This window comes from Gilliamella sp. Gris3-2 (genome assembly GCF_001690345.1).
Taxonomy (GTDB): domain Bacteria; phylum Pseudomonadota; class Gammaproteobacteria; order Enterobacterales; family Orbaceae; genus Gilliamella; species Gilliamella bombi.
Map to the genome: position 1 here is coordinate 1 of NZ_LZHB01000002.1, position 57,671 is coordinate 57,671.

Below are 57,671 nucleotides of genomic sequence, written 5' to 3' on the forward strand. Positions count from 1 at the left end.
CTTCCGTAGTATGAGATTGATAACGTTTAACGGTGTATTTTGATACCAGCAATAAGGCTTTCATCACCCGAGCAATGTAACGGCGTGACACCCAAATATTCTCTTTCTGTAAATCAAATCGAATTCGTCTTGTACCATAAGACTGATAGCTCTGATTAAATAGCGTCACGATTTTATCGGCATAAAGCCCTACTGATTTTTGTCTATTCAATTTACACTGATAATAAGCATAATGTCTTGATAATCCTAAATATTGACATAGCTTTGTTATGCTATAACGATGCCGATTTGCTTTTAGGATAGCGATTTTCGTCCTATTATCAGTGCTGCTTGCTTTAAAATATCGTTTTCCATACGGAGTTGTTTAAGCTCTTTACGCAATGCGATTAACTCTTGTTCTTGTGGACTGCGATTATCTTTTGTTTTAAATGAGCCACTTTGGCTTGATTGCGTTATCCAACGGTCCAATGCTGATGGTGTCAAATCATATTCGGCAACGATTTCACTACGTGATTTACCATGTCGATAAAGACTGACCATTTGCTGTTTAAAATCATCTGTGAATGTTCGTCTTTTGCGTTTAATCTTATTCATATTTGTTCCTTTTTTAGTTGGGATAAGTTTACCTTACCCCTTAAAAAAGTTGTATGAATTAGTGTAGCCGATCCAAGTATTATAAATGGTAAGTTATTTTCGATCATTTTCTTTGCTTGCTCCAGGTTGTTAAAAAGATACAGATCTAACACGACATATTTTTAGATAAAAAGCACTTTAATTATTTAAAATTTTATACTCAAACACATAGTTTCCTGAAAGTTTTTAACATTATTTCAAGATTTAAAGGAGGGTACAAAAATAAGTATGTAGAAATAGTATTCTCCATTTTATAATTATTTTGTTAGATCAAATTCTTTCAGAATATTTTTATAAAAAATAAACACAGCCTCTATTTTTTAGACTTATAACGTTGAATAGAGCTTGAGAGGTTTTGTTCTTCTATCCATGCTAATTTTTCAGTATAATTTTTTTCAGCACCACGAGTTGTTGGGCGATAATATTTTGTATTAGCCATTTCTGGCGGAAAGTAATTTTCACCTGCTGCGAAAGCGTTGGGTTCATCGTGGGCGTAACGATACTCAGCGCCATAACCTAAGTTTTTCATTAAGCTTGTTGGAGCGTTGCGTAAATGCTCAGGAACATCGTAATCAGGTTTTGATTCAGCATCAGTCATTGCTTGTTTAAATGCAAGGTAAACTGCATTACTTTTTGGTGCACAAGCAAGATAGATGATTGCTTGTGCAATTGCACGTTCACCTTCAGCAGGACCAACTCTTGTAAAGCAGTCCCATGCCGCAAGCGCGACTTGCATAGCTCTAGGATCGGCATTACCAACATCTTCCGAGGCAATGGCTAATAATCGACGTGCAACATAAAGTGGATCTCCGCCAGCTGATATAATTCTTGCATACCAATACAGAGCGGCATCAGGTGCGGAACCACGTATTGATTTATGTACCGCGGAAATTAAATCGTAAAAACGATCGCCTTGATTATCGAATCTCGCACTACGTTCTCCCATAACTTCTTTGAGTAAATCAGGTGTAAGTTCATGCCCATCTGACATGTCAATTAATAGTTCAAGTGTGTTAAGTGCTCGCCTTGCATCACCACCAACGAAGTCAGCAATTTGTTTTTTTGTTTCTTCGGGTAGATTGATGTTTTTATTACCATAACCACGGTTAGGATCGTCCATTGCCTGCTGTAAAATTTGCTCAATGTCATGGTTGGTTAATGATTTGAGCAAATAGACTCTTGCACGAGATAATAATGCAGAATTTAATTCAAATGATGGATTTTCAGTTGTTGCTCCAATAAACGTAACAGTGCCGTTTTCGACATAAGGTAAAAACGCATCTTGTTGACTTTTATTAAAACGATGAACTTCGTCAACAAATAATATAGTGCGGATCCCTGCTTGCTGATTAATTTTAGCACGTTCAATTGCTTCACGAATATCTTTTATGCCAGATGTAACGGCAGAAACTCGTTCAACTTTAGCATTAGCATGATGAGCAATAATTTCAGCTAAAGTTGTTTTGCCCGTGCCTGGCGGCCCCCAAAGGATCATTGAGTGTAAATTTCCAGCTTCAATTGCTTTGGGTAGCGGTTTATCTTTCCCCAATAGATGAGATTGACCTATATATTCAGCTAGATTACGTGGGCGCATTCTAGCTGCCAATGGTTTAAATTCATCAGTAGTAAATTCAAAAGACATACTCGGCATGGCAGGTATTTATCCGCATTTGTAAAATAAAACCTATTATATACTTGTTATTTTGTAAGTGAAAAAAGAAAAGAAAATATCTTTCCCCACTAGAATAAAAACGGTAATATTTCAATCCTATATAGTAATCAAAATATATTTAACATATTTTTATAGAAGAAATACATAAGGATTGGCTATGAAAAAGTTTTTACTTTTAATTGGAGCATTAGTTAGTTTATCAGCATGGGCTAGCGATAAAGAAGTATTACAACAACGTTTAGATAAAATTGACGGGTTTTATGCAAGGTTTTCGCAAGATGTGAAAACGGCCGATAATCAACAAGTACAAGAAGGTAAAGGCGATTTATGGGTTAGTAGACCTTACTATTTTAATTGGACGATGAATGAACCTGATGAAACATCGATTATTTCTGATGGAAAGAATATGTGGGTATACACACCAGCAGTTCAACAAGTTAGTGTAATGGACTTGAAAAAAGCGATCGATAACCGATTAATGTTACTAATTACTGACAGTCATAACCCAATTTGGAATGTTTATAATGTCACTCGTAAACAAGATTCGTTTACCTTAAAACCAACAGATGGGTCTAATCAAGACTTTATTATTTCGGTATTACCTACAGGTATGATTTCTAACTTTACTATTATAGAAGAAGATGGCCAACGTAGTTTTTATGACTTGTCTCGACAAACACTAGGTAAAGTCGCATTAGACAAATTCAAATTTACTCCGCCAGCAGGCGTAACTGTTGATGATCAACGTTAGTATATTGTAGATTTATAATGTACTAAAAAAGATAGCGCTAGCAAATCTAATTAAAACAGAAATTGAATCGATATCTACTGCTAGCGTTATATTTTACGAAGTGAATCAAAACATTACCGATTTGCGTTTTTCATAATACGTGCTTTATCAACTTGCCATTGGCGTTCTTTAATATCGGTACGTTTATCGTATTCTTTTTTACCTTTGGCAACACCAATTTTTACTTTTGCCCATGCGTTTTTCCAATATAACGAAAGAGCAACAACCGTATAGCCTTGGCGGTTGATCTGACCAAATAATGAGTTGAGCTCACGCTCATTTAGCAGCAACTTACGATTTCGCATCGGTTCACAAATAACATGCGTTGAGGCAACATTTAACGGCGTAATAGTTGCACCAAATAACCATGCTTCACCATCTTTAAGTAAAACATAGCTATCACTAATATTTGCTTTACCTGCACGGAGAGATTTTACTTCCCAACCTTGCAGGGATAATCCCGCCTCAATTTCCTCTTCAATAAAGTACTCATGGCGTGCACGTTTATTTAATGCAATAGTTGCCGATCCCGGCTTGTGTAATTTTTTCTTAGTCATAATGTGCGTTATTATAGAGTTACGTGATACTATATGCTACTAATTTTAACTTTTTATTTTATTATTATGGCACATGTTTTTCACGAAGTTATTGAGCCCTACTCAATTGAGCAAATGTTTGCTTTAGTTAATGATATAGAAAAATATCCAGAATTCATTCCTGATTGTATCGCAACAGGCATTATTAGAAAACAAGATAATATTATGACTGCCTTTATTAAGGTTGAAAAGTTCGGTTTTAAAAAATCTTTTACCACATTAAATAGAGTTAATGAACCTAACTCAATTGATATAACGCTTTTAGAAGGTCCATTTAAACAATTATCGGGTCGGTGGCAATTTGTTAAAATTACTGAAAACCAAAGTAAAATTAGTCTCAATTTAGATTTTGAGTTCAAAAATAAATTATTAGATATGACTTTTACTCCTATATTTAAAGAAATCATGACTAGTATGGTTAATGCGTTTTCAAAAAGAGCAAGGCAGATTTATTAAAATGATCAATATTCAAGTTGTTTATGCGTTACCGAATAATCCAACAGTAATTAATTGTAATGTTGATGAGCAAACGAATGTCTTGCAAGCAATTACAAAATCCAATATCTTATCGTTATGCCAGATTAAACTAGATGAACATTTAATCGGCATCTATGGAAAACGTTGTGATCTTAATGAATTGGTTAAAAATGGCGATCGTATTGAAATATATCGCCCTTTAATCAATGATCCTAAAGAAATAAGACGAAGAAAAGCTGCACAAAAAAATTATGGCTAAAGGCAAAGGATATTAAATGCATAATCTGTTAATTGAAAAGATTGAAACTTTATGCAAAAAACGTGGTATTAAACTGACAACGCAACGTCGAACAGTTTTAGATATTATGTTAACGGCAAATAAAGCAATGAGTGCCTATGATCTTTTAGATCTACTAAAAGTAAGCGAACCACAAGCTAAACCTCCAACAATTTATCGTGCACTTGAATTTTTACTTGAACAAGGTTTTATCCATAAAGTGGAATCTTCTAATAGCTATATTATTTGTCCACATTTTCAAGATCCTGAACATATTTCAATTTTATTCATTTGCGATAAATGTCAACAAATCATCGAAAAACATTCACAAGATATCGAACATCAATTTAAACAGTTAGCACAACAAAGTGATTTTTTAATCAAACATAGTGTGCTAGAAATACACGGATTTTGCCAGCAGTGTCAACCTTAATTATTGTTCTTTGGTTAATTAATATTGCCTGTGATACTGTTGGGCAAATTGCATTTAAGTATGCCGCAATTACTTCAAAAAATAAGCAGGGTTTACATTATTGGCAAAAATTATTTAGCAATTTTTGGCTTTGGTTGGGGTTTGGCACATATTTTATCGGTTTTATTTTTTGGCTAGCATTTTTAAGTAAAGTGCCTTTATCGCAAGGTATTTTACTAGGTTCATTTAATATCATAACTGTTATGTTAGCTGGCCGTATCTTATTTCAAGAGCACCTTACTTTATTTCGTATCATTGGTATATTTTTTATTACTACTGGCGTAGTTTTAGTGGGGCTTACGTAATGAAAAAATTTTATATTATTGGATTTATTTTACTATTATTTTTTGACACATTTGGTCAAACAAGCTTTAAATTAACTGCAATATCAGCTATGCCATTTGAAGTGAGTATTGATTGGTTAATCCGTATTTTTACTTATGGTTGGGCTTATTTAGTAATGCTTGGCTATACAGGGGCATTTGTCACTTGGATGGTATTATTAAAAAAAGCCCCAGTGGGTCCAGCTTTTGCCGCTTCTCATTTACAGGTGGTTACAGTAATGTTGGTATCGGTTATTGTTTTTGATGAGCAAATTACATTGACACGCATGCTTGGTGGGTTATCTATCATTATAGGTATTGTCTTTTTAGCTCTAGCAGAGCAAAAATTACAGCATAAATCCTAAAGTTGCCTATTTTATACTGAAACATAGTGTTTCCTGAAACTTTTTAACAAAGAATTAATACTTCTAATTTACTAATTAGCCAGTTTGAGTTTATCTTATTTAGTAGAAATAATATGCCCTAAGAGCATATTGATTTCTAACCTTACAACTATTAATTTAAAATATTATTACCTGTAATGGATTATTTTAATAAAAATGCTTTTGAGATTGTTTAAATACGGTCACGCTCAAGGATAACAATGTGAGCTTCTCGATTCCAGAATAAGAACAAGCGACGTATCTCTCTTTCCATCGTTACTACACGCCAGCCTGCTTCAGCATTTTTATTTAGTAACTCGGTAAACCTAGCTGGATTAACATTAGCTGATCCAAAAAGAAACGAAGAAAAAGCGTTTTCTTGATAAATAACTACCTTATATTCTTTCATAAAAAATTAAAACTCCAATAATTTATTTAAATTAAGATTAAAAATTTTTAATATTATATACTGTTAATACTTTAGTATCTAGCGTATAACATTTTTGTTTGATCTAAAAAATAGATATGTTCAATCTATATTAAAATTGTTAACCATTTTAATATATAGCTCTATTTTGCTCGACGTTAGCCTGACTAAGCACGAGGGTATTACGGCCTGATAGGTTATTAGACCCTTTATCTACTTTGTTCAAGCTAAAGGTACAATTGCTTGGTATGAAATGGCAAATTGTAGGAAAAAATAATAAGTTAAACAAATACACATAATATCTTATCGATTACTCATCGTCGAAGATGATGTAGCTGACCTTTATAAGAGTTATGAATTTGGTTTTTTATTCGTGAAAGGTATAATATCTCTAATACTTATTGATAAGTTCTTTATATAAAAAATATTACAGTTATAATTTGTAAAAAAGTTTCAGGAGAGTAGTTGTTTTAGTATAAAACACTATTATTAATTATTGATGAATAAAGAATCTTACTTTCAACGTTTTAGCGGTATAGCTAGGCTTTATGGTGAGTCAGCTTTGCAATGTTTTTCACAAGCGCATATTTGTGTAATTGGTATCGGTGGTGTAGGTTCTTGGGTTGCTGAATCGCTAGCGCGTAGTGGTATTGGTCAAATTACCCTAATTGATATGGATGATGTTTGTGTAACAAATACAAATCGCCAAATTCATGCGTTAAAATCCAATATTGGCAAAGCTAAAACCTCGGTTATGGCTGAACGCATTTTACAAATTAACCCTGAATGTATCGTGAATGAAATTGATGATTTTATTAATTCAGATAATGTTAGTGAATATTTAGGAACAAAGCAATCCCCATGTTATCACTATATTATTGAAGCAATTGATAGTGTACATGATAAAGCGGCTGTGCTTGCATATTGTAAGCGACAAAAATTGAAAGTGATTACCATTGGTGGAGCTGGTGGACAAAAAGATCCAACCCAAATTAAAATTGCAGATTTGGCAAAGACAATTCAAGATCCATTAGTAGCAAAGTTACGTGAAAAACTAAAGTATAATTATAAATTAAATAAAGATAGCAAAGGTAAATACGGCATTCCTTGTGTATTTTCGACTGAGCAATTAACGTACCCTTCTAAAAATGGACAAGTATGTTTAACAAAAAGTGAAGCAGATGGACCTAAAAAAATGGACTGTGAGTCAGGGTTCGGCGCAATTACAACAGTTACAGCCACCTTTGGTTTTGTGGCGGTTAGTTATGTGCTAAATAAATTGTGTAACACATAATTTTTTAAAACTAGTCCTTTTTCTTCCATAACAAATTCCATTAATAATAACCATTTTTGAATAAAAATGGTTCCTTTTTTTATATCTATTTCTTTTTTAGTGACTAAATACATAAAAATTAGTTACTTTTCGTAACATGCTTTTTTTTATTCAATATATTATTGTATAAAGTAAAAATCTGATTTACGATAACGTCAATTTCGTTTTGTCATTATGCTTAAGCATTAAATAGTTTCAAGGAAGACGCCAAACGATCCCGATTTATTTTTTAATTTCAAGGAGAAATCTATGGCAGTAACTAACATGAATGAGTTAAATGAGTTAATGGTTCGAGTCAAAAAGGCACAGGAGACTTATTCAACTTATACTCAAGAACAAGTCGACAAAATCTTTGTAGCAGCAGCGACAGCCGCCGCTGCGGCACGTATTCCACTTGCGCAACAAGCTGTTGCAGAGTCAGGAATGGGAATTGTCGAAGATAAGGTCATAAAAAACCTTTTTGCCGCTGAGTATATTTTAAATAAATATCGTCACGATAAGACTTGTGGAGTCGTTGCTGAAAATGAACCATTCGGTACTATTACTATAGCAGAACCACTTGGTATTATTTGTGGAATTGTTCCAACAACTAACCCAACTTCAACTGCGATTTTTAAATCATTAATTAGCTTAAAAACTCGCAATGCAATTGTCTTCTCTCCACATCCTCGAGCTAAAAAATCAACTATTGAAGCTGCTCGAATTGTATTAGATGCCGCAATTAAAGCTGGCGCACCAAAAGATATTATTGGTTGGATTGACGAGCCATCTATCGAATTATCAAATGCATTAATGCACCACGATGATGTGTCTGCTATTTTAGCAACTGGTGGACCAGGCATGGTAAAAGCCGCTTATAGTTCAGGTAAACCTGCGTTAGGTGTTGGTGCAGGTAATACACCAGTTGTTATAGATGAAACAGCTGATTTGAAACGTGCTGTTGCCTCAGTACTTATGTCTAAGACATTTGATAACGGGATGATCTGTGCATCAGAACAAGCAATTGTTGTTGTTGATTCTGTCTATGATGAAGTACGTCGCTTATTAACTCAATATGGTGCATATGTCTTAAATGCTAAAGAAACTAAAGCAGTACAAGGTATTATTTTAAACGACAAAGGCGCCTTAAATGCCAATATTGTTGGTCAGCCAGCAACTAAAATTGCTGAAATGGCCGGTCTTAAAGTTCCAGCTGGTTCGAAAGTACTTGTTGGCGAAGTAAGTAAAGTTGATTTATCTGAACCGTTTGCTCACGAAAAACTTTCTCCAACGCTTGCTATGTTCAAGGCTAAAGATTTCTCTGAAGCTGTTGATAAAGCAGAAAAATTGGTTGAAATGGGTGGAATGGGGCACACTTCAGTCCTTTATACTGATCAAGATAGCAATCGTGAACGTATTGCTTATTTTGGTAGTAAAATGAAAACTTGCCGTATTTTAATAAATCAACCAGCGGCTCATGGTGGTATTGGTGATTTATATAATTTTGATTTAGCGCCATCTTTAACATTAGGATGTGGCTCTTGGGGGGGGAACTCGGTATCTGAAAATGTTGGACCGAAGCACTTAATCAATAAGAAAACAATCGCTAAGAGAGCAGAAAATATGTTATGGCACAAACTACCAAGTTCTATCTATTTTAAACGTGGCTCACTACCAGTAGCTTTAAGTGAAGTGGTTGAGCAAGGTGCAAAACGTGTATTTTTAGTAACAGATAAATTCCTATTTAATAACGGTTACTCAAAACAAATCACTGATCAATTAGAAGCACAAGGTGTTATTTGTGAAACTTTCTTTGATGTTGAAGCAGATCCAACATTAAGTGTCGTGCGTAAGGGTACTGATTCAATGCAAGCATTCCAACCAGATACAATTATTGCGTTAGGTGGTGGTTCACCAATGGATGCTGCAAAAATCATGTGGGTTTTATATGAGCACCCTGAAACTAAATTCGAAGAGCTAGCATTACGTTTTATGGATATTCGTAAACGTGCTTGCCACTTCCCAAATATGGGGCAAAAAGCAAAATTAATTTGTGTAACAACCACATCAGGTACAGGCTCTGAAGTAACTCCATTTGCCGTGGTTACTGATGATGCAACAGGTCAAAAATATCCATTAGCGGATTATGCTATTACGCCTAATATGGCAATAGTTGATGCAAACTTAGTGATGAATATGCCTCGCTCACTTTGTGCTGCTGGAGGCTATGATGCTGTAACGCATGCTTTAGAAGCTTACGTATCAGTTATGGCAAGTGAGTTTTCTGATGGGCAAGCGTTACAAGCGCTAAGCATACTTAAAGCTTATTTACCAGCAAGTTATAGAGAAGGGGCAAAAAATCCTATTGCTCGAGAAAAAGTGCATAGTGCAGCAACGTTAGCAGGTGTTGCTTTTGCTCAAGCATTCCTTGGCGTTTGTCACTCAATAGCTCATAAAATTGGTGCAGCATTCCATATTCCTCATGGTGTTGCTAATGCGATGTTAATTAGTAATGTTGTCCGTTTTAATGCAACCGACAAACCAACTAAACAAGGTACGTTTAGCCAATATGGTTATCCTAAAGCAGTTAGCCGTTATGCCGAAATTGCTGATCATTTAGGTCTAACCACAGCTACAGATAATGATGAGAAGAAAGTCGAGAAATTAATTGGTTGGTTAGATCAACTTAGAAAAGATCTTGATATTCCATTTTCTATTAAAGAATTTGGTGTGGATGAAAAAACTTTCTTGGCTCAAGTCGATCAGCTTGCAGTTGATGCCTTTGATGACCAATGTACTGGTGCAAATCCACGTTATCCTCTAATTGCTGAGCTAAAACAGATCCTTCTTGATACTTATTATGGTCGTGCATATCAAGACAAAGGCGATATTAGCGAAGATGTAGCGGTACAAACAGCGGCTAAAGGTGTAGGGACAACTAAAAAAATGTAGTTAAAAAGAAATAACATAAGTTTATTTTGAACTAAATAAAACCCGAAATAAGCATAAATTTCGGGTTTTTTTATGTTTTTGATTTATTTTTAAGCAAACAAAATAAAATTTGTTTTTTTTGCTTGCAAGGTTAAATGTTCTAGTTCATAATGCGCAGCACTTAGGCCGGCTTAGCTCAGTAGGTAGAGCAACTGACTTGTAATCAGTAGGTCGCCAGTTCGATTCCGGCAGCCGGCACCATTTTCCTAAGTAGACAAATTTATAAAGATTCGGGGTGGGGTTCCCGAGCGGCCAAAGGGAGCAGACTGTAAATCTGCCGTGTCACACTTCGAAGGTTCGAATCCTTCCCCCACCACCATCATCTAACATTAGCAATAGCTAATTGAAGCATTTAGGTAGCCGAGTTTGAACATGCGGGCATCGTATAATGGCTATTACCTCAGCCTTCCAAGCTGATGATGCGGGTTCGATTCCCGCTGCCCGCTCCAATTGCTGATATAGCTCAGTTGGTAGAGCGCACCCTTGGTAAGGGTGAGGTCGGCAGTTCAAATCTGCCTATCAGCACCATTCTTGTTAATCTCCTAAACTTCTAAAAATATCAAATTTGCCTGCTTTATAGCTTGTCACTCGGTAACTTTATCTGTTATCATTCAGAGCTAATTTTAAGTTAGTATTATGTTGATATTAAATATGATACTTGGTTAATGTGGTGATTCACCACCGATTTGTATTACATTTGAGGGACGATAAATGTCTAAAGAAAAATTTGAACGTACAAAACCCCACGTTAACGTTGGTACAATCGGCCACGTTGACCACGGTAAAACAACTTTAACTGCTGCAATTACTTCTGTACTTGCTAAAAAATACGGCGGTCAAGCTCGTGCATTCGATCAAATCGATAACGCACCAGAAGAAAAAGCACGTGGTATCACCATCAACACTTCACACGTTGAATACGATACACCAACTCGTCACTATGCACACGTAGACTGCCCAGGCCATGCTGACTATGTTAAAAACATGATCACTGGTGCGGCACAAATGGACGGTGCTATCTTAGTAGTAGCAGCAACAGATGGTCCTATGCCACAAACTCGTGAACACATTCTTTTAGGTCGTCAAGTAGGTGTTCCTTACATCATCGTATTCTTAAATAAATGTGATATGGTTGATGATGAAGAATTATTAGAATTAGTTGAAATGGAAGTACGTGAACTTCTATCTCAATATGATTTCCCAGGTGATGATACACCAGTCATTCGTGGTTCTGCGCTTAAAGCGTTAGAAGGCGATGCAGCATGGGAAGACAAAATTGTTGAATTAGCAGAAGCATTAGATAGCTATATTCCAGAGCCAGAGCGTGATATCGACAAACCATTCCTATTACCAATTGAAGACGTATTCTCAATTTCAGGACGTGGTACAGTAGTAACTGGTCGTGTTGAACGCGGTGTAATCAAAGTTGGAGAAGAAGTTGAAATTGTTGGTATCAAGCCAACCACTAAAACAACTTGTACTGGTGTTGAAATGTTCCGTAAATTACTTGACGAAGGTCGTGCAGGTGAAAACGTTGGTGTATTACTACGTGGTACAAAACGTGAAGAAATCGAACGTGGTCAAGTACTTGCAAAACCAGGTTCAATCACTCCACATACTGATTTTGAATCAGAAGTGTATATTTTAAGCAAAGATGAAGGTGGTCGTCACACTCCATTCTTCAAAGGTTACCGTCCACAGTTCTACTTCCGTACAACTGACGTAACTGGTACTATCGAATTACCAGAAGGTGTAGAAATGGTAATGCCTGGAGATAACATCAAAATGACAGTATCATTAATTCACCCAATCGCAATGGCAGACGGCTTACGTTTTGCGATTCGTGAAGGTGGTCGTACTGTTGGTGCGGGTGTTGTTGCTAGGGTTATTAAATAATCTAGTATTAGCTACCAATAGAAAGGGTATCAATAGATGCCCTTTCTTATCTAGTCTGTTTAGCAAAATGTTTTTGATAAAAGAGCATTTTGGAAAATAGATATTACTATAAATAACATAATTATGGGTTTTATATGCTAGTAAGTAACGAGAGTCAAGATTCAAATACTATTCTAGACAAATTTAAGTGGTGTTTAGTTTTAGTATTGATTGCATTTGTTGTTTGGGGAAATTTTTATTTTGCTGAACCAAATGATATATATCAACCTAATACAATCGTTCGGATTATTGCAGTTGTTGTAATTTCGTTATTAACGCTGTTAATTGCGATTACAACAAACATGGGTAAGTCATTTTTGTTATTTTTACAAGAATCTAGAAAAGAATTAAGAAAAGTTGTATGGCCAACACGTAAAGAAACAGCACAAACAACTTTACTTGTTGCAGCTATTACACTTTTTGTTGGTTTAGCGCTTTGGGGGATGGATACAGTATTCCGTTTAGTCATCTTTTATTTAACATCAATAGGGCGTTAATATGAGCGAAACACAACAAAAGCGATGGTATGTTATTCAAGCTTATTCTGGGTATGAAGCGAGGGTTGCACAATCATTACGTGAATACATCAAATTACATAATATGGAAGATGCATTTGGTGAAGTTTTAGTACCCACTGAAGAAGTTGTTGAAATGAAAAGTGGTCAACGCCGTAAAAGTGAACGTAAATTCTTTCCTGGTTATGTGCTAGTTGAAATGATGATGAATGATGCAACTTGGCATTTAGTAAAAAGTGTACCAAGAACAATGGGATTCATTGGTGGTACTTCGGATCGACCAGCGCCTATCAGCCAACGTGAAGTTGATGCTATCATGAATCGTTTACAACAAATAGGTGATAAACCACGCCCTAAAACACTATTTGAACCAGGCGAGCTTGTTCGTGTTAACGAAGGTCCATTTGCTGACTTTAATGGTGTAGTAGAAGAAGTTGATTACGAAAAAAGTCGCTTAAAAGTATCGGTTTCTATTTTTGGACGTTCAACGCCTGTAGAGCTAGATTTTAGTCAAGTTGAAAAGAGCTAATCTTTTGATATAGTTTTTCACTGAATTAGCTGTATCTTTTAGAAAACCACAAGAGTCTATCTTGTGGTTTTTGTTTTTATGAAAGAAATATAATGCCTTTCCAGAATTTGAGAATAATAGTTCTGTTTCTAATATATTTAATCAAAGTGAGTTGCCAAGGTAGATAAAACCACTATAGGATCATAATTTATTATTAATATAATACAGGCAATCTATTCTTTTTTATATTTTTTTATTCTTTTACCCATATCAAAGTGATATCCCAACCAATAGTTAGGCCAACGTGCTTCGATTCCTATATTATTAACTATTAAAGCAACCATGACTAATAAAACTGAACCTATAAGTACTGGTGTTATCAAGAATGAATAGTCAGTAATTCCAGACATCATGATTAAAATAGGGTTTGCACCAGCTGGAGCGTGAACTACACGTAGTAACTGCATCAATGCGATAGATGTCCCAACTGCTAATGCTATCGGTATAATTCCATTACTAAATAAATTAATGAACAACACACCTATAAAAGACGAAATAAAATGCCCTCCTATAACACTTCTTGGTTGTGCTAATGGAGATTTAGGTGCAGCAAATAACAAGACGCATGTTGCACCAAATGGAGCCATAATTGCTAATGTATCTCCCCACTGAGTGATTACGAGCAAAGTTAAAATCCCTAAAGCACCCCCAATAAATCCTCTCAATATAGCTACTGCGTTAGGTTTAGGTGACATCACCTCTCCTCCTTTTAATTTTTCTAGCATAAATCTCTCCTGTTTGGTTAATGTGGGATTTTAATAAAACTAGTAAGTCTATTAAGTAAACTGCATCGTTTACTTAATGTGTATTTATTAACTATAAAGGTCAAACATTATTTATAATTAACTATATTAGAGTTGTTGTGATAGAATCAAAAATATTCTAGCAATTACAAATAATAAAAAATGAAATTGAAGCCTGAAATTGTTGATATGATACTTGCTGCGGCTGAATCGCTGTTTAATGAATATGGTTATCATCCTGTTAGTTTAGAGCTTATTGCAGAAAATGCAGGTGTATCAAAAAGAACATTATATAAATATTTTGGTGACAAAAATGGGCTTGTAAGTAAAGTGTTACTTAGGCGGAATGATTGTTTTAAAAAATCACTTACAGATGTTATCGCTGTTTTTTCTGAAAAAAAAGACAAAATCAATGCAATTATTTCATGGCATATAAAATGGTTTAAGAATGATAATTACCGTGGTTGTATGTTTGTACGAGCCAAGTCTGAATATAACAATAAAAGCGAAGAAATATGCGCTATTGTTAGTGAACATAAAAAGTGGATTCAAGATAGGATTTTTGAATGTCTAGGAGGCACAAAGTCATGTGAACAAGCATCTTGCCTAATTATGTTAATACTTGAAGGTATGATATCTTGCACATCCGTTTTTGGTATTGAGGGATATGATTTTGAACAGGCAAAAATGTATATCTATGATATCGTCGATAACATTGGCGAGGATAACCTATGAATTTAAATAGCTGGCTTATAGACAATGGATAGCCATTACCTCAAGCCTATTAACCGAAATGATCAATTTAATCTAAGTTAAACGATTCCAATTGTTGTTGTAATTCTAACCATTGTAGTTCTGTTTCTTCTAATTGATTTTTAAGTTGGCTTTGCTCTAGTAACAAAGTTGTAAGTTCGTTTTTTTTGCTCGCATCATAGATTGCAGGATCAGACAGTTGTTCTTCAATTTGCTTTAATTGATGGGTTAATTTATCAAGCATCTGTTCTTCTTTTTGTAACTGTTTTTTTATTGGCTGCATTTGTGCACGTAATTCAGCTTGTTTACGTTTTTGCTCTTTACGATCTTGAGCTGATATATTACTTGTATTTTCTTTTTTGGGTGAATTTATTTCGTCATTTGATTGGTTATCATCTTTTTGTGCTTCGGCTAACCATTTTTGATAATCATCAAGATCGCCGTCAAATGGTTCAACTTTATGATCATGGACTAAATAGAATTCATCGGTGGTCGAACGTAGTAAATGGCGATCATGTGACACCACAACTAATGCACCATCAAAATCAATTAGCGCTTCAGTCAATGCTTGTCGCATATCTAAATCTAGGTGGTTAGTTGGTTCGTCTAATAAAAGAAGATTCGGTTTTTGCCATACAATTAAAGCTAAAACAAGTCGCGCCTTTTCACCACCCGAGAAAGTTTTAACTGGCTCGGTGACTTTGTCGCCTTGAAAATCAAATCCACCTAAATAATTACGTAGTTCTTGCTCTGTATTTTTCGGTTCAGCAAGTTGCGTTAAATGCCAAAGTGGTGACTCATCGGGGCGTAGATATTCTAATTGATGTTGAGCAAAATAGCCTAATTGAACACCTTTAGCGAGATTAATATGGCCTTCTTTAGGTGCAAGTTCACCAGCTAGCAATTTAATCAGTGTTGATTTACCTGCACCATTGCGTCCTAATAAGCCAATGCGTGAACCAGGGACTAAATTAAGCTTAATTTTTTCTAGTATAATTTTATCATCATAACCCGCTACGACTTTGTCCATCCTTAACAAAGGGCTTGGTAAGAATTCTGATGGTTTAAAATTAAAATGAAATGGATTATCGACATGCGCTGGTGCAATCAGTTCCATTCTTTCTAACATTTTTATACGGCTTTGCGCCTGTTTAGCTTTTGTTGCTTTGGCTCTAAATCGATCAATATAATTTTGTAAGTGTGCAACTTTAAGTTGTTGGCTTTCATAGAGTGATTGTTGTTGTGCTAACTTTGTAGATCGCTGAATCTCAAATGAAGAGTAGTTACCGGTGTATTCAAATAAACTTTTTTGTTCAATATGAATAATTTTATTGACTAAAGGATCTAAAAAATCACGATCGTGAGAAATTAAAATTAAAGTCCCTTGATAGTTGCTTAGCCATTTTTCAAGCCAAATGACAGCATCTAAATCAAGGTGATTGGTTGGTTCATCAAGCAATAATAAATCAGAACGACACATTAACGCTTGTGCCAAATTCAATCGCATTCGCCAACCACCGGAATAGGACTTAACCGGTAACATTAATTGCTCATTAGAAAAACCAAGACCATGTAATAATGTTGCAGCTCGTGCACGAATTGTCCATGCATCTATGGTATCAAGCTTTTCATGAATGACCGCAATTTGTTGACCATTATTTTGCTCATTGGCAATATTTAACTGCTTTTCTAATTGACGATATTCACGATCGCCATCAATCGCATATTCAATCGCAGGAATATCCAAGGCTGGTGTTTCTTGATTGACCCAAGCCAGTTGCCAGTGAGATGGAACACTCAATGTGCCTGCATCAGCTTGGATTTCACCTTTAATTAGCGAAAAAAGGGTGGATTTTCCGCAGCCATTTTTACCCACTAACCCCACTTTTTGTTGAGGATTAATGGTTGCTGATGCATTATCTAATAGCAGGTTAACGCCACGGCGCACTTGGATCGAATCAAAAACTATCATGATATTTATGTCTATTATTCAAAATAAAGTAGGTTAATAAAAATTGTTTTAATCATCTAAAATCAGGAACGTTATAAAACAATCAATTCAAACAAAAAAGCCCTTTGTTGAAACGAAAAGGGCTTAAATTTAATTATTCGTAGGCCTATTTTTTAATTGCTGATAAAGCACGACGGATAAAGAACGTACATATACCAACAAAAACAAAAAGCCCTAAAAGTTGCGGTAACATACCTAAATCGAACGGTATTGCGAGTGGAGCATCATTTCCGCCATTGGTGATACTAATCACAATTACAATAGCCAATAACACGCCAACTAAGCTCTCGCCAACAATCAGGCCCGATGCAATTAGCGCCGCTTTACGATCAACTTTTTTGTATTGTTCTTCTGGATCTAAATTTTGCGCTTGGGCTTTTTTGTACGCATTACGTTTAATTATCCATGATAAAAAAGTACCAATAATAATTGGTGTTGTAATGCTTGGCGGTAAATAAATGCCTAACCCAACAGCAAGAGCAGGTATGCGAAAATTAGATTTATTTTGGGCAAGAATTAAATCAACAATAATAATAGCAGCACCTAAAGCAAGTCCTATTAAAATCATTGTCCAGTCAAGTTGATGAGCAAAAATGCCCTTAGCAATTGTTGTCATCAATGTTGCTTGTGGTGCAGCTAAAACTTGGCTTACATCCATATCTTGGCGAGGTAAAGCGCCAGTAAAGCCATAAGCGTTATATAAAATCTCTAAAATAGGCGCAATAACAATTGCACCAACAACACAGCCAAGTAATAATGCGACTTGTTGTTTCCAAGGGGTAGCATTAACCAAATGACCTGTTTTTAGGTCTTGTAAATTATCATTTGAAATACAAGCGATCGCCAATACAGCACTGGTTGTAAAGAGCGCAAGTGCGGTTGCAAAATTAGAACCTTCAATAGAAGATAGCATACCATTAGCTTCGCCTAAACCTAATAAGATCAATGAAATGACTACCACAGCAACAATTGCTATTCCTGATATTGGGCTTGCTGATGAGCCAACAAGTCCAGCCATATAACCACAAGCGGCAGCCACTAAAAAACCCATAATAAAAGCAAATAATACAGCGCAAAAAACTAATGTCCAAGCAACGCCTGCTGATAACCCACTATTGTCAATGAAGCTATAAAAAGTCACTAACAAAATAGCTAACATACTGCCCATAATGACTAAAATAGTTTTAGGTGATAAATCCCGCTCGGTTGATGCAATATCACTGTCAGACGCATCTGAACGCATACTTTTAAACGAGATTTTTAACCCTTCGGCCATCGGTTTGATTAACGTGAGTAATGTCCAAACGGCTGCAATTGCGATTACCCCTGCACCAATAAAACGAATATCTTTTGCCCAAAATCCCATAGCAACTTCAGATAACGGTTGACTAGTATCATAATCGGTAATTGCACTTAAAATTGGAACGCCAAATACCCAACCAATAATAGTACCAATTAAAATAGCAATTCCAGACATAATTCCGATTAAATAACCAGCACTAAGTAAAGCTAATGAGAACCCCATAGGCAGTTGAAAAATAGACTTACCAGCAGTAAACCAATAAGCAGTGCTTTCTGATAACGCACGAAAACCATTAGTAAAAAGGCTAACAATGGATGCAATCACGCCACCAAATAAAATATCTTTTAGCCCATCATTAGCTTCATTATTATCGGTTTTAGAGCCAGCTTTTAAAATTTCAGCGGCAGCCACACCTTCAGGATAAGGTAAATTACTTTTAACGACCATTACATGACGTAAAGGAATTGAAAATAAAACCCCAAGCATTCCGCCTGCGGCACATATTGCAAAGGTTAGCCAAAAAGGAAAGTGTTGCCAATAACCAATCATTAACAACCCTGGTAGCACAAAAATAATTGAAGATAAAGTGCCAGCTGCTGATGCCTGAGTTTGCACCATATTATTCTCTAAAATAGTTGAACCTGAAAACAGTTTCAATACAGCCATTGAAATTACTGCAGCAGGGATTGCTGACGAAAAAGTTAATCCAACTTTTAAGCCAAGATAAACATTCGATGCAGTAAAAATAACAGTAATAAGAGCGCCGAGAATGGTACCTCTTAAAGTAAGCTCGCGTAAATTATTCATATTGTTTAATAACGTTAAATTAATAAGCAGGTATTATATACTTAATTCACATTTATCGGCTAGAAGTTCCGTCTTTAAGGCTATTTTTAAAATTTATATTATTATTTTTGGTGAAATAATTATCAATAATAGCAAAATATATAAGCGCCAATGTTTAAAAGAGTAACCGTTTTGCTATGAAACCATTTACAATAGTTCAATCAATGATTGATTTATGAGAGATATTTTGAACGCATTACAACGCTTACAAGCCATAACCAAACAACTTCGTGATCCTGTTAATGGTTGTCAATGGGATCGGCAACAAACTTTTGCATCACTAAAATCGTATACTTTAGAAGAAACCTATGAAGTTTTAGATGCAATTGATAAACAAGACATGGATGAGCTAAAAAAAGAACTTGGTGATCTACTATTTCACATTGTCTTTTATGCTGATTTAGCCCAAGAACAAGGAAGCTTTAATTTTGATGAGATTTGTTTATCGGTTGTAGATAAATTAGTTTATCGTCATCCTCATATTTTTACTGAAAAAAAGAATGAAAAAACTAACTGGGAACAACTTAAACAAAAAGAACGAGACCAAAAAGCGCAATACTCATTGCTTGACGATATACCCCAAGCAATACCAGCGTTAATGCAAGCAGAAAAAATTCAAAAGCGTTGTGCCTCGGTTGGTTTTGATTGGCATGATATAAAACCTGTGCTTGATAAAGTAAAAGAAGAAATTGGTGAAGTCGAGCAAGAATTAGAACGCACTAAACAAGATCCACAAAAAATTGAGGAAGAACTTGGTGATTTATTGTTTGCGACTGTCAATTTAGCTAGACATTTAAAGGTTAAATCAGAACTCTGTTTACAGCAAGCCAATAAAAAATTTACCCGACGATTTCAACAAGTAGAATCGATACTCAAACAAAAAAACTTATCTTTAATTGATGCAACGCTTGAACAAATGGAAGACGCGTGGCAAAGTGTTAAGCAATTAGAACAGATTAAACTCAATAGCGAAGTGAATAAAAATGACTGAACAAAAAAATGAATTATATCAAGAGATCGAAGCATGGGCACAAAATGCGATATTAAATAGTCCAAAATGGAGCATTAATCAGCTCGATTACTCTGAAAAAAGTATTACGGTTGTTGAAATGATCATCAGTGAGCTGGCTGAAAAAAACTTTAGCATTCCAGAAGAACAACTCAACATGATATCGCAAGAATACGGATGTTATTTATTGCTCACCGCACATAAAATATACGGAGGTGAGTTTTATTGGAACGAAGAATTTCAACAACCCATGTTAATTTGCTGTGAACCTGATGCCATGATAGTCCTCATGACATGGAACAAAGTAAAAGGACGATTAGTAGGGGATAAAGCCGATCATATTGCTTATTTCTTAGATGAATTTGGCAAAGCTACTTTTCAACCCGAAAAAGGCACTCATGTGGTTTATTTGTAATAAAAATAATCATTCTTAAAATTCTTTACCAATAAAACTAAGCAAGTAGATAAATATTAACAAACTTTATATTATTGAATTAGATGGAGATTGAAAGTGAATTACAAACTTTATATAGGTAATAAAAACTATTCAACGTGGTCTATGCGCCCTTGGGTTGTAATGAAACACTTTGGTATTCCTTTTGATGAAAAGTTTGTTAGATTTGATAACCTTGACGATAAATCTGCTTTTAAAGCAACAATATCCTCAATATCGAAATATGGTACAGTACCAATTTTAGTTGATAATGATGTGGTGATATCTGATTCTTTGGCTATTTGTGAATACTTGGCTGAAAAACATCCCAACTTAGCTTTATGGCCGATAGATACTAAAAAAAGGGCTAATGCTCGCAGTTTAGTGGCTAAAATGCATTCAGGATTTTCTGCTATTAGAAAACATTTACCAATGAATATTGAAGCTGAGTTTTTCGAAATTGGGCAAATTATTTTACGTGATCATGCTGATGTCAAAAATGAAATTTCTCTTGTTGATGAATTATTATCTTCTTTCTTAAATTTTAATTTACCTCAATCTAACTACTTATTTGGTGAATTTACTATTGCTGATGCTTTCTATGCACCAATGTGTTTAAGACTAAAAAATTTTGGTATCAAAACATCGGCAACGTTAACCAACTACATTAACACTATTTGTCAAACTCATAGTGTTAAAGAATGGATAAGTGAGGCAATGCAAGAAAAAGATTTTATTGTGGTGGATGAACCTTATCGTCTACACCGTTAATTAACAAATTCTAAGATATTTTTAAATTACTCGTGTGATAGCCTCGAATCTTTGAGGCTAAACAGATACTTTGTACACTAAAAGCAACGTTATTACTGTCTAAATAACTTAATTATTCATAAATAGTTGTTAATCGAGAAAATCTTGTTCTTAATGAAATATAATCTTTTGAAAAATAATTAAATTTAATTTCTATCTCTTGGTTTATTAATTTAAATTTCATAATAACATAAGGATGAAAATCAAATTCTATAATAAAATAAGAATGAAAATTAAATTTAATAGTAAAATGAGGATGAGAATTAAATTTAGCTGAGAATAAATCATCATAATTAAGCCTTGTTACAATTTTATTTGTATCTTTATCTGTAAAACAGATTTGTTTGTTCATTCGATCAAAATACATAAAATTCTCGTAGGTTTTATCGCAATAAAAATTTGAACGCACAAACTCATCCTTAAACTCATTTTTAAAAATTGTAATATGTTTATTAATAATAATATTTGTGTATTTAATAAATACCAGATAGTAAGCTAAAACGCCAATAATGATAAATATGAGTCCAATATAATAATTTTTGAATAAAAAACTGCAAAAAGAAAAGGCCCCCAAAAGTGGCAAACATCCGCCAGCAATAAATCTTGTAATTGAAAATAACACCTATACCTCCTTTGTATTATGTGTAAATTATATTTTGAAAAAGATATTCAATATAATCAAGCTTTAATTCCTATAGTTAAACGTATAACAGCCTGAACATTTTTATTTTTTATGCTTCTTAAGCTTAGTAGGGTTTAGAACATTTTGGCCTTTTACGCAAGTTAATAATATCAGTGATATTGTCCAAATTAGGTTATTTTTATGCAAAATTTCATAATGCCTAGCGACACCTCCCTGATTGAAATACTAAACAGTTTTAGTTATCGACAGTCGATAATGTGCAAAAAATTCCCTATCCCTAAAGTTGAATTATTTTCATCTTTACATTTCTTTACAAAAAAGTCCGCCAAAAAACTAGCCAACCATTTTTAAAATGGTTATACTTTTATCGCTATAGGAAAACAAGCTTATTAAATAAGCAAATAATTATAAAAATTTAAATAAAACAAATAATTACTTGACAGGTGAACCATAATGCATTATCATTTTAGACACCAGACACTGGCAAACCTATGTCTTAAATTTATTAAATAATCTTATTCGACGTGTTTTTACACTAAGCTCATTTATACCTTCCAAATTATTTCTCAACGAATTATCGAAATTATCGTTCAAATCACCTAAAACAGCTTTGCTAGTATTAGCACTGTTATTATTGTCATCGTCATGGAATGTTCAGGCGAATGGTAAAAAGGCTCGAGCGGGTAATCGTAGTGATGCAATAATAATACCGTCGGCAGTTATCAATTATGTAATGCCAAATCTAATGACGGGTCATGGTGAATACGTAGGTCCAGCTGACATATGGAATCGAAATAGAGGCTTCTTAGTTCAATCAACCAATCCTGAATCATACAACCTAAATTTCCCGACCACGGGTGCGCATAATTTATATTTTTATTTACTCATAAGTGGAGTAGATATAAATGAATTAACATGGGAACCCGTTACTTTGGGGGGAATTACTGCAACAGTGGCAAATGTTGAATATCTTGATCACTGGGCTCCTTGGAATAATCACTGGGCTCCTTGGAATAATGGAAAAGTCCTAGCTCGTGTTATGCTAACAGGTCCAGAGGCAAGAAATCAATGGAACAACCCTAATCCTAATCGAATAGCTAAGCCACAGTTACCACAGACGTTTGAGTTAGTGGGTAGAGATATTAATACTGGTGATGAGGTAGTAAAATATGGATTTGTATTAAGGCAGTGGTTCGTCAGTCGGGGAGGTCCCCCCGGGTTTAGCCTTTCTAATCAAACCACATGGTGTAATAGTTTGGGTTATCGAATGCCACGGGTAAGAGATTTAACCAATGCAGTTTGTTCTGGTCGGGGTTCAGGAAGTTGGTGTCAAGGCGCAGTAGGCGCCACACCTAGTTCATCAGGTAATCATTACCAGCGTCACATAGGCGCTGGCTTTTTCACGGAGTGGGGCAACCTGGGTTTATACCTCACTTATACGGGCTTCATCGACCACGTATACTGGACGAGCGACGCTTCAGGTAGCAACCAGCTCCGTGTCGCCGTATCCACCGGCGCCGTCCTCACCCGTGATGATGGCAACTTCTTCCGCCGTGGCGTTTGCACCGTACCTTAGCTTTTAGCGTTTAGTTCTTAATCCTTAGGTCGCGGGGGTGGTTATGGTGCTTGAGAGGATAATATAACAAAGAATAAAGCCCCCGCGTAAGTTGGGGCGCCGAGCTGGCAAAGCCTGCGAGGCTAGTATTTTAATGACTAAAAGTCAAAAAAGCTTCTGACTGATGATGCCAAAGCAATGATAACTTAATATAATTAAATATTATCATAATAAATATTGAGTAAAATTAGCAACAAATAAAACAGGTTATTTTGTAGCTTACTTTTTTGTTTAAATGTCAAACATTTTTTTTATAAAAATATTAAAAAGTGATGATATACGATTCTAGTAAGGTAATTTTTTGTGGCGTATAATTTGGTTCCATTAATCACTTTCTAGCTGTAAAACCAAGATGAAATTTAATGCAATAATTGTGGCTTTAATGGTTACCAGTCTATCTTGTGCTGCAACAGAACCTGCCCTTCATTGGGGTTATGAAGGCGAAAATAATCCAGAAAATTGGGGACACCTTTCGCCAGAGTTTTCAACCTGCGAAACAGGAAAAAATCAATCACCAATTAACATTGAACATGTTTTTAAAACGCACCACGATAAACTTAAACTGACGTTTAAACTAAGCAAGCAGGAAATCATTAATAACGGTCATACAATTCAAGTTAATGTTAATGATGGCAATACGCTTGAAATTGACAACGAGCTGTTTACGTTACAACAATTCCATTTTCATACGCCAAGCGAAAATAAAATTAAAGGCAAATACTTCCCGATGGAAGCTCATTTTGTTTATAAAAACAAAAATGGCGACTTAACGGTTGTTGCCTTGATGTTTAATAAAGGAAAACCTAATCCTGAATTAGCGAAAGCTTGGCAACAAATGCCAGAAGACGAAGGCAGTACCGCCACATTATCTCAATCAGTCGATATTAAGGCTTTATTGCCAAATAGATTGGATTTTTACCGCTTTAGCGGTTCACTAACAACTCCACCTTGTACTGAAGGCGTTCGATGGATTGTGTTAGAACAAGAAAGCAGTGCATCTGCTGAACAAATCGAAAAATTCCACTCAATCATGCATCACAACAATAATCGCCCAACTCAACCTTTAAATGGGCGAGTGATTGTTGATTAGTGTTTCTAGGCTCTGTTTAGTGTGAATAGAGCCTTGAATTTGTGCATTTATTATCTATCAACAAGTAAGATATATCGCTTATTTTTTAAGTAATTTTCTGCCTTGATAGTCACAACTCATATTCTATAAATACTATTAGTTAGCTTAAATTAGTTCACTTAACTATCGTTGTCTTTCTTAATTGATGAAGGCGATTATATTTAAATTAAGCTAGCAAAGAAAAGTTTTCTAACGATAGGATATTATCTTGTTTGCTAATATAACAATACTAAAAATCCCTAGAATAAACTAAAAATACAACTTAGGTTTGTAATAATACTTAATCAATAATCGATTAGATAATGTAGTTAATTAATGAATTAACTTATTAAAAAAGTTATATTATCTTCCAATAAAAATTATGTTTTATGATTAAAAAGGAATAGTTAACATGAAAGATAAAATTTTTACTATTACAGTAATATTATTAGCTGGGTTTGGCATGTCCTTTTCGGTTAACGCAATTTATGAGATAACTTGCCCCGATTCAGTTCAAGTAAAATCCATTCCGACGGAACTAGAAATATTGCCTGAAGGGTGGCAAATATTCGAACAGAAAAATCAGTTTTTGCAGGTTGATGATGGTGAAGTATATTCTGGTAAACCAGTGAATTTAGGACAGATGATACCTTTTACAATTACTATTAACGGTAAAAAATATAAACATTCATGGCATGTTGATACTAGTTATAATACATCCAATGATACTGGCTACTGGTTTAATTGTTCTTATTCATTTAATCGAGTTCGCCTGATAAAACGTATCGATTCGACCATGAAAACTTGTTGGGTAATAACTTCAAAAGATGCAAAAGGTAAAATGAAAGTAAAACTAAATTGCGATAAAAAAATACATGAAGGTCCACAATCTTTTTATTAAACGTGATGATAAAGTTAGTTTAAGTTTTCACAGTGAGTAAATTAGACAGTAAAAATAACCTTGGCTTGGATAGCTAATAGTCAATGCATTTTTTTTAATAAGATGATGTTAATTAGTCAAAATCATCTTATTTTTATACGATTAATTAGGAATAGAAAACGTGAAAAATAAAATTTTAAATTTAGCAACAATAGCCATAATAGGGGCAAGTTTTTGTGATTCAGTTAACGCAAATGAAGAGATAATTTGTCCCGAATCGGTAACAATAAAATATTCTAAACCTGATTTAGAAGTTGTACCTGATGGTTGGGAAGTGTCTGAAGAAGGCTATGATATGAAAAAAATTGATAGTTTAATTTTGCCAGAAGATATTGCTCACAGTACTTCTTTACGTCGACTAAATCAAGTAGAAGTATATTCAGGAAAATCAGCCGATTCCGCAAAACAAATAAAACCTAAGCCAGCGACAATAAATGGGAAAAAATATAAGGCAGTTTGGTTGTTAGATGGTAGTAATGATACCAATAAATTGAGCTTTTGGGCTAGCTGCAATTATAGCTATAATAACAAAGTACAACTGATAAAGCCTATTGATGCCTCGCTGAAAACTTGTTGGGCAATTTATACCCAAGATCAGCAACAAGGAACACTTGCTAAATTAGTGTGTAGCGCTGAAAAGGTAAAATAATTTTAGTTTGGATATTCGGGAATGTGTTCAAATTTACCACAAAATATTGTCCATTAAAGATTAATTAAGATGGTCGGTTGTGCCCCCCCTTACTTTTTTGGGATTAGATCGTTATAGATTACTTTTGTATATGTTGATTTATAAAATGAATGACAGGTCGCCAGACTTCCTGTTCTGGTGCTTGATAATCCCATAAAGGTGTAACCAGATCATCTAATATTTTTAATTTAGTGATAAAATTTTTTGAGTAGGTTTGACGTTGTTCTTCCGAAATGGCTAATAATCTTTCTGAAGAAATATATTTGCGCTTTTGCCGTGGGTTTTCAATAAAATTGGCTAAACTACATAATTCTTTTTCATTTTCACATTCTGAATAGGAAAAGGGATAAGTTTGTTCTACTTGTTCAAAAGCATCTGCAATTTGTGGTAAATTTACCGCTTTCATTGCGGGTACGATATATTTTGCTGTAGCATAATTCCATAAAAGATTACACCAACCATCACTTTGCCAGTGGCTGATGGTATGAATGACAACAAAAGCATAAAAGGCATCGCGATCCAGCTTTGTGCTTAGATCAGATTCGCAAGGTATATATTCATAAATTTTATCAAAGATTTCTATTACATCCTCAAAATCAGATAGCTTTTTATTCTGAGTTAACATATTAATTGTTATCATTCTATTTCCTTATCTTATTTTATTTGAATTTTAACATATTTGAAAAGTAATGATATTTTATTTAGTTGCTGTCTTAAAACTATACTTTTTATTGGGTATGTAAAAATTGTGTTGATAATTAAATTTGGATAGATTTTAAAAGGTTTTAATCATTGGATTGGCGTAAAACAGTAAGATTAAATTTATGCTGTTTAGATGAGCAAGAGAGGTTAGTGCAACCTCTCTTGTTCTGCGATAAATGTTAATTTATTTTACGCGTGATACGTATTCACCTGAACGGGTATCTACTTTAAGGATCTCGCCAATTTGTACAAATAAAGGCACGCGAACAACTGCACCTGTTGATAATGTTGCTGGTTTACCACCTGTTCCTGCTGTGTCGCCTTTTAAACCTGGATCAGTTTCGATTACTTCAAGTTCAACAAAATTTGGTGGTGTTACTGCAATCGGTTGGCCGTTCCATAAAGTTAAAATACATTCCGCTTGATCAACTAACCATTTTGCATTGTCGCCAACCGCTTTGGCGTCAGCCGAAAGTTGCTCAAATGTATCGTTATTCATAAAATGCCAAAATTCACCATCGGTATAAAGATAAGTTAAATTCATATCAACAACGTCAGCGGCTTCAACTGATTCGCCTGATTTGAATGTTTTGTCGACAGTTTTGCCTGAAAGTAATTTTTTAATTTTTACACGATTAATAGATTGACCTTTACCTGGTTTATAAAACTCATTTTCAACAATGACACACGGTTCGCCGTCTTGCATTATTTTAAGACCAGCTTTAAACTCATTAGTACTATAAGATGCCATAAAAGCTCCAACTAAAATTCTGAATTACAAAAAATGAGTCGTATTATACAGCAAAAAGTTGAACTACCAAATAATAAAGATGAGTGGATTTTTGATCTGGCCAATGTTGTGACAGATATCAACGTTTTATACTCCTATTTAGGACTAGATCCCAATACCATTTCAATCCGCATGCAACAAGCAAAAAAGGCGTTTCCGCTTCGAGTTCCTAGGGCTTTTATTAATCGAATGGAAAAGGGTAATAGTAATGACCCACTTTTGTTACAGGTGCTTTGTGATGATAGGGAGTTATTAAAAGTTGAAGGGTATAGTCATGACCCATTACAAGAGCAAGATAATGCCATTCCTGGATTATTGCATAAGTATCACAATCGGGCATTATTGATCACTAAGACCGCTTGTGCAATTAACTGCCGTTACTGTTTTAGACGGCATTTCCCTTATCATGATAATCAAGGATCTAAGAAGAATCTTGCCATTGCGCTTGAATATATTGCAAATCATCCTGAACTTGATGAAATTATTTTATCAGGAGGTGATCCGTTAATGGCAAAAGATCATGAAATGGCTTTTTTGATTAATGCACTTGAAAAAATCCCTCATGTTAAGCGTTTACGGATTCATACGCGTTTGGCTGTTGTTATTCCTTCACGAGTAACGGCTGAACTTTGTCGGTTATTTGTTGAAAGTAGGTTGCAAATTGTAGTAATTACTCACATTAATCATTCAAATGAAATTGATAATGCAGTTGCTGGCGCAGTTGGGCTTTTAAAAAAGAGTGATGTGATTGTGCTAAATCAAAGTGTATTACTGAAAAATATTAATGATAATGCCAATGTTTTGGCTCAGTTAAGTAATAAACTTTTTGATATTGGCATTTTGCCTTATTACATTCATTTATTGGATAAAGTACAAGGAGCTGCTCATTTTCTAGTTGATGATAACTCAGCTAAATTAATAATGAAACAGCTTGCCGAGCAAGTATCTGGTTATTTAGTGCCTAAATTAGCGCGCGAAATCGGTGGTGAGAAAAGTAAACAAGTACTTACTTTTTGGAATTAGTTAATTGTTTTTTTTAGTTATAACTTATTATTTTATAATCTATTTATTCTATTTTATTTTATCGTATGGTAATTAAGGGTTAATGGGATTTATCTGTAAAAATCTCATTGACGAAAAATAAAATAGGCACTATAATTCCGACCTCTTTAATTAATGCTGTGGAGTTTTTACTCTGCAACCTGTTGATAATTAGATTTGGATATAAATCGTCATGAAACGCACATTTCAACCATCAGTATTAAAACGCAATAGAACTCACGGTTTCCGTGCTCGTATGGCAACTAAAAACGGTCGTCAAGTTCTTGCTCGCCGTCGTGCTAAAGGCCGTGTTCGTTTAACTGTTGCTAGCTGATTTAAAGTTGGGTGATTAAGTTCACTTTTCCTCGGGAGTTGCGGTTGTTAACTCCCTTTGATTTCAATCATGTCTTCCAAGAGTCCATTCGGGCTGGTTCTCCGTTTTTAACTTTAGTTGCACGAAAAAATAACTACAATCATATGCGGTTAGGGTTTGCTATAGCTAAAAAACAAGTGAAACGAGCTCATGAGCGTAATCGTATAAGGCGACTGGCTAAAGAGTATTTTCGGCTTCATCAACATCAATTTCCTAATATTGATTTTATTGTGATGGCCAAACAGCCAGTTATCGACTTAGATAATCAGCAACTCGTTGAAACACTGAATAAATTATGCCAACGAATCATAGCCAAATACGAGGCTTGAATAAATTTAAATTGATTATTAAACAGCATATTTATGCATTTAACTATATGATAGTTAATGTTTTTGTGTTTTTTGTTCGTGTTTATCAACGTTTTATTAGTCCTTTATTAGGTCCTAAATGTCGCTTTACACCGACATGTTCACAGTATGCAATAATTGCACTGAGACGCTTTGGATTAATAAAAGGTGGTTGGCTAACCGTTAAACGTGTATTAAAATGTCATCCTTTACATGAAGGAGGAGAAGATTTTGTTCCTCCAAAAATTAAAACCAATAGAGAAAAACACTAATGGGATCTCAACGTAATATTTTAGTCATTGCTTTACTTTTTGTATCTTTTTTTATTTGGAAAGCGTGGGAAGAAGATCACACACCTAAACCCCCGATCGAAAACCAATTAACACAACAAAGTGATGATGGCTCAATAGCTGGCGCAGTAGGTAAAACAATTACTGTAAAATCAGATGTGCTGTCACTCACTATTAATACTTATGGTGGGGATGTTCAGGCTGCACAATTATTGAAATATGAGCAAACGCTTCATTCTGGTACGCCTTTCCAATTATTAACATCTCGTCCAGATTTTGTTTATGTTGCTGAAAGCGGATTAACTGGTAAGGATGGTCCTGATAATGCAAATCAAGGATCAAAACGTCCAGTCTATCAAACTGAAAAGTCAGAATATGTTTTAGCTGATGGGCAAGATGAATTGCGTGTTCCTCTTACTTATCAAGTTAATGGTGTAAGTTATACTAAATACTATATATTACACCGTGGTAGTTATTCTATTGATGTTCAGTATGATATTAATAACCAAAGCAGTGCACCTGTTGATGTTGCCATGTATGGTCAATTAAAACAAACAATTAAATTACCTGATGATATTCCAACCGAAGGTGGTAGTGGATTAGGACAAAGCGCATTCCGTGGTACAGCTTACTCTAGTTCTAGTTCTAATTATAGTAAATACAGTTTTGATGCTATCAAAGATAAAGCTTTATCGGTTGAGACTCAAACGGGTTGGATTGCGATGTTGCAACACTATTTTGTTTCCGCATGGGTACCCGCACAGGATAAAAATAATCTATTTTATTCTCGTGCAACGGCTAATAATTCTCAAGCAACAATTGGTTTCAAAAGTGAATCAGCAGTTATTCCTGCGGGGAGTTCACAAATTATTGGTGCAAAATTATGGTTAGGACCAGAAATTCAAAGCCAATTGAAAGAAACAGCCGATCATCTTGATTTAGTTGTTGACTATGGATGGTTATGGTTTTTATCACAATCGTTGTTTGATTTGTTGGAGTCTATTCAGAGTTTTGTTGGTAACTGGGGCTTCTCAATTATTGTTATCACATTTATTGTTCGAGGTATTTTATTCCCATTAACTCGTGCTCAGTATCGTTCAATGGCGAAAATGAAGTTGTTACAGCCTCGCATACAAGCTTTAAAAGAGCGTTATGGCGATAATAGGCAAAAAATTAGTGTAGAAACAATGGCGCTTTACAAGCAAGAAAAAGTGAATCCATTAGGTGGTTGTTTGCCATTAATTATCCAAATGCCGATTTTTTTATCATTGTTCTATATGTTAAGTAGTACAGTTGAACTACGACATGCGCCATTTGCGTTTTGGATTTATGATTTATCAGCGCAAGATCCATACTATATTTTGCCTTTATTAATGGGTGTCAGTATGTTTTTAATTCAGAAAATGTCACCAACACCTGTTACCGATCCACTACAACAAAAATTAATGACTTATATGCCATTAATTTTTACGTTGTTCTTCTTATGGTTCCCATCAGGCTTGGTTTTATATTATATCGTCAGTAACTTATTCACAATTGCTCAGCAACGAATTATTTACTGGGAACTTGAGAAAAAGGGACTTCACGAGAAGAAAAAGAAATAGTATCGATTAAAAGGAGGAGTAATCCTCCTTTTTTGTTTTTATCTTTGGTGTTAATAATATGAATATACAGCAACAATTTAATTTAATAGGTAATGAAAACGGTTATTGGTTTGTAAGTGCTAATGGACGATTATGGCTGCCTAATGGTGAAGTTCCTGTTGGGTGTGCTGATGAATTTGGTTTTACCAATAAACTTGCTCAACCAATAGGTGAATGGAATGGGCAAACAGCTTGGCTGATTTGTGATGAAATGAAAAATGCGATGAGTTCAGTTCGTTCATTACTTGATAGAACAGATCAATCATTATTTAATTTAGCTGGTCGGGCTGTGCAACTTTCTGAATTTTATCGTTCCCATAAATATTGTGGATATTGTGGTCATGAGATGTATATTAGTAGCACGGAATGGTGTTGTCTATGCGATCATTGTAAAGAGCGTTATTATCCACAAATTTCGCCATCTATTATTGTGGCAATTCGTCATAATAATAAAATTTTATTAGCAAAACATGTTAGGCATAATCAAGATAACTTATATACCGTTTTAGCTGGTTTTACTGAAATCGGTGAAACAATGGAAACAGCCGTTGAACGAGAAGTATTTGAAGAATCAAAAATAAAAATTAAAAATATTCGTTATGTTGGTTCGCAACCTTGGCCATTTCCAAATTCATTAATGATGGCTTATTTAGCTGATTATGATAGCGGTGAAATAGTGGTAGATAAAAACGAACTCATTGAAGCAAATTGGTACCATTATACAGAGTTACCTAAAATTCCTGAGTATGGCACCATTGCTAGACGCTTAATTGAGGATACAATTATACTTTGCCGCGAATATGATGAATATGGCAATGACTAATTATATTGAATTGTTCTTGTTAGATTAACTGTTTTTGATTCGTCACCTGTTGTAATACACACAGCTTTAGTCCAATCACTGTTTGGATTATAATCTGAATAAGTACAAGTTTCTATTAGTTCTACCTCTTGTTCGTTTTTATCATTAATGATGATGTCTCCATTTGATGATAATTTAAAGGTTTTGATAATAGTTTTTTCTAATTGATTGTTTGCGTTATATACAAATTCTTTTTCTTGAGCCAACACAGGGAATTTTGTTTTTTCATCTACAGGAATATAGGCATTATATAACACGAGTTCTACACGATTGTTGTCATAAATAATTTTGCTGTTAAAAATGATATTATTTTCTGCAAAATGCGATAGAGTTGTTTCAACTAAACGATCTTGTTCATCGAACTCTGAACTTGCGACGATATCATTTTCATTGTTTTTCATACCTAGTATATTTTGTGAAGAATCAAAAGTAATATCGTAAACGTTTCTGGTATCGCCCATGCCGTAGCTATATTTAGCTGTGTCGTAGTTAATTTCGCCATGTAGCCCTTCTAAATCATAATTAGCTACAAAGCCTTTGTCATTGTAGTTAATTATCTTAGTTGATGAGCCTTGAATATGCTGTTGTTTAATCATTTTACTAAATGGTAAGAGCTCTGGCTCAGTATGGAAAAGGTAGCTATTAATAACTGCTGTTGGTAGTTGTGGTAAGGATTTTTTGTCAGATGTTTTTTTATCATCGCAACCGTTAATTAGTAATGTACTGCTAATTATGCACGTATATAAAAATAAATTATTTTTTCTCATAGTTCTATTTTCCTTTTATCCTGTTTTCTTATTTATTTTTGCACCATACTGCAAGTGCTTCACATTGCCAATCTTTCATCATATAGTACCAAGCAGAGCGCCATTTACGTACTGTATCATTGTGTAAATTTAAAGCTTTTCCTATTTGTGAGTTATTAGCCCCAGAAACAAGTAACTCAATGAATTGTAACCACAATTCAGGTTTGGGTATACGGTTTAAACTAGTGTTGCTTAAAAGACTAAAGCTATGTCGACACCGTTTGCAGCGATAGCAAGTGCGAGAACCAATTTTGGTTGTTTCGTTAGAACCACAGTGTTTACAAGTTGGATTTTGTTCATTCAATAAGGCAGTTACTTTATCTTTAATGGTATTGTATTGTTCCACTAAAGATGGCATTAGTTTTGTTTGTTTTTGATGTGTATACCAGTTATGTAATGATGGATAATAGCTTTGAAGATAGTTAATAATAGCTCGATCTCGTCGTATAACTTTTTCGAGCGATGTTTCGAGTCTGTCCGCAATTTCTTTATAGCCCATTTTATTTATTCGGTTGGTAAAAATAAACTCTAACCAATTATAGGGCATTAAACGATAGAAAGGAGTATTGGTTGAAACGGTAAAATATTTATGACAGTCTTTACAAAGATATGTTTTATTAGGTTTTGAACGAATTATATAGAATTCAGTTTTTTTACAGAAGGGACAAGATTGCACATGTTGCGATGTTATTTCTTCTAGGTCATGATGAAAAGCTTTAAATTCATCATGTAATTCGTTTGGTACGAGTTCATAAATCATTTTTTATTCCCTTATCACTTATCCCCGTAAATATTATCAGATTTTTACATAAACATATAGCTTTCCTGAAACTTTTTTACATTTTCCAGTAAAGTACAATAATTGTCCAAGTATAAATATGATAATTAATGTTTATCTATAAATTTCTTATACTGGTGAATTAAAAAGAAGTGAAAAAGTGCTATTAAATAATATGATTAATAATGTGATTTGATGAATATGAGATACTAGATAGGTAATTAAATGCTCCTTCCAATTTGAAAAGAGCAGTATTTCAAAAAATATTATTTTTGTTGATGCAACCATTCGGCTACTTGTTTGGCAAAATAGGTTAATATTCCATCGGCACCAGCACGTTTAAAGCAAAGTAAAGATTCCATAATTGCTGATTTTTCATCTAACCAGCCATTTTGAATTGCCGCTGTTAACATAGCATATTCACCAGAAACTTGATAAGAAAAAGTTGGGACAGCAAAGGTGTCTTTAACTCTTCGAACGATATCAAGATAAGGCATACCAGGTTTAACCATGACCATATCTGCACCTTCACTTAAATCTTGATAGATTTCTTGTAATGCTTCATTACTATTAGCTGGATCGAGTTGATAAGTTTTTTTATTGCCACCTTTAATATTTTTCGCAGAGCCGACAGCATCACGAAAAGGTCCATAAAAACTTGATGCGTATTTTGCGGAATAAGCCATAATTTGTGTGTTAAAAAAACCGTGCTTTTCGAGTTCGTTACGTATTGCTCCAATGCGTCCATCCATCATGTCACTTGGTGCGATAATATCCACACCTGCTTGAGCTTGCATTAATGCTTGTTTAACAAGCGTTTCAACAGAGATATCATTTTGTACATACCCTTGTTCATCAATAATGCCATCTTGTCCATGCGTGGTATATGGATCAAGTGCGACATCAGTTAGTACACCGAGCTCTGGAATTTCTTTTTTTAATGCTCGAACAGCTTTTGGTACTAACCCATTTTCGTTATATGCTTCTTGTGCTAATGAAGATTTTTTTGATGGTTCAATAGCGGGAAATAGTGAAAGAACAGGAATTCCTAATTTAGCTACTTGTTCCGCTTCTTTTAACAATACGTCAATACTCATTCGATTAACGTTTGGCATCGAGGTAATTGATTCAGTAATATTATTTCCTTCAACAATAAAAACTGGATAAATTAGATCGTTGGCCGTCAAACTATGTTCTGCAACCATACGACGACTAAAGTCATGGGCACGATTACGGCGTAGGCGGCGCTTTGGATATTGACCAGTAATTAATGATGGCATGAAATACTCCTGTTTATTCTCAATTAGATTTGATTTATTATCTGACTCTATATGCTGATTAGCAAATTAATTTGTTATCTTGTAATAATTCTATTTTTTACTTTACAACATATATCGATTGAGAGTAAAATTGCGCACTAATTTTAATCCCTTGTGATATTAAACAAATTTGAGGTGAGAGGCACATGCCAGTAATTAAAGTACGTGAAAATGAACCTTTCGATGTAGCGTTACGTCGTTTCAAACGTTCTTGTGAAAAAGCAGGAGTTTTAGCTGAAGTTCGTAATCGTGAATTTTACGAAAAACCAACTACTATTCGTAAACGAGCTAAAGCAGCAGCTGTTAAACGCCATGCTAAAAAATTAGAAAGAGAAAACGCTCGTCGTACTCGCTTATATTAATATTTTAAGATTATTTATACTGAAAACTAAAATTGATATTAAAAATCAATTTATTATTTTTTTGATATAAAGAATTCTAACAAGCCGTATTTTGATACGGCTTGTTGTCTTTTTATAACACCATAACTGGTTAAAGTTTTATCATGAAAGGTCTTATTCCTCGCGATTTCATCTTGGATCTAACTGCTCGAACCAACATCCTTGATGTGATTGGCAAACGCGTTAAAATGAAAAAAAAGGGGAATAATTATTTTGGTTGTTGCCCTTTTCATGATGAAAAAACAGCTTCGTTTTCTCTTAATGAAAAAAAACAGATCTTTTATTGTTTTGGATGTGGCGCATCAGGATCTGTTGTTAATTTTTTAATGCAATATGAGCGGTTATCTTTTCCTGAAGCTATTGAGGAGTTAGCTAGCTTGCAAGGGATTCGTGTCCCTTATATCGATAACGATAAAAATCAAATTGATCAATCAAAGCACATTGAATCTAGAAATGTACGTCGAGATCTATATACTTTGATGGGCAAAATCACTGATTTTTATCAGCAACAATTAGCATTATCTACATCTACTGATGCTCAAAAATATCTTGAGCAACGGGGACTCAATGCAGAAATTATAGCACGGTATAGAATTGGTTTTGCGCCTAATGAGTGGCGTTTAACTTCACAAAGTGTGGTTAAAACAAAAGCTGAAGAAGCACTTTATGAACAAGCCGGCATGCAAGTCAGCCACGATAGGGGTAATCAATATGACCGTTTTCGTGGAAGAATCATGTTTCCTATTCGCGATAGACAAGGCAATGTTATCGCGTTTGGTGGACGAACTATCATTAATGATTCTGCAAAATATATTAATTCACCAGAAACCCCCATTTTTCATAAAGGCTTTCAACTTTACGGACTTTATGAAACGCTAGAAGTCAATCGTAATCCTCAGCAACTGATGGTGGTTGAAGGCTATATGGATGTGGTTTCGCTTGCTCAATATGGCATTGATTATGCTGTTGCTGCTTTAGGTACGGCTACATCAGAGGAGCATATTAAATTATTATTTAGAGCAACAGATTCGGTAATATTTTGTTATGACGGCGATAATGCTGGACGAAGCGCTGCTTGGCGGGCACTTAATGTTTTATTACCTTGCTTAATCGATGGTAAGAAAATAACTTTTGCTTTTTTACCTCAAGATGAAGATCCTGATAGTTTTGTGCGTAAAGTCGGTAAGGATAATTTTGAAAAATATTTAAATGAATCTTCAAATTTGTCGAAATTTTTATTTGATGAACTTTTGAAACAGGTTGATTTAAAAACAGCTGAAGGAAAAGCAAAATTGAGTTCGCTAGCTTTACCGCTACTTGATCAAATTAAGGCAAAAGCCTTTAGATTAAATTTATTGCAGAAGCTCGGTAATTATTTAGGTTTACTTGATGTATCTCAATTAGAACAATTAATTCAAGAAAATCGTTCCCAACGTGATGAAAAGGCAAATGAAAAAACGCCTACATCACAAATGAAATTAACAACGATGCGAGTTTTAATTGGTTTATTACTTCAATATCCTAATCTTGCAGAGCAAGTTTCTGATATAAATGTGATTCGCCAGGTTAAAATGGCCGGGATCGAGATTTTTGTTGAATTACTTGAACTATGTCAACGTTATCCCAATATAACTACTGCACAAATATTAATAGAGTGTATGGATAGACCGTTTTATAAGCAGTTGAATCGTTTGTCCACCTGGGAGTGTCATTATCAAGATGGCGAAATAGGCTCAATTTTTTCACATACTTTAAAAGAGTTATATGATAATATACTCGCCCAAAGGCAAGATGAACTAATCGCAAAAGAGAGAGTCTCCGGCTTAAGCACCGCAGAGAAAAAAGAATTGGCGACTTTAATACTTGTTTTATCAAAAAAAGACTAAATATATAGAATACGTGTAGATTCCAGATATTGTTCTACATGCATAATATAAATGACCAAATAACTAAAATGGATACCTTTATGGAGCAAAATTCTCAATCACAGTTAAAACTCCTAATCATTCGAGGTAAGGAGCTAGGATACCTGACCTATGCTGATGTCAACGATCACTTGCCTGAAGAGATTATTGATTCAGATCAGATTGAAGATATTATCCAAATGATTAATGATATGGGGATTCAAGTTCTTGAAGAAGCCCCTGATTCTGATGAGTTATTACTTTCAGATAATGTCCCTGATGAAGAGGCCGTTGAAGCAGCAACAGCATTAGTATTATCTAATGTTGAGTCAGAAATTGGTAGAACAACCGATCCTGTTCGTATGTATATGCGTGAAATGGGGGCGGTTGAACTGTTAACGCGTGAAGGCGAAATTGATATTGCTAAGCGTATTGAAGATGGCATTAATCAAGTGCAAACTTCAGTATCGGAATATCCAGAAGCAATAACTTATCTTTTAGAGCAATATAATTTAATCGAAAGCGGACAAGTTCGTTTATCTGATTTGATTACAGGTTTTGTTGATCCAAATGCTGAAGAAGTTGCTGAAGAGTTACCTGAAGATTTAGAGGTTAGTGAAACCGAAATTGAAATTGATGATAGCGATGATGAGAGCGAGGATGACGAAAACGAGGCATCAACTGATGATGATGTTTCTATCGATCCCGAAGTTGCTAAAGCTAAATTTGCCGAATTAAAAGAGCAGCACGACAAAACGTCTGATGCTATTAAAAAATATGGTCGAGCTCATAAAAAAGCACAACAAGAGATCGAAAACCTATCAGAAATATTTAAACAATTCCGTTTAGTTGCTAAGCAGTTTGATATTCTTGTTAATAACATGAGAAGCATGATGGAGCGTGTTAGAACTCATGAACGTGTTATTATGAGGATTTGTGTTGAAAAATGCAAAATGCCGAAAAAACTATTTATGACTTATTTTACTGGCAATGAAAATAGCATGGATTGGTTTAAGAAAGCTTTATCATCGAAAGGTGCGTTTGCGGATAATTTAAAAGATTTTGAAACTCAAATTGCTGCTCAAGTTGATTTATTACAACAAATTGAAACTGAAACAAGTCTTTCTATTGAGCAAATCAAAGATATTAATCGACGTATGTCTATTGGCGAAGCTAAAGCACGTCGAGCTAAGAAAGAAATGGTAGAAGCTAACTTACGACTAGTTATTTCTATTGCGAAAAAATACACCAACCGAGGATTACAATTCTTAGATCTTATCCAAGAAGGTAATATTGGCTTGATGAAAGCAGTTGATAAATTTGAATATCGTCGTGGTTATAAATTCTCAACTTATGCAACTTGGTGGATAAGACAAGCGATTACTCGTTCTATAGCTGACCAAGCAAGGACAATTCGTATTCCGGTACATATGATTGAAACAATTAATAAGTTAAATCGTATTTCTCGTCAAATGTTACAGGAAATCGGTCGTGAACCAACACCTGAAGAGTTATCTGAACGCATGCAAATGCCTGAAGATAAAATTCGTAAAGTGCTTAAAATTGCTAAAGAGCCAATTTCGATGGAAACACCAGTTGGTGATGACGAAGATTCGCATTTAGGTGATTTTATTGAAGATACAGCTCTTGAGCAACCGCTAGATGCGGCGACTTCTGAGAGTTTGCGTAGCGCAACTCGCGATATTTTATCAGGATTAACGCCTAGAGAAGCGAAAGTGTTACGTATGCGATTTGGTATTGATATGAATACAGATCATACGCTAGAAGAAGTTGGTAAGCAATTTGATGTAACTCGTGAACGTATTCGTCAGATTGAGGCTAAGGCGCTGAGAAAATTACGTCATCCAAGTCGATCTGATGTGCTTCGTAGTTTCTTAGAATAAATTTTATCTTTCTTGTATATCGCCACTTTTGTGGCGATTTTTTTATTCTTGTTAATCAAAGATATTAAAAATCATGAATATATTTCAACGTGTTAAGATTGATTCATTCTTATTGATTCTAATTTGTGTTGTGATTACAGCTAGCTTTTTTCCTTGTGAAGGACAGGCTAAAACGGTTTTTGAATACCTTACAACTTTTGCTATTGGCTTGCTATTTTTTATGCATGGTGCAAAACTTTCTTTTCAAGCAATTGTCTCTGGTATAAAAAATTGGCGATTACATTTGTTAATATTTACAACTACATTTGTAATATTCCCAGTTTTAGGCATGATGATGCAGTTACTAGTGCCCACTTTTTTATCACATGATATTTATTTAGGTTTTGTTTATCTTTGTGTTTTACCAGCAACAGTGCAGTCTGCAATAGCATTTACTTCAATAGCTAAAGGTAATGTGGCAGCAGCTATTTGCAGTGCCTCAGCATCAACGTTATTGGGGGTGTTTATTACCCCGCTTTTAGTTGGATTGTTAATACATACTCAAACCTCGGCATCAATGAACATAATTGATGCCATTACCTCTATTATGCTGAAACTGATGTTGCCTTTTGTTGTCGGGCATTTATCTAGACGTTTTATTGGTCAATGGGTAGATAAGTATAAAAATATTATTTCTAAAACAGATCGTTTGTCGATTTTATTAGTGGTTTATGTCGCGTTTAGTGATGCAGTTGTTAATGGTATATGGTCGCAAGTCGGTTTTTTATCTTTGTTAAATATTATATTTTTCTCAATTATTCTGTTAGTTATAGTTTTATTTATTACCACTTATAGTGCAAGATTTTTTGGTTTTAGCAAACAAGATGAAATCACAATTGTATTTTGTGGTTCAAAAAAGAGCCTAGCAAGTGGCATTCCAATGGCAAGTGTTATCTTCCCCATGTCGATGATGGGTATTTTGATCCTACCTTTAATGATCTTTCATCAAATCCAATTAATGATTTGTGCTTTTTTGGCTGCACGTTATGCTAAACGAAAAATGTAAAAAATTGTTTTGCTCATTAGCTTATTCTCAAGGATAATAGTGGCGCTAATTAACAACAGAAAGATATATTATGTTTCATCTATTTGCTGATTTAGAATTTTCAACCATTATATTATTAGTCTTAGCTTTACTTTTTGTACTCTTTTATGAGGCTATTAATGGATTTCATGATACTGCTAATGCTGTTGCCACTGTTATTTATACAAGGGCATTGAAAGAACAACTTGCCGTTTTTATGGCCGGAGTATTTAATTTCTTTGGCGTACTACTTGGTGGGCTTAGTGTGGCTTATGCCATTGTGCATTTGTTACCAACTGATTTATTACTTAATGTAAGCTCTACTCATGGGCTTGCTATGGTATTTTCTATTTTGTTTGCAGCAATCATTTGGAATTTAGGTACTTGGTTTGTTGGTATTCCTGCATCAAGTTCACATACTTTAATTGGTTCTATTATTGGCGTAGCACTTGCAAATGCATTGGTTATGGATACATCAATTATTGATGCGCTTAATATTCCTAAGATGATTCAAATCTTTTTATCCTTGATTGTTTCACCAATAGTTGGTCTTGTTATTGCTGGGTTAATGATTTTTTGTCTGCGTAAGTATTGGACACGTAAAGGACAAAGTAAAAAAAGTAGTAAAAAAAGAGAACGCATCTTTATGACTCCAGAGCAGCGAGAAAAACTTTATGGTAAGAAAAAGCCACCTTTTTGGATCCGAATAATGCTTATTATTTCTGCTGCAGGTGTGAGTTTTTCTCATGGTGCTAATGATGGACAAAAAGGTATTGGTTTATTAATGTTAGTATTGATGGGTATCGCTCCTGCTGGCTTTATTGTTAATATGAATGCGTCTACCTATGATATTACTAACACTCGTAATGCTATTGATAATATTCAGGAGTACTTTGTTACTCACAATGATGATCTAACTACGATAATAGGTAAACAACCTGCATTAGACACAAGTATTCCAGAAGGCGATTTGAATAAGTATCATTGTGACTATTCACATTCATTTATCACACTGGGTATTGCTCATAATTTATTTAATAAAATGAATAATTATGAATCACTCACTGTTGAACAACGTTCACAAGCTAGACGCATATTATTATGTTTATCGGATACTGTTTCGCATGTTGCTAAACAAGCTAATGTAACAGCAGAGGAAAAACAATATCTGAAATCTTTGAATAACGATTTACTTAAAACTGTTGAATATGCGCCGATTTGGATCATTATTTCGGTAGCTTCAGCGCTAGCAATTGGAACAATGATAGGATGGCGTCGTGTAGCTATTACTATTGGTGAAAAAATTGGTAAAAAAGGGATGACTTACGCACAAGGCGTGTCGGCACAAATCACTACGGCTTTATCAATTGGGATTGCAAGTTATACTGGTATGCCTGTTTCAACAACTCAAGTTCTTTCTTCATCTGTGGCAGGTACAATGATTGTTGATGGTGGTGGCGTTCAAAGTAAGACCATTAAAAATATTGCGTTAACTTGGATTTTAACACTTCCAATTTCAATTTTGTTATCTGGGTCACTTTTTTGGCTTGCTCAAAAATTGATTTAGTAGTAAAAAGAGAGTATCAATTTTGTAGTTTTATCTGACCGTTAAATTGGAAGGAGTAATGTATCATGGCTTATAAACACATATTAGTTGCAGTAGATTTATCACCTGAAAGTGAAGTTCTTGTCGAAAAAGCAGTTTCTATGGCTAGGCCATATAATGCTCAAATATCTTTGATTCATGTTGGTATTAATTATTCGGATCTTTATACTGGTTTAGTTGATATTAATATGAATGATATGAAAGACCGAATTACTGAAGATGCGCATATTGCATTAAATAAACTAGCCAATGATGCGGGATATCCTATAGCTCATACTCTTTCTGGGAATGGTGAATTTGACCAAGTATTAATCGAAGCAATTCATGAATATGGCGCTGATCTTGTCGTGTGTGGTCATCATCAAGACTTTTGGAGTAAGTTGATGTCTTCTGCTCGTCAACTTATCAATAATACACATATTGATACCTTGATTGTTCCGCTAAAAGATGAAGAACCAGCAGAAGAACCTGCTAAATGAAGTATTAAATATCAACCCGCTTAATTAGCGGGTTTTTTATAGATATTAGATAGTTTTTTGTAAAAAACTTTCAGGTAACTATGTGTTTCAGTATATTTTTATGTACTACTTTTTGTTTATGCATATAGTCGTTTATCGAAATATACTCCAATTTTAACTTAGTTTATAAGGGGATTTAATATGAATATAGCTTTGGTTACTGGTGCATCCTCTGGTTTTGGGCAAGCTATTTGCCGTAAACTTATAGCAGATGGTTATAAAGTTGTAGGCTTAGCTAGACGTGCAGATAAATTACAAAACCTTGCAGATGAATTAGGTGCTAATTTCTTTTCATTACCATTAGATATAACTAAAAAAGATGCAGTAAATACTATTTTATTGCAATTACCAAATGAATTTAAGCCCATAGATATTTTAATAAATAATGCAGGTCTAGCATTAGGTTTAGAACCTGCTTATGAAGCAGATTATAACGATTGGGAAACAATGATTGAAACTAATATTATTGGGCTAGTAAATCTAACTCGACAAATATTACCAGAAATGGTTGAGCGCAATTTTGGTTATATTATTAATCTTGGATCTGTGGCTGGTACTTATGCTTATAAAGGCGGAAATGTTTATGGTGCATCTAAAGCTTTTGTTAAACAATTTAGTGCTAATTTGCGTACCGATTTATTAGGGAAAAAGGTTAGAGTTACTAATATCGAACCGGGATTATGTGGTGGTACAGAGTTTTCAAATGTTCGCTTTCATGGCGATAACCAGAAAGCCGCACAGGTTTATCAAGGTGTTGAATTTATTACTCCTGAAGATATAGCCAATACTGTCTCTTGGTTAATTAATACACCAAATCATTTTAATGTTAACTCAATTGAAATAATGCCTGTTGCACAAGCATCGGCAGGATTGTCTATTTGTAAAGAGACCAAATAATATTCCTTTTTTATTAATTTTTCTTCTGTTGATTTTTAGTAGAAATTAAAAAAATTTGTTTGGCAAACAAAATAGACTTGCACTTATGCTAATGGGTTGTTATTCTTTCTTCTTGTGATTTTGATTGAGGTTTATGGCAATGACATTTTCTGAAGTAACGAAAACATTTGCGACAAGTTTGCCTGGTACTGATAGTTATGTAAAGTTAAGAAAGGCAATGAGAGCATTAATTCAAGAAGATCCAAAAAATGCATCGGTTTATTTTTTGATTTTTGGATTTGCTCGTACATATGTTATGTTATATGAAGATCAAGAAGTATCGCCGCAATTTGCCGAAGATAATCAAAAGCTAATGTTATCGTATCTTAATATTTTAGATGAAGCATTAAAAAAACAAGATGAAAAGTGCATATATCAAGCATTGAATAAAGTTGTTAATGAATACGAAAATAGCAAAAAGGTTTTTTAAAATTACAGCCTGACATGAAAATGTCGGGCTGTTTTGTTTTTAGTTTAATTAAATATTTCTTAGGAAAAATCATGATAATTTTAGTTAGTATGACAGGAATTATTAGCACCTTAGGTACTATTATGCGATCTAGGGTGGGTTGATTTTTTCAATAAATATTAAAAAACCCGCCCCCTAAAGGCGGGTTTTTTATTTTGCATAGAAATAAAGTAGTTAATCTGTGCAAAAAAATTAAAAACAGAATTAGCATGATAAGACTACAAGATTTTTGATACCTATAAATAAGTTCTAAAAACTATAATTATAGATAGTAATGGGCATAAACTAAGATAATAAGTAAGGTGTGATATGAAAGTTTTAAAATTTGGAGGAACATCTGTTGCTAACGCAGAACGCTTTTTGCGAGTTGCAGAAATTATTGAAAATAATGCTAAACAAGAGCAAACCGCCACTGTTTTATCGGCACCTGCTAAAATTACCAACCATTTAGTAGCCATGGTTGAAAAAACGGTTGCTGGGCAAGATATCAAAAGTAACATTTATGATGCTGAAAAGATATTTGCAGATCTATTAGCAGATCTTGCAAAAGCTCACCCTAATTTTGCTTATGAAAAGATGAAGCATTTTGCTCTTAATGAATTAAAGCATGTTAAGCAATTACTTGAAGGTATCCGTTTACTCGGTCAATGTCCTGATAGTATCAATGCATCAATTATTTGTCGTGGAGAAAAGCTATCAATTGCTATTATGCAAGAACTTCTCAAAGCAAGAGGCCATACGATCACGGTAATAGATCCTGTTGCTATGCTTATTGCAGAAGGTGGTTATTTAGAATCGACTGTTAATATACCTGAATCGACTCATCGAATTGCTGAAATGCACATTCCACAAGACAATTTTATTCTAATGCCCGGTTTTACCGCTGGTAATGAAAAAGGCGAATTAGTTGTGCTTGGACGAAATGGTTCTGATTATTCTGCTGCCGTATTAGCAGCTTGTTTAAGAGCAAATAGCTGTGAAATATGGACCGATGTTGATGGAGTTTATACTTGTGATCCCCGTATTGTACCAGATGCCAAATTACTAAAAACAATGTCTTATCAAGAGGCGATGGAACTTTCATATTTTGGAGCAAAAGTACTTCATCCAAGAACTATTTTACCTATTGCCCAATTTCAGATTCCTTGTTTAATCAAAAATACAAATAATCCTGATGCGCCAGGCACATTAATTGGTGCTAATATTGTTGACTCAACCACACCTGTAAAAGGTATTACCAATTTAAATAACATGGCAATGATCAATGTTTCAGGTCCTGGATTAAAAGGTATGGTTGGTATGTCGGCACGTGTTTTTTCTGCGATGTCTTATGCTGGCATTTCAGTTGTACTTATTACTCAATCATCATCTGAATACAGCATTAGTTTTTGTGTGCCACAAACAGAACTTTATCGTGCAGAAGAAGCTTTAAGTGATGAATTTTTCTTAGAATTAAAAGATGGATTACTTGAACCGATCGAGGTGATTGAAAGGCTTGCTATTATCTCTGTAGTAGGCGATGGCATGCGTACCTTACGTGGTTTATCAGCTAATTTCTTTACAGCATTAGCCAGAGCTAATATTAATATTGTTGCTATAGCACAAGGTTCATCTGAACGCTCAATTTCAGTTGTAGTTGATAATGATGTTGCTGTAATGGGCGTTCGTGTTGCGCATCAGATGTTATTTGGTACTGATAAAATGCTTGATGTCTTTGTTATTGGTGTTGGTGGGGTCGGTGGTGCGCTTGTCGACCAAATTGGACGTCAACAGAAATGGCTTAAAAACAAACAGATTGATTTGCGAGTATGTGGTTTGTTTAACTCTAAACACAGCATAACCAATAGAGACGGTATTGATCTTAGTAATTGGCGTGATCAAATCAAACAGAGTGATACTAAATATTCATTAGATAGTATTATTGAGTTTGCCAAATCTAATCGATTACTTAATCCGATTCTCGTTGATTGTACTTCTAGTAGCGAAGTATCTGACAAATACGCTGATTTTTTAGCTAATGGCTTTCATGTCGTTACACCAAATAAAAAAGCAAATACTAGCTCAATGGCCTACTATTTACGCTTACGCCAAGAAGCTGCAAAAAATAAGCGTAAATTCCAATATGATACCAATGTAGGGGCTGGGTTACCGGTAATTGAAAATCTTCAAAATCTACTTAATGCAGGTGATGAGTTAATCAAGTTTTCGGGAATTCTATCTGGATCGCTTTCTTTTATATTTGGTAAACTTGATGAAGGCATGTCACTGTCTGAAGCAACTAAATTGGCTAAAGAGAAAGGTTTTACTGAACCTGATCCTCGAGACGATCTATCTGGAACCGATGTAGCTAGAAAGTTACTTATTTTAGCTAGAGAATCAGGTTTACAATTAGAATTGGATCAAATCAATGTCGAATCCGTATTACCTCCTGAATATGCACAAGGTAGCATTGATGATTTCATGGCCAAATTACCGCAGTTAGATGCACATTTTAAAGCAAAATCTGAACAAGCAGCAAAAGGAGGTAAAGTTCTACGTTATGTGGGTAGCATAGAAAACCATCAATGCAGTGTTAGAATTGAAGCTGTCGATAGCGAAGATCCTCTTTATAAAGTCAAAAATGGCGAAAATGCCTTAGCTTTTTATACTCGTTATTATCAACCTATTCCTCTTGTATTACGTGGTTATGGTGCTGGTAATGATGTTACTGCAGCAGGTGTTTTTGCTGATATTTTACGTACAACATCAGGTAAAATCGGAGGTTAAATGAGTCATAAATCTTTAACCGTTTATGCGCCTGCATCAATGGCTAATATTAGCGTTGGTTTTGATATATTGGGCGCAGCAATTAGCCCGATTAGTGGCGCTATGCTTGGTGACTGTATTACAGTTGAATCTGCTAACGAATTTTCCCTTACTAGCAAAGGTCAATTTGTCAAAAAGCTACCACGTGATCCAAAATATAATATTGTATTTCAATGTTGGCAGCGATTTTGTCAAGCAATGGGTAAAACTTTACCTGTTAGTATGACTCTTGAAAAAAATATGCCAATTGGCTCTGGTTTAGGTTCAAGTGCGTGCTCAGTAGTTGGTGCATTGGTTGCATTAAATGAGTTTTTTGATAAACCTTTTAATGAATTTGAAATGTTATCCATGATGGGAGAACTTGAAGGTCGTATTTCGGGCAGTGTGCATTATGATAATGTTGCGCCATGCTATTTAGGTGGGATGCAACTTATTCTTAATGAGATGGGTATTATTAGTGAGTCGATTCCGCATTTTGATGATTGGTATTGGGTGATGGCTTATCCAGGTATAAAGGTATCAACGGCTGAAGCACGTGCAATTTTACCTGCTCAATATCAAAGGTCTGATTGTGTAGCACATGGTCGCTATGTGGGGGGATTTTTGCATGCTTGTTATACCAAACAACCTAAGCTGGCTGCCACAATGCTTTTTGATAATATTGCTGAGCCTTATCGTAAACAATTATTACCTAATTTTGATGAAACTCAAAAACGGGTTAAGCAACTTGGTGCTTTGTCATCGGGTATTTCAGGTTCAGGGCCAACAATATTTGTGATTGCAGATAAACTTGAAACAGCTCAGCAAATTGAATTATTACTTAAAAAATATTATTTGCAAAATGATGAAGGTTTTACTCATATTTGTAAAATTGATACTCAAGGAACAAGAGTTATTTAATGTTTACTATAAAAAGTAGAGTTAAATATAACAAAATTGCCAACTATTATTCAACAAGTTGATATTACGAAGAGTGAAATATTACAGCATAAAGATAACCGGAAAATATTATGAAATTATATAACTTAAAAGATCATTCCCAGCAAGTTAGCTTTGCACAAGCAGTTCAACAAGGATTAGGAAGAGGGCAAGGTTTATTCTTTCCTCAACAATTACCTAAATTTTCATCATCCGAAATTGAGTCGTTATTAAAACTTGATTTTATTACTCGAAGTGCCAAGATCTTATCTGCTTTTATTGGTGATGAGATTAGCTGTGATGATATGCATAGACTTGTTAAAAATGCATTTCAATTCCCTGCTCCAGTAACTTCTGTGGAAGCAGACATTGGTTCATTAGAACTATATCATGGACCAACATTAGCATTTAAAGATTTTGGTGGACGCTTTATGGCGCAAGCTTTAGTGCAAGTCGCTGCTGACAAAAAAATTACTATTTTGACTGCTACTTCTGGCGATACTGGTGCGGCCGTTGCTCATGCGTTTTATCATTTACCAAATATTCGCGTCGTGATTTTATACCCAGAAGGTAAAATTAGTCCATTACAAGAAAAGTTATTTTGTACTTTAGGTGATAATATACATACAATTGCTATTCAAAGTGACTTTGATGCGTGTCAAGCCTTAGTTAAAAAAGCATTTGATGATGAAGATTTGAAAAAAACAATCGGTTTAAACTCCGCTAACTCAATTAATATTAGCCGATTATTAGCACAAATCTGTTACTATTTTGAAGCTTTTGCACAACTCACATCAACCCAACGTGAACAGCTGGTTATCTCTGTACCGAGTGGCAATTTTGGTGACTTAACAGCAGGTCTACTTGCGAAAACAATGGGATTACCTATTAAACGCTTTATTGCCGCAACGAATGCCAATGATACAGTACCTCGTTATTTAGAAACCGGTAAGTGGGAACCTCACACAACCATTGCAACATTATCGAATGCAATGGATGTAAGCCAACCAAATAACTGGCCACGTATCGAAGAGATTTATAAGCGTGAGGGATGGGATCTTAAATCACTCGGTCATGCTACTGTTTCGGATGAAGTTGCTAAGCAAACTGTTTGTGAACTTGATCAAAAAGGTTACTTATCTGAACCTCATGGTGCAATTGCTTATCGAGCACTGCGTGATCAGTTACAAGAGGGTGAATATGGACTATTTTTAGGTACGGCACATCCTGCTAAATTTAAAGAAGTGGTTGAAGATATTTTAGGTAAATCAGTTCCATTGCCTAAAGAGTTAGCAGAGCGAGCTGATATGACATTGCTTTCTCATTGTATGCCTGATGATTTTGCTAAATTAAGAGATTTTCTCATTAAATTAAATTGGTAAGTGTTTTATGCCACCAAATAGGTGGCTAATTTTTGAATGTTTGGTGAATCTTCATCATCATATATTTTAATACTATCGATGATAAAACTAACATTTAAGGTGAATAAACCATACCTATTTTTCTAGTATAATGATTAACGTCATAACAATTAGACCCTTGTTTAAATCAAAATTTTCAGATATTGTAATGATTATTTTGTTGCCATAAGGATACATTTATGCACTGTCCTTTTTGTAATGCAGATGATACAAAGGTGATTGATTCACGTCTTATCGGTGAAGGATTTCAAGTCCGTCGTAGACGGCAATGTGTTGAATGTAATGAAAGATTTACTACATTTGAAGTTGCTGAATTAATTATGCCTAATGTCATTAAAAGCAATAAAGTTCGCGAACCATTCAATGAAGATAAATTACGCAATGGTATGAAAAGGGCTCTTGAAAAACGCCCAGTGAGTTTTGATGCCATTGAAGATGCGATTACACGTATAAAATCTAAACTAAGAGCAACAGGTGAACGTGAAGTCCCAGCAAAATTAATTGGTGACTATGTGATTGAAGAACTTAAAAATCTAGATAAAATTGCTTATATTCGTTTTGCTTCGGTTTATTTTAGTTTTGACGATATCGAACAATTTAGTAATGAAATTGCTAAGTTACAACAAAAATAATCAACAATATGACTGCAATTTGCAATAAAGATCACTTCTATATGCAACAAGCCATTGATTTGGCTAAGCTTGGTCGTTTTACAACAACACCAAATCCTAATGTTGGCTGTGTCATTGTTAAAGATGATCAAATAATTGGCAAAGGTTATCACCAAAAAGCTGGTGAGCCTCATGCCGAAGTTCATGCACTAAAAATGGCTGGTGATGAGGCAATCGGCGCAACAGCTTATGTGACATTAGAGCCTTGTAGTCATTTTGGTCGAACACCTCCTTGTGCTGATGCGCTTATTAAAGCTGGCATCATTCGTGTAGTAATTGCGATGCAAGATCCTAACCCTAATGTTGCAGGTAATGGTATTAAACGCTTAAAAGAAGCAGGAATAGATGTCACCATTGGCGTTTTAACTGAGCAAGCAGAAGCTATTAATAAAGGCTTTTTAAAACTCATGCGAACAGGTTTGCCTTATATTCAACTTAAACTAGCCGCCTCATTAGATGGTAAAATTGCCATGGCATCTGGTGAAAGCAAATGGATAACATCAAATAAGGCAAGAGAAGATGTGCAACAGTTCCGAGCTCAAGCAAGCTGTATTTTAAGTACTCGTGCGACTGTGCAAGCTGATAATGCAAGTTTAACAGTTAGATATAACGAATTACCTGATGAAATAAAAAAAATCTACCTACCAGAAAAAATCCGGCAACCTGTTCGTGTAATTATTGACAGTCAAGATCAGCTAATAGGTACTGAAAATATTTTCAATCAGCCAGGTGAAACATGGGTAGTACGAAAAAAAGATAGCCTTATTGCAAAACAAAATACCAAATTAATTATAGAATCATCTAGTTGTAAACAAATAGATTTATCTAAATTGTTTGCATTATTAGCCGAAAAACAAATAAATTCGGTTTGGGTTGAAGCTGGTGCTCATCTGGCTGGAGCTCTAATAGAACAAGATTTAGTGGATGAATTAATTATTTATTATGCACCAAAATTACTTGGTCATAATGCGTTAGATATGTGTATATTGCCAAATCTGCAAAAGCTTTCATTAGCACCACAATTTCAATTTGAATCGGTTGCTATGGTGGGCGATGATCTTCGACTTATTTTAAAAAGAAAATTACTTGCAACTTTGTAAACAGTTAATAACTTTTTTCAGTAACATTCAAAACTAAAAATTTAATAGTAAGTTAGCCGGTATGTATCAAATAACAAGATTCGCCACACTTGATATCGATCTTTTTTTTAATTTAGATGAGTATCGTATTATCGAAGACTTCGGTTATGCTGATATTTCAGGAATAGGAAAAGTCTGTGGTTATCAAATTCTCTTTTTTTATATTTCGGATAATGTTGAGGCATTATCAATTGATGAAGTTATAGACAACACTTTCTTATGTGATAAAGCAAATCAAATTTTAGATTTTCTTGGTTTTGACTTTAAAATTGGTCAGCCGTTTGAGTTAACCAATCAGTTTAATCATAATTATAGATTTAAAGATCATATCTATGAAGAGCACATGCGTTACTATTATGTTTTTGATAACATTTTGATTACTCTAGGTATTAATTTGGAAGGGGTTTTGGTTTCATTTGAAATGGTTAAAGATCAATGTATTATCAATAATCGCCTTGAAACTTTTAAATCTTAGCTTCGTCTTCAAATTTTATTTTATTGGTAACAAATAAAAAAAGCGCCATTAATAGCGCTTTTGATTAAAAATTACTGTGCTTATTTTTTAAGTTCAGCGATTTTTTTACGAATGTTGTTTGCACGATCTGTTGAAGATGGATGGCTACTTAAGATTGAAGAGTCACCACCACCTAATTTATCAAATGCAGATGCAAGTCCTGCTGGATTAATTTTTTTCTTAACTAAGAAATCGAAAGAATAGTTATCCGCATCTTGTTCTTGTTTTTGTGAAAATTGAGAATTAATCACTGCTGATGCTAACGCACCTAAGCTAGATTTTGATAAAGAAGCAATTTTTGCATTACCAGAAGCAGCTGCTGCATCACGTGCTATTTCAGTTGCATAAGCAACTTGTATTGCTTTTTTACTATGACCTAAAGCTACGTGACCTAATTCGTGACCTAAAACACCTTGAATTTCATTATCAGTCATCATGTCCATTAAACCACTATAAACACGAACACAACCATTAGCCATTGCCCATGCATTAACATCTTTTGTGATATAAACTTTATAGTTAATTGGTGTACCGTCTAAGTTATTACCAAGTGCTTTAGCAATTTTCTTTAATCGTTTAGCATAAGCGCTTTTTGGTGAAGCAACTTTTGAGTGTGCATCCATTTCAGCACATGATTGTTGACTTAATGCTTTTACATCATTATCACTTAGAGTAGCAGCTTTCAAACCTTTCATGCCAAGACTAGTTAAGTCATCTGCGCTCATATTTTTACAACCAGCGAGTGACATTGCAGCAACTAAAGGCAGTGCAACCAACAATGTTTTTTGATGTTTATTCATACTCTTTTCCTTATATTAATATAAATGTCAAATGCCTAATTTCTTTAGACAATTGAAATTTTAACGTAACTTTTATAATAATCAACAAATAATTGCTTGATTAGACAATATCAGGGCTTTAGACTAATGCCTCATTTTTGAGGAACACGATTATGCAACTATCCGATTTTGATTTTTATCTTCCTAAAGAGCTAATTGCCAAACATCCTTCAGAAACCAGAAGTGCCTGTAAACTTTTATCACTTGATAGTCGCACAGGTAAAATTGAAGATAATGTTTTTACTGATATTATCGATAAAATCAATCCGGGTGATTTACTTATTTTCAATAATACTAAAGTTATTCCTGCTCGCTTATATGGAAAAAAGGCTTCGGGTGGAAAAATTGAAGTATTAATTGAAAGGATATTAGATAATAACCGAGCCCTTGTGCATATTAAGGCATCCAAATCACCCAAAGCAGGTGCTGAACTAATATTAGGTGAAAATGACCCTATTAAGGTTACCATGCTAACACGTCACGATGCTTTATTTGAATTGCAATTTCCAAATGATGTTCTTAGTATTTTAAATAAAATAGGTCATATTCCATTACCGCCATATATTGATCGTCCTGATAATGAACAAGATTGGGAAGTTTATCAAACAGTGTATAGTAAAGTGCCAGGAGCCGTTGCTGCACCCACGGCCGGTCTTCATTTCGATAAACCTTTATTAGAAAAACTAAAACAGAAAGGCGTCGAAATGGCATTTGTCACTCTACACGTTGGAGCAGGAACATTCCAACCAGTTAGGGTTGAAAACATTGAAACCCATATTATGCACTCTGAATATGCTGAAGTGCCGGAAACTGTTGTGGAAGCGGTGTTAGCATGTAAAGCACGAAACAAAAAAGTTATCGCTGTGGGAACAACTTCTGTTCGAGCTTTAGAAAGTGCAGCACAAAAAACAGGGAAAATAGCACCTTTTTTTGCCGATACCCAAATTTTTATTTATCCTGGCTATCAATTTAAAGTCATTGATTCACTTATAACCAATTTTCATTTACCTGAATCAACCTTGATTATGCTTGTTTCAGCCTTCGCTGGTTACGAAAATACCATGAAGGCTTACCAACATGCCGTTAAAGAAAACTATCGATTTTTTAGTTATGGTGATGCTATGTTTATTACAGCACAAAATTAAAAATATTTTAAATATCAAGAAAGTAGTCAATAAAATCAAACTAAGCTCAAACTTTATTGGCTATATTAAACCTATCTATATAAATACTTATATAGTACCTAATTTTTCTAAAATACGATCAATACGTTTTATATTTGATGGATGTGATGTTGTTATATTATTTGTTGAATGAATGGGCATTTTTTTTAACATAGTTACAAGCCCTGTTGGATTTATATTTCTGCTCATTAATAACTCCAAAGCATAATAATCGGCCTCAAACTCAAATTGTTGAGCAACCTCTTTTTTTACAAGAATAACTACATCTTTATTGGTTATCTCAACGTAAGGGGCTAGTCTAAATGATTTTATAGCATGTTTAAGAGCAATATGTGCTTGTTCATGAGCTAAAACTGCCTGTAATTCATTATCGTTTAATAATTTTATTAACCCACTGTTTATGCGAATACAGCCATTAGCAGTTGACCATGCATTAGGATCTGTATTTAAATAAACTTTATAATTTACTTCAATATTATTAATCTTTTTAGGTAGCGTTCCGGTTAACCTTTCAAGTTTTTGGTTGAGCCAACTATTTTCATTAGCAATAACAGATCGTTTATCTGAATCAGCACACACTTGTGCACCAATAGTCTCTATATCTTGTTCAGATAAATGTTTAATTTGCTCTGATGTAATAGTTAATACAGCTTTGTTATTTTGATTTTGACAACCAACTAACAAAATAATTGAAAAACATGATATTAAAAATAAATCAATATACCTCAAAATCCTTAAATCCTTATCAAATATTGTTTATTGAGAACTAGCACGATAAACTAATACCGCAAATTAATGATACTATAACGTATTATAACAATAATTCGCGCCAAACTGTTTATTTGGTCGCAAGAGGTTAACAAAAAAATGAAATTTGAACTAGACAATACCGATGGGCTTGCTCGTCGAGGACGTATGAAATTCGATCGTCGTGGAGTTGAATATACCGTTGAAACACCAGCATTTATGCCTGTTGGTACTTATGGCACGGTAAAAGGTATGACCCCTGAAGAGGTTACTGCAACTGGAGCTCAAATATTACTAGGCAACACATTCCATTTATGGTTAAGGCCTGGACAAGAAATCATGCGAAAACATGGTGATTTACATGATTTTATGCAGTGGCATGGCCCAATTTTGACCGATTCGGGAGGGTTTCAAGTCTTTAGTTTAGGTGATATCCGTAAAATCAAAGAGGAAGGTGTCTATTTCCGTAATCCGATTAATGGTGATTCGATTTTCTTATCACCTGAGGTTTCAATGGAAATTCAATATGATCTTGGTTCTGATATTGTGATGATTTTTGATGAATGCGCCCCGTTTCCTGCTGATTGGGATTATGTCAAAAAATCAATGGAAATGTCTTTACGTTGGGCTAAACGTAGCCGAAAGCGTTTTGATGAATTAGGCAACAAAAATGCACTCTTTGGTATTGTGCAAGGCGGAATACATCAAGAATTACGTGATATCTCAATTAAAGGATTGACCGAAATAGGCTTTGATGGCTATGCTGTTGGTGGATTAGCTGTTGGAGAGCCTAAAGCTGATATGCATCGCATTTTGGAGGGTACTTGCCCACAATTACCAGCCGATAAACCTCGTTACCTAATGGGCGTGGGTAAACCTGAAGATTTAGTTGAAGGTGTACGTCGAGGTATTGATATGTTTGACTGTGTGATGCCAACCCGTAATGCACGTAATGGTCACTTATTTGTCACAAATGGTGTAATTAAAATTCGTAATGCAAAATATAAAGACGACACTACTCCGCTTGATCCTCATTGTGATTGTTATACTTGCAAAAATTATACTAAATCATATCTTCATCATTTAGATAAGTGTGGTGAGATTTTAGGTGCACGACTAAATACCATCCACAATTTACGTTATTATCAACGTTTAATGGCTGAAATTCGTGAAGCTGTTGCGAATAAACGTTACGAAAATTTTGTCATTGAATTTTATCAACGAATTGGTAAAACACCAGCACCTTTATCGAAATAAGGACATAGCAGATATAAATTTTTATCGTAGGTATTGACACTTTTTAGGAAGCGCAGTATTATGCGCTTCCAACGGCGAGTAGCGCAGCTTGGTAGCGCAACTGGTTTGGGACCAGTGGGTCGGAGGTTCGAATCCTCTCTCGCCGACCATTTTTCCTTTCAAAACCCTTTTTTAACATCATTAATACCTTAAAAAATAACATAATTACATTATTTAATAAAAATAAAAAATTAAAGCTAACTTATTATAAAATAAGTTATTTTTTATATTTTAGCAGAAGTGAAATTACTAAAAAATGTAATTTAAAAGAAAAAGAATACTTATTAAATAAAGTTAAAATTGAAAAAGAAGAAGAAGATATACAACATATACAAAATAAAAAGGTAAAACTCCCAACAATTTTATAAAAAGAGGGAATCCCCTCTTTTTATTATTACTTATAAACCAATTATTTTCTCTCTTGAATTAAAGAGACCGCAATCGTCATAAATTTCTTTATCTTTTGAGTGACATGAACTTTTTGTTTTTTCTGCATTTTTTTTCATTTGCTCATCTGTATCACCTGAAATTTTATAATATACTTTGTTAGTGTTAAAGTTAAATAGATAATTAAAATCATTATCAAGAATATTTTGATCATATGATGATTTTTTACCAACAATTTTCACTTTTACTTTTAAATCACCAACAAAGTATGAATCACAAGTTAAATTAATTGAATCGTCAGATAATATTACTTTATTTATTTCTTCTTTTGAAACTGAGCAATTTTTCAATTCACGATCAATTATAAAAGATGGTTCTTGATTTTTACGAATTGAATAAGTATGATACTGATAGAATTTGTTATTTTTAAAATCATAAAGCATAGCCCATTCTTTTTGATCTTTTATTGCTTCTTTAGCAAATTTTACAAACTCATCATCACCACAACCAACCAACATCATGCTTAAAACACTAATACAAAAAAAACTAATTATTTTTTTCATTATTTAACCCCTTTCTTTTTTACTTAGCATTAATTAATTTGTAAGTAATGCCGTTTTTACAAACTTTTGTTGTGTATTTACCATCAGTATTTAAATTTATAGCAAGTGTTACAGTATCAAGATTACAATTTTTACTAATCTCATTCATTATTTTCATATAACCAACTCCAGTTAAATCTGGAGCTTGAGAATCAAAACCACTTGCTGTTGCTTTACCTGTTTTTAAATCATAAATAATTGTGTTTTTATCACCACATCCCACCAAAACAAAACCTAAAACACTAACACACACAAAACTAATTATTTTTTTCATTATTTTATTCCTTGTAATTAACACAAATAAGCCTCATTATTTAAATAGTTATTTATTTACCAGATAAGTTTTCTAAAATTTTTAAAATTCTTAATGTAAACATGCTTGGAAGCCAACCAAAAACAATTAAAGTAAACCCAATCCAATAAAGCAAAGCTATACCATCTCTAACTAAAGGATTCGTTGTAATATAATAATCTCCGTCAAGATCAGAATAATAACCGTTCAAAATTCTACCAAGCATCATTTTCTCCTTATCTATAAAAATTTATTAAAAGTAAAGGTTGAGTTAAAAAGATTGACTATTGTATTATGATCGGTTTCGCAGATCAATAAAATATATTGTAATAGGTTTTATCTATCGCAATTAACCTTACTGATCGTTATAATCTTTCAAAAATTTTTAAAAAGTAACAAGTTAAGTTAATTGCGTGTTTAATTTATATATTTTAATTAATCAATGGGATGGGCGAATGATATATAATGTTTTTCAATAATAAGGATAACGTGGATAATTACATTAGTTAGTTTTCTTATTTTTTCCATTTACAAAAAAAGCATATTAACATCGGCAGGTACGTTCATTTTTGATTTTGTTATTAATTTTATTTTAATTAGCGTTGTGGTATTTCTTTCTAAAAAGATTAAAAATAATTTAAAAAAGAACAAGCCAAATACTAGAGCTAATGCAACAACTTAAAATGGATGAACAAAAACTAAGAAGAATGGTAGCTAGCTGGCTAACAGCATAAAAATGCAGGAGGATTTAGGTAAATTAACGGGTTTTATGAATAAACAGGTAATTGAAGCTGCATTAAATGAATAATTGACCGAGCATCCGTCACCTTT

Annotated in this window: 60 protein-coding genes and 5 tRNA genes; 46 read left to right on the plus strand and 19 right to left on the minus strand. The window is 34.2% G+C overall.

Going from position 1 to position 57,671, the window contains the following annotated elements; genetic code table 11:
• The 3 genes from A9G32_RS00235 to A9G32_RS00245 all read right to left on the minus strand — a co-directional run.
• A partial coding sequence (locus A9G32_RS00235; RefSeq protein ID WP_141672853.1) for an IS3 family transposase occupies positions 1–211 on the minus strand: 211 nt, incomplete at its 3' end.
• Positions 212–294: 83 nt separating this feature from the next.
• The gene (locus A9G32_RS00240; protein ID WP_065589462.1) at positions 295–594 is read right to left on the minus strand and encodes an IS3 family transposase; all 300 of its coding nucleotides are present in this window, start codon (positions 592–594) and stop codon (positions 295–297) included.
• A 352-nt stretch (positions 595–946) separates the two neighbouring features.
• Positions 947–2,284, minus strand: coding sequence for a replication-associated recombination protein A (locus A9G32_RS00245; RefSeq protein WP_065590502.1), 1,338 nt, complete (start codon positions 2,282–2,284; stop codon positions 947–949).
• Positions 2,285–2,462: 178 nt separating this feature from the next.
• On the opposite strand from A9G32_RS00245, the gene lolA reads away from it, so the two are divergent.
• Positions 2,463–3,056: an outer membrane lipoprotein chaperone LolA gene (lolA, locus tag A9G32_RS00250; RefSeq protein WP_065590503.1), complete on the plus strand. Its 594-nt coding sequence runs from the start codon at positions 2,463–2,465 to the stop codon at positions 3,054–3,056.
• Between the two features lie 113 nt (positions 3,057–3,169).
• Here lolA and smpB read toward each other — a convergent pair whose 3' ends face one another.
• Positions 3,170–3,652, minus strand: coding sequence for an SsrA-binding protein SmpB (smpB, locus tag A9G32_RS00255; protein ID WP_065590504.1), 483 nt, complete (start codon positions 3,650–3,652; stop codon positions 3,170–3,172).
• Between the two features lie 33 nt (positions 3,653–3,685).
• Between smpB and A9G32_RS00260 the strand changes: the two genes are divergently transcribed.
• The 5 genes from A9G32_RS00260 to A9G32_RS00280 are packed head-to-tail and all read left to right on the plus strand — an operon-like array spanning position 3,686 to position 5,605.
• Complete coding sequence (locus tag A9G32_RS00260) at positions 3,686–4,147, plus strand: type II toxin-antitoxin system RatA family toxin (RefSeq protein WP_081296689.1); 462 nt, start codon at positions 3,686–3,688, stop codon at positions 4,145–4,147.
• Position 4,148: 1 nt separating this feature from the next.
• Positions 4,149–4,427 carry an RnfH family protein gene (locus A9G32_RS00265; protein WP_065590505.1) on the plus strand — a complete coding sequence of 93 codons (279 nt, stop codon included), beginning with the start codon at positions 4,149–4,151 and terminating at the stop codon, positions 4,425–4,427.
• A gap of 16 nt (positions 4,428–4,443) precedes the next feature.
• On the plus strand, positions 4,444–4,878 hold the full coding sequence (gene zur, locus A9G32_RS00270) for a zinc uptake transcriptional repressor Zur (RefSeq protein ID WP_065590506.1): 435 nt from the start codon (positions 4,444–4,446) through the stop codon (positions 4,876–4,878).
• Positions 4,866–5,222, plus strand: coding sequence for an EamA family transporter (locus A9G32_RS00275; protein WP_034913647.1), 357 nt, complete (start codon positions 4,866–4,868; stop codon positions 5,220–5,222). Before zur ends, A9G32_RS00275 begins: the two co-directional genes overlap by 13 nt.
• A complete protein-coding gene (locus A9G32_RS00280) occupies positions 5,222–5,605 on the plus strand; it encodes a DMT family transporter (RefSeq protein WP_034913644.1) in 384 nt (127 codons plus the stop codon). Before A9G32_RS00275 ends, A9G32_RS00280 begins: the two co-directional genes overlap by 1 nt.
• 211 nt (positions 5,606–5,816) lie before the next feature.
• On the opposite strand, the gene A9G32_RS00285 is transcribed toward A9G32_RS00280, so the two are convergent.
• On the minus strand, positions 5,817–6,032 hold the full coding sequence (locus tag A9G32_RS00285) for a DUF4177 domain-containing protein (RefSeq protein WP_065590507.1): 216 nt from the start codon (positions 6,030–6,032) through the stop codon (positions 5,817–5,819).
• Between the two features lie 517 nt (positions 6,033–6,549).
• On the opposite strand from A9G32_RS00285, the gene tcdA reads away from it, so the two are divergent.
• From tcdA to nusG, 9 genes are all read left to right on the plus strand, one after another.
• The gene (gene tcdA, locus A9G32_RS00290) at positions 6,550–7,344 is read left to right on the plus strand and encodes a tRNA cyclic N6-threonylcarbamoyladenosine(37) synthase TcdA (RefSeq protein ID WP_065590508.1); all 795 of its coding nucleotides are present in this window, start codon (positions 6,550–6,552) and stop codon (positions 7,342–7,344) included.
• A 288-nt stretch (positions 7,345–7,632) separates the two neighbouring features.
• Positions 7,633–10,314 (plus strand): bifunctional acetaldehyde-CoA/alcohol dehydrogenase, encoded by a 2,682-nt coding sequence (gene adhE, locus A9G32_RS00295; protein ID WP_065590509.1) that lies wholly within the window; start codon positions 7,633–7,635, stop codon positions 10,312–10,314.
• 164 nt (positions 10,315–10,478) lie between these two features.
• Positions 10,479–10,554 (plus strand) — tRNA-Thr (locus A9G32_RS00300).
• A gap of 33 nt (positions 10,555–10,587) precedes the next feature.
• A tRNA-Tyr gene (locus A9G32_RS00305) sits at positions 10,588–10,672 on the plus strand.
• A 55-nt stretch (positions 10,673–10,727) separates the two neighbouring features.
• A tRNA-Gly gene (locus A9G32_RS00310) sits at positions 10,728–10,802 on the plus strand.
• 3 nt (positions 10,803–10,805) lie between these two features.
• Positions 10,806–10,881 (plus strand) — tRNA-Thr (locus A9G32_RS00315).
• A 183-nt stretch (positions 10,882–11,064) separates the two neighbouring features.
• Complete coding sequence (tuf, locus tag A9G32_RS00320) at positions 11,065–12,249, plus strand: elongation factor Tu (protein ID WP_065639651.1); 1,185 nt, start codon at positions 11,065–11,067, stop codon at positions 12,247–12,249.
• A gap of 134 nt (positions 12,250–12,383) precedes the next feature.
• Entirely contained in the window at positions 12,384–12,785 is a 402-nt protein-coding gene (gene secE, locus A9G32_RS00325) for a preprotein translocase subunit SecE (RefSeq protein WP_034913628.1), read from the plus strand.
• A gap of 1 nt (position 12,786) precedes the next feature.
• On the plus strand, positions 12,787–13,332 hold the full coding sequence (nusG, locus tag A9G32_RS00330) for a transcription termination/antitermination protein NusG (RefSeq protein ID WP_034913625.1): 546 nt from the start codon (positions 12,787–12,789) through the stop codon (positions 13,330–13,332).
• Between the two features lie 212 nt (positions 13,333–13,544).
• Here the strand turns inward: nusG and A9G32_RS00335 are convergent, their stop codons facing one another.
• Entirely contained in the window at positions 13,545–14,096 is a 552-nt protein-coding gene (locus A9G32_RS00335) for an HPP family protein (RefSeq protein WP_065589846.1), read from the minus strand.
• A gap of 180 nt (positions 14,097–14,276) precedes the next feature.
• On the opposite strand from A9G32_RS00335, the gene A9G32_RS00340 reads away from it, so the two are divergent.
• Positions 14,277–14,849 (plus strand): TetR/AcrR family transcriptional regulator, encoded by a 573-nt coding sequence (locus A9G32_RS00340; RefSeq protein WP_065560458.1) that lies wholly within the window; start codon positions 14,277–14,279, stop codon positions 14,847–14,849.
• Between the two features lie 67 nt (positions 14,850–14,916).
• Here A9G32_RS00340 and A9G32_RS00345 read toward each other — a convergent pair whose 3' ends face one another.
• Positions 14,917–16,839, minus strand: coding sequence for an ABC transporter ATP-binding protein (locus tag A9G32_RS00345; protein WP_065589847.1), 1,923 nt, complete (start codon positions 16,837–16,839; stop codon positions 14,917–14,919).
• Between the two features lie 145 nt (positions 16,840–16,984).
• Positions 16,985–18,988 carry an OPT family oligopeptide transporter gene (locus A9G32_RS00350; protein WP_065589848.1) on the minus strand — a complete coding sequence of 668 codons (2,004 nt, stop codon included), beginning with the start codon at positions 18,986–18,988 and terminating at the stop codon, positions 16,985–16,987.
• Positions 18,989–19,202: 214 nt separating this feature from the next.
• Here A9G32_RS00350 and mazG point away from each other — a divergent pair, with 214 nt between their 5' ends.
• The 3 genes from mazG to A9G32_RS00365 all read left to right on the plus strand — a co-directional run bounded on the left by mazG (position 19,203) and on the right by A9G32_RS00365 (position 21,240).
• Positions 19,203–20,018, plus strand: a complete 816-nt coding sequence (gene mazG / locus A9G32_RS00355) for a nucleoside triphosphate pyrophosphohydrolase (protein ID WP_065589849.1) — start codon at positions 19,203–19,205, stop codon at positions 20,016–20,018.
• A complete protein-coding gene (locus A9G32_RS00360) occupies positions 20,011–20,451 on the plus strand; it encodes a hypothetical protein (protein WP_034913613.1) in 441 nt (146 codons plus the stop codon). Before mazG ends, A9G32_RS00360 begins: the two co-directional genes overlap by 8 nt.
• A gap of 96 nt (positions 20,452–20,547) precedes the next feature.
• The gene (locus A9G32_RS00365; RefSeq protein WP_218055792.1) at positions 20,548–21,240 is read left to right on the plus strand and encodes a glutathione S-transferase family protein; all 693 of its coding nucleotides are present in this window, start codon (positions 20,548–20,550) and stop codon (positions 21,238–21,240) included.
• 112 nt (positions 21,241–21,352) lie between these two features.
• On the opposite strand, the gene A9G32_RS00370 is transcribed toward A9G32_RS00365, so the two are convergent.
• Positions 21,353–21,901 (minus strand): hypothetical protein, encoded by a 549-nt coding sequence (locus A9G32_RS00370; protein ID WP_065589850.1) that lies wholly within the window; start codon positions 21,899–21,901, stop codon positions 21,353–21,355.
• 655 nt (positions 21,902–22,556) lie between these two features.
• Here A9G32_RS00370 and A9G32_RS00375 point away from each other — a divergent pair.
• From A9G32_RS00375 to A9G32_RS00390, 4 genes are all read left to right on the plus strand, one after another.
• Positions 22,557–23,498, plus strand: a complete 942-nt coding sequence (locus A9G32_RS00375; RefSeq protein ID WP_065589851.1) for a hypothetical protein — start codon at positions 22,557–22,559, stop codon at positions 23,496–23,498.
• A 391-nt stretch (positions 23,499–23,889) separates the two neighbouring features.
• Positions 23,890–24,627 carry a carbonic anhydrase gene (locus A9G32_RS00380; protein WP_034914950.1) on the plus strand — a complete coding sequence of 246 codons (738 nt, stop codon included), beginning with the start codon at positions 23,890–23,892 and terminating at the stop codon, positions 24,625–24,627.
• Between the two features lie 430 nt (positions 24,628–25,057).
• Positions 25,058–25,546, plus strand: a complete 489-nt coding sequence (locus tag A9G32_RS00385) for an STY0301 family protein (protein ID WP_034914955.1) — start codon at positions 25,058–25,060, stop codon at positions 25,544–25,546.
• Between the two features lie 160 nt (positions 25,547–25,706).
• Entirely contained in the window at positions 25,707–26,234 is a 528-nt protein-coding gene (locus A9G32_RS00390) for an STY0301 family protein (RefSeq protein WP_065589852.1), read from the plus strand.
• Positions 26,235–26,352: 118 nt separating this feature from the next.
• Here A9G32_RS00390 and A9G32_RS00395 read toward each other — a convergent pair whose 3' ends face one another.
• A complete protein-coding gene (locus A9G32_RS00395) occupies positions 26,353–26,913 on the minus strand; it encodes a hypothetical protein (RefSeq protein ID WP_065589853.1) in 561 nt (186 codons plus the stop codon).
• A 246-nt stretch (positions 26,914–27,159) separates the two neighbouring features.
• On the minus strand, positions 27,160–27,726 hold the full coding sequence (efp, locus tag A9G32_RS00400; RefSeq protein ID WP_034914965.1) for an elongation factor P: 567 nt from the start codon (positions 27,724–27,726) through the stop codon (positions 27,160–27,162).
• A 33-nt stretch (positions 27,727–27,759) separates the two neighbouring features.
• Between efp and epmB the strand changes: the two genes are divergently transcribed.
• The 6 genes from epmB (at position 27,760) to nudC (ending at position 32,282) form a co-directional block, all read left to right on the plus strand.
• On the plus strand, positions 27,760–28,788 hold the full coding sequence (gene epmB, locus A9G32_RS00405) for an EF-P beta-lysylation protein EpmB (RefSeq protein ID WP_065589854.1): 1,029 nt from the start codon (positions 27,760–27,762) through the stop codon (positions 28,786–28,788).
• Between the two features lie 211 nt (positions 28,789–28,999).
• Positions 29,000–29,140 (plus strand): 50S ribosomal protein L34, encoded by a 141-nt coding sequence (rpmH, locus tag A9G32_RS00410; protein ID WP_025314679.1) that lies wholly within the window; start codon positions 29,000–29,002, stop codon positions 29,138–29,140.
• Positions 29,141–29,151: 11 nt separating this feature from the next.
• Positions 29,152–29,508 (plus strand): ribonuclease P protein component, encoded by a 357-nt coding sequence (rnpA, locus tag A9G32_RS00415; protein ID WP_080702383.1) that lies wholly within the window; start codon positions 29,152–29,154, stop codon positions 29,506–29,508.
• Between the two features lie 47 nt (positions 29,509–29,555).
• Entirely contained in the window at positions 29,556–29,798 is a 243-nt protein-coding gene (gene yidD, locus A9G32_RS00420) for a membrane protein insertion efficiency factor YidD (RefSeq protein ID WP_034914994.1), read from the plus strand.
• On the plus strand, positions 29,798–31,420 hold the full coding sequence (gene yidC / locus A9G32_RS00425) for a membrane protein insertase YidC (RefSeq protein WP_065589855.1): 1,623 nt from the start codon (positions 29,798–29,800) through the stop codon (positions 31,418–31,420). The genes yidD and yidC overlap by 1 nt, the downstream gene beginning before the upstream one ends.
• Positions 31,421–31,478: 58 nt before the next feature.
• On the plus strand, positions 31,479–32,282 hold the full coding sequence (gene nudC / locus A9G32_RS00430; RefSeq protein ID WP_065589856.1) for an NAD(+) diphosphatase: 804 nt from the start codon (positions 31,479–31,481) through the stop codon (positions 32,280–32,282).
• On the opposite strand, the gene A9G32_RS00435 is transcribed toward nudC, so the two are convergent.
• The 3 genes from A9G32_RS00435 to hemB all read right to left on the minus strand — a co-directional run bounded on the left by A9G32_RS00435 (position 32,279) and on the right by hemB (position 35,185).
• Complete coding sequence (locus A9G32_RS00435) at positions 32,279–33,088, minus strand: hypothetical protein (protein WP_065589857.1); 810 nt, start codon at positions 33,086–33,088, stop codon at positions 32,279–32,281. The genes nudC and A9G32_RS00435 overlap by 4 nt on opposite strands.
• Positions 33,089–33,116: 28 nt before the next feature.
• Positions 33,117–33,887 carry a hypothetical protein gene (locus A9G32_RS00440; protein WP_065589858.1) on the minus strand — a complete coding sequence of 257 codons (771 nt, stop codon included), beginning with the start codon at positions 33,885–33,887 and terminating at the stop codon, positions 33,117–33,119.
• Between the two features lie 284 nt (positions 33,888–34,171).
• A complete protein-coding gene (gene hemB / locus A9G32_RS00445) occupies positions 34,172–35,185 on the minus strand; it encodes a porphobilinogen synthase (RefSeq protein WP_065589859.1) in 1,014 nt (337 codons plus the stop codon).
• A gap of 185 nt (positions 35,186–35,370) precedes the next feature.
• On the opposite strand from hemB, the gene rpsU reads away from it, so the two are divergent.
• The 14 genes from rpsU (at position 35,371) to A9G32_RS00515 (ending at position 51,454) form a co-directional block, all read left to right on the plus strand.
• Entirely contained in the window at positions 35,371–35,586 is a 216-nt protein-coding gene (gene rpsU / locus A9G32_RS00450; protein WP_034882800.1) for a 30S ribosomal protein S21, read from the plus strand.
• 143 nt (positions 35,587–35,729) lie between these two features.
• Positions 35,730–37,511 (plus strand): DNA primase, encoded by a 1,782-nt coding sequence (gene dnaG, locus A9G32_RS00455; RefSeq protein ID WP_065589860.1) that lies wholly within the window; start codon positions 35,730–35,732, stop codon positions 37,509–37,511.
• Positions 37,512–37,591: 80 nt separating this feature from the next.
• Positions 37,592–39,433 (plus strand): RNA polymerase sigma factor RpoD, encoded by a 1,842-nt coding sequence (rpoD, locus tag A9G32_RS00460; RefSeq protein WP_065589861.1) that lies wholly within the window; start codon positions 37,592–37,594, stop codon positions 39,431–39,433.
• Positions 39,434–39,506: 73 nt separating this feature from the next.
• The gene (locus tag A9G32_RS00465; RefSeq protein WP_034914119.1) at positions 39,507–40,478 is read left to right on the plus strand and encodes a bile acid:sodium symporter family protein; all 972 of its coding nucleotides are present in this window, start codon (positions 39,507–39,509) and stop codon (positions 40,476–40,478) included.
• 70 nt (positions 40,479–40,548) lie between these two features.
• Positions 40,549–42,063 (plus strand): inorganic phosphate transporter PitA, encoded by a 1,515-nt coding sequence (pitA, locus tag A9G32_RS00470; RefSeq protein ID WP_065589862.1) that lies wholly within the window; start codon positions 40,549–40,551, stop codon positions 42,061–42,063.
• Between the two features lie 65 nt (positions 42,064–42,128).
• A complete protein-coding gene (uspA, locus tag A9G32_RS00475) occupies positions 42,129–42,581 on the plus strand; it encodes a universal stress protein UspA (protein WP_065589863.1) in 453 nt (150 codons plus the stop codon).
• 180 nt (positions 42,582–42,761) lie between these two features.
• Positions 42,762–43,517, plus strand: coding sequence for an SDR family oxidoreductase (locus A9G32_RS00480; protein ID WP_065589864.1), 756 nt, complete (start codon positions 42,762–42,764; stop codon positions 43,515–43,517).
• 139 nt (positions 43,518–43,656) lie between these two features.
• On the plus strand, positions 43,657–43,986 hold the full coding sequence (locus tag A9G32_RS00485; RefSeq protein WP_034914101.1) for a hypothetical protein: 330 nt from the start codon (positions 43,657–43,659) through the stop codon (positions 43,984–43,986).
• Positions 43,987–44,334: 348 nt separating this feature from the next.
• Positions 44,335–46,791 carry a bifunctional aspartate kinase/homoserine dehydrogenase I gene (thrA, locus tag A9G32_RS00490; protein ID WP_065589865.1) on the plus strand — a complete coding sequence of 819 codons (2,457 nt, stop codon included), beginning with the start codon at positions 44,335–44,337 and terminating at the stop codon, positions 46,789–46,791.
• Complete coding sequence (gene thrB, locus A9G32_RS00495; protein ID WP_065589866.1) at positions 46,792–47,730, plus strand: homoserine kinase; 939 nt, start codon at positions 46,792–46,794, stop codon at positions 47,728–47,730.
• A 110-nt stretch (positions 47,731–47,840) separates the two neighbouring features.
• The gene (gene thrC, locus A9G32_RS00500) at positions 47,841–49,130 is read left to right on the plus strand and encodes a threonine synthase (RefSeq protein ID WP_034914088.1); all 1,290 of its coding nucleotides are present in this window, start codon (positions 47,841–47,843) and stop codon (positions 49,128–49,130) included.
• Between the two features lie 218 nt (positions 49,131–49,348).
• Complete coding sequence (nrdR, locus tag A9G32_RS00505) at positions 49,349–49,801, plus strand: transcriptional regulator NrdR (RefSeq protein WP_034914085.1); 453 nt, start codon at positions 49,349–49,351, stop codon at positions 49,799–49,801.
• 8 nt (positions 49,802–49,809) lie between these two features.
• Positions 49,810–50,940 carry a bifunctional diaminohydroxyphosphoribosylaminopyrimidine deaminase/5-amino-6-(5-phosphoribosylamino)uracil reductase RibD gene (gene ribD / locus A9G32_RS00510; protein WP_065589867.1) on the plus strand — a complete coding sequence of 377 codons (1,131 nt, stop codon included), beginning with the start codon at positions 49,810–49,812 and terminating at the stop codon, positions 50,938–50,940.
• Positions 50,941–51,001: 61 nt separating this feature from the next.
• The gene (locus A9G32_RS00515; RefSeq protein WP_065589868.1) at positions 51,002–51,454 is read left to right on the plus strand and encodes a hypothetical protein; all 453 of its coding nucleotides are present in this window, start codon (positions 51,002–51,004) and stop codon (positions 51,452–51,454) included.
• Positions 51,455–51,534: 80 nt separating this feature from the next.
• On the opposite strand, the gene A9G32_RS00520 is transcribed toward A9G32_RS00515, so the two are convergent.
• Positions 51,535–52,293 (minus strand): M48 family metalloprotease, encoded by a 759-nt coding sequence (locus A9G32_RS00520; RefSeq protein ID WP_065589869.1) that lies wholly within the window; start codon positions 52,291–52,293, stop codon positions 51,535–51,537.
• A gap of 152 nt (positions 52,294–52,445) precedes the next feature.
• On the opposite strand from A9G32_RS00520, the gene queA reads away from it, so the two are divergent.
• Entirely contained in the window at positions 52,446–53,477 is a 1,032-nt protein-coding gene (gene queA, locus A9G32_RS00525) for a tRNA preQ1(34) S-adenosylmethionine ribosyltransferase-isomerase QueA (protein WP_065589870.1), read from the plus strand.
• Between the two features lie 87 nt (positions 53,478–53,564).
• On the opposite strand, the gene A9G32_RS00530 is transcribed toward queA, so the two are convergent.
• Positions 53,565–54,245, minus strand: coding sequence for a M48 family metalloprotease (locus A9G32_RS00530; RefSeq protein ID WP_065589871.1), 681 nt, complete (start codon positions 54,243–54,245; stop codon positions 53,565–53,567).
• Positions 54,246–54,383: 138 nt separating this feature from the next.
• Between A9G32_RS00530 and tgt the strand changes: the two genes are divergently transcribed.
• Positions 54,384–55,520: a tRNA guanosine(34) transglycosylase Tgt gene (tgt, locus tag A9G32_RS00535; RefSeq protein ID WP_065589872.1), complete on the plus strand. Its 1,137-nt coding sequence runs from the start codon at positions 54,384–54,386 to the stop codon at positions 55,518–55,520.
• 72 nt (positions 55,521–55,592) lie between these two features.
• A tRNA-Pro gene (locus A9G32_RS00540) sits at positions 55,593–55,669 on the plus strand.
• Positions 55,670–55,957: 288 nt separating this feature from the next.
• Here the strand turns inward: A9G32_RS00540 and A9G32_RS00545 are convergent.
• The 3 genes from A9G32_RS00545 to A9G32_RS00555 are packed head-to-tail and all read right to left on the minus strand — an operon-like array spanning position 55,958 to position 57,066.
• Entirely contained in the window at positions 55,958–56,509 is a 552-nt protein-coding gene (locus tag A9G32_RS00545) for a hypothetical protein (RefSeq protein WP_065589873.1), read from the minus strand.
• Positions 56,510–56,528: 19 nt separating this feature from the next.
• A complete protein-coding gene (locus A9G32_RS00550; RefSeq protein WP_065589874.1) occupies positions 56,529–56,822 on the minus strand; it encodes a hypothetical protein in 294 nt (97 codons plus the stop codon).
• A 52-nt stretch (positions 56,823–56,874) separates the two neighbouring features.
• On the minus strand, positions 56,875–57,066 hold the full coding sequence (locus tag A9G32_RS00555; RefSeq protein WP_065589875.1) for a hypothetical protein: 192 nt from the start codon (positions 57,064–57,066) through the stop codon (positions 56,875–56,877).
• Positions 57,067–57,671: the final 605 nt, after the last annotated feature.

What these genes read in the sequence shown, in the direction of transcription:
- A9G32_RS00240 (WP_065589462.1), bottom strand. Translation starts at nt 594, where the DNA reads ATGAATAAGATTAAACGCAAAAGACGAACATTCACAGATGATTTTAAA.
- A9G32_RS00245 (WP_065590502.1), bottom strand. Translation starts at nt 2,284, where the DNA reads ATGCCGAGTATGTCTTTTGAATTTACTACTGATGAATTTAAACCATTG.
- lolA (WP_065590503.1), top strand. Translation starts at nt 2,463, where the DNA reads ATGAAAAAGTTTTTACTTTTAATTGGAGCATTAGTTAGTTTATCAGCA.
- smpB (WP_065590504.1), bottom strand. Translation starts at nt 3,652, where the DNA reads ATGACTAAGAAAAAATTACACAAGCCGGGATCGGCAACTATTGCATTA.
- A9G32_RS00260 (WP_081296689.1), top strand. Translation starts at nt 3,686, where the DNA reads ATGCTACTAATTTTAACTTTTTATTTTATTATTATGGCACATGTTTTT.
- A9G32_RS00265 (WP_065590505.1), top strand. Translation starts at nt 4,149, where the DNA reads ATGATCAATATTCAAGTTGTTTATGCGTTACCGAATAATCCAACAGTA.
- zur (WP_065590506.1), top strand. Translation starts at nt 4,444, where the DNA reads ATGCATAATCTGTTAATTGAAAAGATTGAAACTTTATGCAAAAAACGT.
- A9G32_RS00280 (WP_034913644.1), top strand. Translation starts at nt 5,222, where the DNA reads ATGAAAAAATTTTATATTATTGGATTTATTTTACTATTATTTTTTGAC.
- A9G32_RS00285 (WP_065590507.1), bottom strand. Translation starts at nt 6,032, where the DNA reads ATGAAAGAATATAAGGTAGTTATTTATCAAGAAAACGCTTTTTCTTCG.
- tcdA (WP_065590508.1), top strand. Translation starts at nt 6,550, where the DNA reads ATGAATAAAGAATCTTACTTTCAACGTTTTAGCGGTATAGCTAGGCTT.
- adhE (WP_065590509.1), top strand. Translation starts at nt 7,633, where the DNA reads ATGGCAGTAACTAACATGAATGAGTTAAATGAGTTAATGGTTCGAGTC.
- tuf (WP_065639651.1), top strand. Translation starts at nt 11,065, where the DNA reads ATGTCTAAAGAAAAATTTGAACGTACAAAACCCCACGTTAACGTTGGT.
- secE (WP_034913628.1), top strand. Translation starts at nt 12,384, where the DNA reads ATGCTAGTAAGTAACGAGAGTCAAGATTCAAATACTATTCTAGACAAA.
- nusG (WP_034913625.1), top strand. Translation starts at nt 12,787, where the DNA reads ATGAGCGAAACACAACAAAAGCGATGGTATGTTATTCAAGCTTATTCT.
- A9G32_RS00335 (WP_065589846.1), bottom strand. Translation starts at nt 14,096, where the DNA reads ATGCTAGAAAAATTAAAAGGAGGAGAGGTGATGTCACCTAAACCTAAC.
- A9G32_RS00340 (WP_065560458.1), top strand. Translation starts at nt 14,277, where the DNA reads ATGAAATTGAAGCCTGAAATTGTTGATATGATACTTGCTGCGGCTGAA.
- A9G32_RS00345 (WP_065589847.1), bottom strand. Translation starts at nt 16,839, where the DNA reads ATGATAGTTTTTGATTCGATCCAAGTGCGCCGTGGCGTTAACCTGCTA.
- A9G32_RS00350 (WP_065589848.1), bottom strand. Translation starts at nt 18,988, where the DNA reads ATGAATAATTTACGCGAGCTTACTTTAAGAGGTACCATTCTCGGCGCT.
- mazG (WP_065589849.1), top strand. Translation starts at nt 19,203, where the DNA reads ATGAGAGATATTTTGAACGCATTACAACGCTTACAAGCCATAACCAAA.
- A9G32_RS00360 (WP_034913613.1), top strand. Translation starts at nt 20,011, where the DNA reads ATGACTGAACAAAAAAATGAATTATATCAAGAGATCGAAGCATGGGCA.
- A9G32_RS00380 (WP_034914950.1), top strand. Translation starts at nt 23,890, where the DNA reads ATGAAATTTAATGCAATAATTGTGGCTTTAATGGTTACCAGTCTATCT.
- A9G32_RS00385 (WP_034914955.1), top strand. Translation starts at nt 25,058, where the DNA reads ATGAAAGATAAAATTTTTACTATTACAGTAATATTATTAGCTGGGTTT.
- A9G32_RS00395 (WP_065589853.1), bottom strand. Translation starts at nt 26,913, where the DNA reads ATGATAACAATTAATATGTTAACTCAGAATAAAAAGCTATCTGATTTT.
- efp (WP_034914965.1), bottom strand. Translation starts at nt 27,726, where the DNA reads ATGGCATCTTATAGTACTAATGAGTTTAAAGCTGGTCTTAAAATAATG.
- epmB (WP_065589854.1), top strand. Translation starts at nt 27,760, where the DNA reads ATGAGTCGTATTATACAGCAAAAAGTTGAACTACCAAATAATAAAGAT.
- rpmH (WP_025314679.1), top strand. Translation starts at nt 29,000, where the DNA reads ATGAAACGCACATTTCAACCATCAGTATTAAAACGCAATAGAACTCAC.
- yidD (WP_034914994.1), top strand. Translation starts at nt 29,556, where the DNA reads ATGATAGTTAATGTTTTTGTGTTTTTTGTTCGTGTTTATCAACGTTTT.
- yidC (WP_065589855.1), top strand. Translation starts at nt 29,798, where the DNA reads ATGGGATCTCAACGTAATATTTTAGTCATTGCTTTACTTTTTGTATCT.
- nudC (WP_065589856.1), top strand. Translation starts at nt 31,479, where the DNA reads ATGAATATACAGCAACAATTTAATTTAATAGGTAATGAAAACGGTTAT.
- A9G32_RS00435 (WP_065589857.1), bottom strand. Translation starts at nt 33,088, where the DNA reads ATGAGAAAAAATAATTTATTTTTATATACGTGCATAATTAGCAGTACA.
- A9G32_RS00440 (WP_065589858.1), bottom strand. Translation starts at nt 33,887, where the DNA reads ATGATTTATGAACTCGTACCAAACGAATTACATGATGAATTTAAAGCT.
- hemB (WP_065589859.1), bottom strand. Translation starts at nt 35,185, where the DNA reads ATGCCATCATTAATTACTGGTCAATATCCAAAGCGCCGCCTACGCCGT.
- rpsU (WP_034882800.1), top strand. Translation starts at nt 35,371, where the DNA reads ATGCCAGTAATTAAAGTACGTGAAAATGAACCTTTCGATGTAGCGTTA.
- dnaG (WP_065589860.1), top strand. Translation starts at nt 35,730, where the DNA reads ATGAAAGGTCTTATTCCTCGCGATTTCATCTTGGATCTAACTGCTCGA.
- rpoD (WP_065589861.1), top strand. Translation starts at nt 37,592, where the DNA reads ATGGAGCAAAATTCTCAATCACAGTTAAAACTCCTAATCATTCGAGGT.
- A9G32_RS00465 (WP_034914119.1), top strand. Translation starts at nt 39,507, where the DNA reads ATGAATATATTTCAACGTGTTAAGATTGATTCATTCTTATTGATTCTA.
- pitA (WP_065589862.1), top strand. Translation starts at nt 40,549, where the DNA reads ATGTTTCATCTATTTGCTGATTTAGAATTTTCAACCATTATATTATTA.
- uspA (WP_065589863.1), top strand. Translation starts at nt 42,129, where the DNA reads ATGGCTTATAAACACATATTAGTTGCAGTAGATTTATCACCTGAAAGT.
- A9G32_RS00480 (WP_065589864.1), top strand. Translation starts at nt 42,762, where the DNA reads ATGAATATAGCTTTGGTTACTGGTGCATCCTCTGGTTTTGGGCAAGCT.
- A9G32_RS00485 (WP_034914101.1), top strand. Translation starts at nt 43,657, where the DNA reads ATGACATTTTCTGAAGTAACGAAAACATTTGCGACAAGTTTGCCTGGT.
- thrA (WP_065589865.1), top strand. Translation starts at nt 44,335, where the DNA reads ATGAAAGTTTTAAAATTTGGAGGAACATCTGTTGCTAACGCAGAACGC.
- thrB (WP_065589866.1), top strand. Translation starts at nt 46,792, where the DNA reads ATGAGTCATAAATCTTTAACCGTTTATGCGCCTGCATCAATGGCTAAT.
- thrC (WP_034914088.1), top strand. Translation starts at nt 47,841, where the DNA reads ATGAAATTATATAACTTAAAAGATCATTCCCAGCAAGTTAGCTTTGCA.
- nrdR (WP_034914085.1), top strand. Translation starts at nt 49,349, where the DNA reads ATGCACTGTCCTTTTTGTAATGCAGATGATACAAAGGTGATTGATTCA.
- ribD (WP_065589867.1), top strand. Translation starts at nt 49,810, where the DNA reads ATGACTGCAATTTGCAATAAAGATCACTTCTATATGCAACAAGCCATT.
- A9G32_RS00515 (WP_065589868.1), top strand. Translation starts at nt 51,002, where the DNA reads ATGTATCAAATAACAAGATTCGCCACACTTGATATCGATCTTTTTTTT.
- A9G32_RS00520 (WP_065589869.1), bottom strand. Translation starts at nt 52,293, where the DNA reads ATGAATAAACATCAAAAAACATTGTTGGTTGCACTGCCTTTAGTTGCT.
- queA (WP_065589870.1), top strand. Translation starts at nt 52,446, where the DNA reads ATGCAACTATCCGATTTTGATTTTTATCTTCCTAAAGAGCTAATTGCC.
- tgt (WP_065589872.1), top strand. Translation starts at nt 54,384, where the DNA reads ATGAAATTTGAACTAGACAATACCGATGGGCTTGCTCGTCGAGGACGT.
- A9G32_RS00545 (WP_065589873.1), bottom strand. Translation starts at nt 56,509, where the DNA reads ATGAAAAAAATAATTAGTTTTTTTTGTATTAGTGTTTTAAGCATGATG.
- A9G32_RS00550 (WP_065589874.1), bottom strand. Translation starts at nt 56,822, where the DNA reads ATGAAAAAAATAATTAGTTTTGTGTGTGTTAGTGTTTTAGGTTTTGTT.
- A9G32_RS00555 (WP_065589875.1), bottom strand. Translation starts at nt 57,066, where the DNA reads ATGCTTGGTAGAATTTTGAACGGTTATTATTCTGATCTTGACGGAGAT.